The 56,657-nt window shown below is 73.4% G+C and carries 47 protein-coding genes and 1 pseudogene; 14 read left to right on the top strand and 34 right to left on the bottom strand.

Features of this window, described 5'->3' with window-relative positions:
- Positions 1 to 68 precede the first annotated feature (68 nt).
- Together B124_RS27655 and B124_RS27650 are read left to right on the top strand one after the other, a co-directional pair.
- Positions 69 to 1,289, top strand: coding sequence for a hypothetical protein (locus tag B124_RS27655; protein ID WP_496505694.1), 1,221 nt, complete (start codon positions 69 to 71; stop codon positions 1,287 to 1,289).
- A 33-nt stretch (positions 1,290 to 1,322) separates the two neighbouring features.
- Entirely contained in the window at positions 1,323 to 2,261 is a 939-nt protein-coding gene (locus B124_RS27650) for a MerR family transcriptional regulator (protein ID WP_496505693.1), read from the top strand.
- 89 nt (positions 2,262 to 2,350) lie between these two features.
- On the opposite strand, the gene B124_RS27645 is transcribed toward B124_RS27650, so the two are convergent.
- The 7 genes from B124_RS27645 to B124_RS27615 all read right to left on the bottom strand — a co-directional run bounded on the left by B124_RS27645 (position 2,351) and on the right by B124_RS27615 (position 10,958).
- Entirely contained in the window at positions 2,351 to 2,563 is a 213-nt protein-coding gene (locus B124_RS27645) for a DUF397 domain-containing protein (RefSeq protein WP_496505692.1), read from the bottom strand.
- Positions 2,547 to 3,386, bottom strand: a complete 840-nt coding sequence (locus B124_RS27640) for a helix-turn-helix domain-containing protein (protein WP_496505691.1) — start codon at positions 3,384 to 3,386, stop codon at positions 2,547 to 2,549. The genes B124_RS27645 and B124_RS27640 overlap by 17 nt, the downstream gene beginning before the upstream one ends.
- A 1,733-nt stretch (positions 3,387 to 5,119) precedes the next feature.
- Positions 5,120 to 6,157 (bottom strand): zinc-dependent alcohol dehydrogenase, encoded by a 1,038-nt coding sequence (locus B124_RS27635; RefSeq protein WP_496505690.1) that lies wholly within the window; start codon positions 6,155 to 6,157, stop codon positions 5,120 to 5,122.
- Between the two features lie 9 nt (positions 6,158 to 6,166).
- The gene (locus B124_RS27630) at positions 6,167 to 7,885 is read right to left on the bottom strand and encodes a dihydroxy-acid dehydratase (RefSeq protein WP_496505689.1); all 1,719 of its coding nucleotides are present in this window, start codon (positions 7,883 to 7,885) and stop codon (positions 6,167 to 6,169) included.
- 90 nt (positions 7,886 to 7,975) lie between these two features.
- Positions 7,976 to 8,866 carry a polysaccharide lyase family protein gene (locus tag B124_RS27625; RefSeq protein ID WP_496505688.1) on the bottom strand — a complete coding sequence of 297 codons (891 nt, stop codon included), beginning with the start codon at positions 8,864 to 8,866 and terminating at the stop codon, positions 7,976 to 7,978.
- Between the two features lie 2 nt (positions 8,867 to 8,868).
- Positions 8,869 to 10,425, bottom strand: coding sequence for an alkaline phosphatase D family protein (locus B124_RS27620; protein ID WP_496505687.1), 1,557 nt, complete (start codon positions 10,423 to 10,425; stop codon positions 8,869 to 8,871).
- 164 nt (positions 10,426 to 10,589) lie between these two features.
- Complete coding sequence (locus B124_RS27615; RefSeq protein WP_496505686.1) at positions 10,590 to 10,958, bottom strand: MerR family transcriptional regulator; 369 nt, start codon at positions 10,956 to 10,958, stop codon at positions 10,590 to 10,592.
- A gap of 71 nt (positions 10,959 to 11,029) precedes the next feature.
- Here B124_RS27615 and B124_RS27610 point away from each other — a divergent pair, with 71 nt between their 5' ends.
- A complete protein-coding gene (locus B124_RS27610) occupies positions 11,030 to 11,941 on the top strand; it encodes an NAD(P)-dependent oxidoreductase (protein ID WP_496505685.1) in 912 nt (303 codons plus the stop codon).
- A gap of 46 nt (positions 11,942 to 11,987) precedes the next feature.
- Positions 11,988 to 12,419 carry a PPOX class F420-dependent oxidoreductase gene (locus tag B124_RS27605; protein WP_496505684.1) on the top strand — a complete coding sequence of 144 codons (432 nt, stop codon included), beginning with the start codon at positions 11,988 to 11,990 and terminating at the stop codon, positions 12,417 to 12,419.
- A gap of 288 nt (positions 12,420 to 12,707) precedes the next feature.
- Here the strand turns inward: B124_RS27605 and B124_RS27600 are convergent, their stop codons facing one another.
- Positions 12,708 to 13,766: an AfsR/SARP family transcriptional regulator gene (locus B124_RS27600; RefSeq protein ID WP_496505705.1), complete on the bottom strand. Its 1,059-nt coding sequence runs from the start codon at positions 13,764 to 13,766 to the stop codon at positions 12,708 to 12,710.
- Between the two features lie 1,824 nt (positions 13,767 to 15,590).
- On the opposite strand from B124_RS27600, the gene B124_RS27595 reads away from it, so the two are divergent.
- Positions 15,591 to 17,003, top strand: coding sequence for an FAD-dependent monooxygenase (locus B124_RS27595; protein WP_496505683.1), 1,413 nt, complete (start codon positions 15,591 to 15,593; stop codon positions 17,001 to 17,003).
- Between the two features lie 226 nt (positions 17,004 to 17,229).
- Here the strand turns inward: B124_RS27595 and idi are convergent, their stop codons facing one another.
- The 5 genes from idi to B124_RS27570 form a co-directional block, all read right to left on the bottom strand.
- Positions 17,230 to 17,802: an isopentenyl-diphosphate Delta-isomerase gene (gene idi, locus B124_RS27590; protein ID WP_496505682.1), complete on the bottom strand. Its 573-nt coding sequence runs from the start codon at positions 17,800 to 17,802 to the stop codon at positions 17,230 to 17,232.
- A gap of 230 nt (positions 17,803 to 18,032) precedes the next feature.
- On the bottom strand, positions 18,033 to 23,525 hold the full coding sequence (locus B124_RS27585; RefSeq protein WP_496505681.1) for an ATP-binding protein: 5,493 nt from the start codon (positions 23,523 to 23,525) through the stop codon (positions 18,033 to 18,035).
- 516 nt (positions 23,526 to 24,041) lie between these two features.
- The gene (locus B124_RS27580; RefSeq protein ID WP_496505680.1) at positions 24,042 to 24,944 is read right to left on the bottom strand and encodes a sigma-70 family RNA polymerase sigma factor; all 903 of its coding nucleotides are present in this window, start codon (positions 24,942 to 24,944) and stop codon (positions 24,042 to 24,044) included.
- A 258-nt stretch (positions 24,945 to 25,202) separates the two neighbouring features.
- Positions 25,203 to 26,138, bottom strand: coding sequence for an RNA polymerase sigma factor SigJ (gene sigJ / locus B124_RS27575; protein WP_496505704.1), 936 nt, complete (start codon positions 26,136 to 26,138; stop codon positions 25,203 to 25,205).
- A 144-nt stretch (positions 26,139 to 26,282) separates the two neighbouring features.
- Positions 26,283 to 26,915 (bottom strand): LUD domain-containing protein, encoded by a 633-nt coding sequence (locus tag B124_RS27570; RefSeq protein ID WP_496505679.1) that lies wholly within the window; start codon positions 26,913 to 26,915, stop codon positions 26,283 to 26,285.
- A 433-nt stretch (positions 26,916 to 27,348) separates the two neighbouring features.
- Here B124_RS27570 and B124_RS27565 point away from each other — a divergent pair, with 433 nt between their 5' ends.
- The 4 genes from B124_RS27565 (at position 27,349) to B124_RS27550 (ending at position 31,530) form a co-directional block, all read left to right on the top strand.
- Positions 27,349 to 27,594: a hypothetical protein gene (locus tag B124_RS27565; RefSeq protein ID WP_496505678.1), complete on the top strand. Its 246-nt coding sequence runs from the start codon at positions 27,349 to 27,351 to the stop codon at positions 27,592 to 27,594.
- Positions 27,595 to 27,626: 32 nt separating this feature from the next.
- Complete coding sequence (locus B124_RS27560; protein ID WP_496505677.1) at positions 27,627 to 28,784, top strand: DegT/DnrJ/EryC1/StrS family aminotransferase; 1,158 nt, start codon at positions 27,627 to 27,629, stop codon at positions 28,782 to 28,784.
- Positions 28,781 to 28,987 (top strand): hypothetical protein, encoded by a 207-nt coding sequence (locus B124_RS27555; protein WP_496505676.1) that lies wholly within the window; start codon positions 28,781 to 28,783, stop codon positions 28,985 to 28,987. Before B124_RS27560 ends, B124_RS27555 begins: the two co-directional genes overlap by 4 nt.
- 137 nt (positions 28,988 to 29,124) lie before the next feature.
- The gene (locus B124_RS27550) at positions 29,125 to 31,530 is read left to right on the top strand and encodes an ATP-binding protein (protein ID WP_496505675.1); all 2,406 of its coding nucleotides are present in this window, start codon (positions 29,125 to 29,127) and stop codon (positions 31,528 to 31,530) included.
- Positions 31,531 to 31,601: 71 nt separating this feature from the next.
- On the opposite strand, the gene B124_RS27545 is transcribed toward B124_RS27550, so the two are convergent.
- From B124_RS27545 to B124_RS27535, 3 genes are all read right to left on the bottom strand, one after another.
- The gene (locus B124_RS27545) at positions 31,602 to 32,435 is read right to left on the bottom strand and encodes an SAM-dependent methyltransferase (RefSeq protein ID WP_496505674.1); all 834 of its coding nucleotides are present in this window, start codon (positions 32,433 to 32,435) and stop codon (positions 31,602 to 31,604) included.
- 85 nt (positions 32,436 to 32,520) lie between these two features.
- Positions 32,521 to 32,808, bottom strand: coding sequence for a DUF397 domain-containing protein (locus tag B124_RS27540; protein WP_496505673.1), 288 nt, complete (start codon positions 32,806 to 32,808; stop codon positions 32,521 to 32,523).
- A 2-nt stretch (positions 32,809 to 32,810) separates the two neighbouring features.
- Complete coding sequence (locus B124_RS27535) at positions 32,811 to 33,704, bottom strand: Sco1979 family transcriptional regulator (RefSeq protein ID WP_496505672.1); 894 nt, start codon at positions 33,702 to 33,704, stop codon at positions 32,811 to 32,813.
- A gap of 252 nt (positions 33,705 to 33,956) precedes the next feature.
- Between B124_RS27535 and B124_RS27530 the strand changes: the two genes are divergently transcribed.
- Positions 33,957 to 34,403 (top strand): ATP-binding protein, encoded by a 447-nt coding sequence (locus B124_RS27530; protein WP_496505671.1) that lies wholly within the window; start codon positions 33,957 to 33,959, stop codon positions 34,401 to 34,403.
- Positions 34,404 to 34,503: 100 nt separating this feature from the next.
- On the opposite strand, the gene B124_RS27525 is transcribed toward B124_RS27530, so the two are convergent.
- From B124_RS27525 to B124_RS27515, 3 genes are all read right to left on the bottom strand, one after another.
- Positions 34,504 to 35,544, bottom strand: a complete 1,041-nt coding sequence (locus tag B124_RS27525; protein ID WP_496505670.1) for a TIGR03086 family metal-binding protein — start codon at positions 35,542 to 35,544, stop codon at positions 34,504 to 34,506.
- Positions 35,541 to 35,957 carry an ArsR/SmtB family transcription factor gene (locus B124_RS27520; protein ID WP_496505669.1) on the bottom strand — a complete coding sequence of 139 codons (417 nt, stop codon included), beginning with the start codon at positions 35,955 to 35,957 and terminating at the stop codon, positions 35,541 to 35,543. The genes B124_RS27525 and B124_RS27520 overlap by 4 nt, the downstream gene beginning before the upstream one ends.
- An 86-nt stretch (positions 35,958 to 36,043) precedes the next feature.
- Complete coding sequence (locus B124_RS27515; protein ID WP_496505668.1) at positions 36,044 to 36,451, bottom strand: thiol-disulfide oxidoreductase DCC family protein; 408 nt, start codon at positions 36,449 to 36,451, stop codon at positions 36,044 to 36,046.
- A 152-nt stretch (positions 36,452 to 36,603) separates the two neighbouring features.
- On the opposite strand from B124_RS27515, the gene B124_RS27510 reads away from it, so the two are divergent.
- Entirely contained in the window at positions 36,604 to 37,917 is a 1,314-nt protein-coding gene (locus B124_RS27510) for an outer membrane protein assembly factor BamB family protein (RefSeq protein ID WP_496505667.1), read from the top strand.
- 133 nt (positions 37,918 to 38,050) lie between these two features.
- Here the strand turns inward: B124_RS27510 and B124_RS27505 are convergent, their stop codons facing one another.
- The 6 genes from B124_RS27505 to B124_RS27480 all read right to left on the bottom strand — a co-directional run bounded on the left by B124_RS27505 (position 38,051) and on the right by B124_RS27480 (position 46,156).
- Positions 38,051 to 40,087 carry a LamG-like jellyroll fold domain-containing protein gene (locus B124_RS27505; RefSeq protein ID WP_496505666.1) on the bottom strand — a complete coding sequence of 679 codons (2,037 nt, stop codon included), beginning with the start codon at positions 40,085 to 40,087 and terminating at the stop codon, positions 38,051 to 38,053.
- A 371-nt stretch (positions 40,088 to 40,458) separates the two neighbouring features.
- Positions 40,459 to 41,391 carry a hydroxymethylbilane synthase gene (gene hemC, locus B124_RS27500; protein WP_496505665.1) on the bottom strand — a complete coding sequence of 311 codons (933 nt, stop codon included), beginning with the start codon at positions 41,389 to 41,391 and terminating at the stop codon, positions 40,459 to 40,461.
- A gap of 424 nt (positions 41,392 to 41,815) precedes the next feature.
- Positions 41,816 to 42,277: an SPW repeat protein gene (locus tag B124_RS27495; RefSeq protein WP_496505664.1), complete on the bottom strand. Its 462-nt coding sequence runs from the start codon at positions 42,275 to 42,277 to the stop codon at positions 41,816 to 41,818.
- Positions 42,278 to 42,574: 297 nt separating this feature from the next.
- Positions 42,575 to 44,590, bottom strand: coding sequence for a sulfatase (locus B124_RS27490; RefSeq protein ID WP_496505663.1), 2,016 nt, complete (start codon positions 44,588 to 44,590; stop codon positions 42,575 to 42,577).
- 78 nt (positions 44,591 to 44,668) lie between these two features.
- Positions 44,669 to 45,409 (bottom strand): class I SAM-dependent methyltransferase, encoded by a 741-nt coding sequence (locus B124_RS27485; RefSeq protein WP_496505662.1) that lies wholly within the window; start codon positions 45,407 to 45,409, stop codon positions 44,669 to 44,671.
- A 108-nt stretch (positions 45,410 to 45,517) separates the two neighbouring features.
- Positions 45,518 to 46,156 carry a TetR/AcrR family transcriptional regulator gene (locus B124_RS27480; RefSeq protein ID WP_496505661.1) on the bottom strand — a complete coding sequence of 213 codons (639 nt, stop codon included), beginning with the start codon at positions 46,154 to 46,156 and terminating at the stop codon, positions 45,518 to 45,520.
- Positions 46,157 to 46,191: 35 nt separating this feature from the next.
- Between B124_RS27480 and B124_RS27475 the strand changes: the two genes are divergently transcribed.
- Together B124_RS27475 and B124_RS27470 are read left to right on the top strand one after the other, a co-directional pair.
- Positions 46,192 to 46,518, top strand: a complete 327-nt coding sequence (locus B124_RS27475; RefSeq protein WP_496505660.1) for a rhodanese-like domain-containing protein — start codon at positions 46,192 to 46,194, stop codon at positions 46,516 to 46,518.
- A 213-nt stretch (positions 46,519 to 46,731) separates the two neighbouring features.
- Positions 46,732 to 48,195 (top strand): aminotransferase class V-fold PLP-dependent enzyme, encoded by a 1,464-nt coding sequence (locus tag B124_RS27470; protein ID WP_496505659.1) that lies wholly within the window; start codon positions 46,732 to 46,734, stop codon positions 48,193 to 48,195.
- A 117-nt stretch (positions 48,196 to 48,312) separates the two neighbouring features.
- On the opposite strand, the gene B124_RS27465 is transcribed toward B124_RS27470, so the two are convergent.
- Together B124_RS27465 and B124_RS27460 are read right to left on the bottom strand one after the other, a co-directional pair.
- A complete protein-coding gene (locus tag B124_RS27465) occupies positions 48,313 to 50,229 on the bottom strand; it encodes an ATP-binding cassette domain-containing protein (RefSeq protein WP_496505658.1) in 1,917 nt (638 codons plus the stop codon).
- Between the two features lie 74 nt (positions 50,230 to 50,303).
- The gene (locus tag B124_RS27460) at positions 50,304 to 50,864 is read right to left on the bottom strand and encodes a GNAT family N-acetyltransferase (protein WP_496505657.1); all 561 of its coding nucleotides are present in this window, start codon (positions 50,862 to 50,864) and stop codon (positions 50,304 to 50,306) included.
- Between the two features lie 122 nt (positions 50,865 to 50,986).
- On the opposite strand from B124_RS27460, the gene B124_RS27455 reads away from it, so the two are divergent.
- Complete coding sequence (locus B124_RS27455) at positions 50,987 to 51,400, top strand: hypothetical protein (protein WP_496505656.1); 414 nt, start codon at positions 50,987 to 50,989, stop codon at positions 51,398 to 51,400.
- 42 nt (positions 51,401 to 51,442) lie between these two features.
- On the opposite strand, the gene B124_RS27450 is transcribed toward B124_RS27455, so the two are convergent.
- From B124_RS27450 to B124_RS27420, 7 genes and pseudogenes are all read right to left on the bottom strand, one after another.
- Positions 51,443 to 52,531, bottom strand: a complete 1,089-nt coding sequence (locus B124_RS27450) for a MerR family transcriptional regulator (protein WP_496505703.1) — start codon at positions 52,529 to 52,531, stop codon at positions 51,443 to 51,445.
- A gap of 151 nt (positions 52,532 to 52,682) precedes the next feature.
- On the bottom strand, positions 52,683 to 53,285 hold the full coding sequence (locus B124_RS27445; RefSeq protein WP_496505655.1) for a TetR/AcrR family transcriptional regulator: 603 nt from the start codon (positions 53,283 to 53,285) through the stop codon (positions 52,683 to 52,685).
- 92 nt (positions 53,286 to 53,377) lie between these two features.
- Entirely contained in the window at positions 53,378 to 54,106 is a 729-nt protein-coding gene (locus B124_RS27440; protein WP_496505654.1) for an amidohydrolase family protein, read from the bottom strand.
- Between the two features lie 83 nt (positions 54,107 to 54,189).
- Positions 54,190 to 54,603, bottom strand: coding sequence for a PIN domain-containing protein (locus tag B124_RS27435; protein ID WP_496505653.1), 414 nt, complete (start codon positions 54,601 to 54,603; stop codon positions 54,190 to 54,192).
- Positions 54,600 to 54,863: a CopG family transcriptional regulator gene (locus tag B124_RS27430; protein WP_496505652.1), complete on the bottom strand. Its 264-nt coding sequence runs from the start codon at positions 54,861 to 54,863 to the stop codon at positions 54,600 to 54,602. The genes B124_RS27435 and B124_RS27430 overlap by 4 nt, the downstream gene beginning before the upstream one ends.
- 182 nt (positions 54,864 to 55,045) lie before the next feature.
- Positions 55,046 to 56,296: a PP2C family protein-serine/threonine phosphatase gene (locus tag B124_RS27425; RefSeq protein WP_496505651.1), complete on the bottom strand. Its 1,251-nt coding sequence runs from the start codon at positions 56,294 to 56,296 to the stop codon at positions 55,046 to 55,048.
- 151 nt (positions 56,297 to 56,447) lie between these two features.
- Positions 56,448 to 56,657: pseudogene (locus tag B124_RS27420) on the bottom strand (IS110 family transposase); the annotation flags it as partial.

The following is a 56,657-nucleotide window of genomic DNA, read 5'->3' as shown; positions in this document are numbered from 1 at the left end:
GTGCGTCGGGGCGGCCATAGCGTGCCTGTTCATCAATATGGACGCCGGGCAGAAACGTGTACACCCTGATGATGACACCTCGTGCTTCGGTCTTTCTGTATCCCTGGGACGTCGTCGGCGACCCCGCCGCGCCGCGCCGGGTCGCGGAGTTGGGCGTACGGCAGGTGACGCTCGCCGCCGCGTACCACTCCACCCGCGCCGTCACCCCGCGCCACCCGCGCCACCGCATCGTCACCGCCAGGTACTCCGCCGTGCTCTACCCGCCGGACCCGAGCAGGTGGTCCGGCCGGGAGCTGCGCCCGTACACCCAGGACTGGGTGGACGAGGCCGACCCGTTCGGCGCGGCGGCCGAGGCGCTGACCGCGGCGGGACTCGAGGTGCACGCCTGGGTGGTGCTCGCGCACAACTCCCGCCTGGGCGCGGAGCATCCACAGACCTCCGTGGTCAACGCGCACGGCGACCGCTACCCGTGGGCGCCGTGCATCGCCCGGCCCGAGGTCCGCGACTACCTGGTCCGGCTCGCGGCGGAGGCGGCGACCCGGCCGGGGGCGCGGGGGTGTGAGCTGGAGTCGTGCGGCTGGTACGGGCTGGCGCACCTGCACGCGCACGACAAGACCGCCGGGGTGGCGCTCGACGCGGCGGGGCAGTTGCTGATGTCGCTGTGCTTCTGCGACCGCTGCCGCGACGGCTACGCCGCGTACGGCGCCCCACCGGACGACCTGCGCGCGGCGGTCACGGCGGCGCTGCGGCCGTACTGGGAGGGAACGGCCGCCGCGCCGCCGGCCGCCGCCGAGGCCGTGGAGGCGGCGGGCACCTGGGCCCGGATCGCCGGGCTGCTGGGCGCCGAACGCGCGGCGGCGGTGCTGGGCTGGCGCCGCGCGGCGGCCACCCGGCTGCAGCGCGAGGCGGTCGCGGCGGTACGGGCCGAGGCCCCGGACTCCGCGTTCCGCGTCCTGCTGCACGCCGCTCCCGAGCCGTACGCCTGCGGCGCGAACGCGGGGGTGGACCCGGCGGAGGTCCTGACGTTCGCGGACGGCCTGGTCCTCCCCTGCACAGGCGGCCCCGCAACCCGCACCGCCGCCCTGGACCCGTGCACCCCCCACCGCCGCCCGCACACGACGCTGGCGGCGAACTTCACGGTGGTCTCGGGCCTGGGCGGCACCCCGGCAACGCTGGCGCAGGACGCGGCCCACGCGGTGAAGCTGGGCGCGGACGAACTGCGGCTGTACCACGGGGGGCTGGCGTCGGGCCAGGACCTGGCCCGGGTGGCGGAGGCCCTGGGCGCTTGAGTCTCCCGTAGGGGGAGACGCCAAGGTAGGGGCATGAACGGCGACACGCTCTGCACGATCGGCGAACTGGCCCGGCGGACCGGCCTGACGGTCAAGACCATCCGGTTCTACTCCGACCGCGGACTCGTGACGCCGACGGACCGCAGCCCGGCCGGCTACCGCCTCTACGGCAGCGACGCCGTCGCGCGCCTGGACCTCGTGCGGACCCTGCGGGACCTGGGGGTGGACCTGCCCACGATCCGCAGGGTCGTGGACCGGGAACTCCCGCTTCCCGAGGTCGCCGCAGCGCACGCCGACGCCCTGGCCGTGCAGATCCGCGTCCTGCGCCTGCGGCACGCGGTGCTGAGGACGGTGGCCGAGCGCGGGCTCACCGCGGAGGAGGCGGATCTCATGCACACGCTGGCCCAGCTCTCGGAGGACGAACGCCGACGTCTGATCGGCGACTTTCTCGACGCGGCTTTCGGCGGCCTCGACACCTCCCTGTTCGCGGGGGTCAGGCGCTCGATGACCCCCGAACTGCCCGGCAACCCCGAGGCGGAGCAGGTCCGCGCGTGGGTGGAGTGGGCCGAACTCAGCATGGACCCGGACTTCCGCGCCAGCGTACGGCGGATGACCGAGGGCATCGCGGCCGAACAAGCACAGCGCGGCACCGCGGCTCCGCGCCGCGGCCTCGGTGCGGTCGTCCGCGACCGCGCCGTCCCCGCGCTGGCGGCGGGCATCGCCCCGGCCTCGCGCCAGGCCGACCCGATCGTCGCGGCCCTCGCGGCGCACTACGCACACGCCCTCGGCCGCCCTGACGACGCCGGGCTACGCCGCCTGCTGCTGGCCCGGCTGGAGAGCGTGAGCGACCCGCGCCGGGACCGGCACCTCCACCTGCTGGCGGTGATGAACGGCTGGCCCGCTCCGGAGCGCCTGGCGCCGGCGTTCGACTGGTCCGCCCAGGCCGTACGCGGGCGGATGGAGGGCCAGTAGCGGACCCTCATCTCCTGACGGGCCTCCTGACCGGGTACGCCGCCGGCCCCCGCCGTCGGCGGGGGCCGGTCGCTCGGGTCCGGGTCCGCTCAGGCCGGAAACTCACCGGCCTTGACGGCGGCGACGAACGCCGCCCAGCCATCGGCGGGAAACATCAGAGCGGGCCCGTGCGGGTCCTTGCTGTCGCGGACGGGAACGGCGCCGGGGATCCCGTCGGCGACCTCGATGCACTCGCCCCCCTGGCCGTTGCTGTAGCTGGACTTGCGCCAGCTCAGAGTACGTGCGTCAGGAATCTTCTTCATCTTCGTATTCTTTCAGGTAACTTCGGACCAGGTCCAGGGATTCGCCCTCCGGTAACGCCTTGGAGCGGGCTACGTCGAGCATCTGCGTGAGCTGGAGGACCTTCCTCGGCGACTCCACCGGCTCCCCGGAGACGAAGCTCTCGACATAGCCGATCGTCGCGCCGTTCTCCAGGGTGAGCAGGCTCAGGCTCCCGCCCAGGAGCGGGTGCGCCCCCTGTGCAAAGGGAAGCACCTGAACTGAGACACGGGGCGACTCGACCATCGTGAGTATGTGCCGGAGTTGCCCAGTCATGCACTCTGAGCCCCCCATTGGGCGCTTCAGTGCGGCTTCATCCATGATTGCCCAGTAGAACGCCGTATCCGCCTTGCCGAATACGCGCTTACGGCGCATCCGCGCCGCGACCTGCTCGTCAATCTGCGCCTCGGACTCCCCGGGCAGCGACTCGCGAAACAGCGCACGTGCGTAGTCCTCGGTCTGCAGGAGGCCGGGAATCAGGCTGCTGCCGAAGACCTGGATGCGGGTCGCCTTCTGTTCCTTCTCCAGGACTTCCTGAATGTAACCGGGCACGGACGAGTCCTGCGCCACTGCCAACAGGTCCGCGAAGAGACCGGCAGCTTTGAAGAACGTGTCCAGGGCCTCGGCGAGCGCCTGTGAGGGGAGCTGCTCCCCGCGCTCCACCCGGCTGATGTACGTGTGCGGGTAGCCGAGCTTGTCGGCGAGCGCGCGTTGCGAGAGTTCCGCGCTCTCCCTCATACGACGCAGGCGCCGCCCCAGCACCGTACGCGGGGTGAGCTTGCCGTCGTCCTCGTTGATCAGCTCCACGTCGAACACACCTCCAATTCGTCGTCCATGGAAGGGCTTTGGTGACGGGGCAAGCGTGTACCCGGCACGGTCCGTCAGCAATGCTGTTGCCACCGGCTCACTCTCACGAGTGGGTGCGGGGTGAGGAGCGTGGTCGAAATGACGGGAAGAGCGCAGCGGGCCGCTTTGGCATGCGTGGAAGAGGCTGAATCGGTATGCCGGCAGCTACGGGACGGACTTGAGGGTGCGGGGGTGGTGCTGCCGTCCCTGGGACTTGATCCGGTGTCGATGAGCGCGCGGTCGCCGCGGCCGTTGATTGATTTGGGGCGGTGCAATGTCGAGGTGGCCAGGAAACTCGCTGCCGTGCTGGCAGCGGCGGGTGAGGGGGAGCGGGAGCGCGCCGTATGAGCGCCGGTCCGGTTGCCCCTCGCGGAATTCGGTTTGGGCCGGGGGCTCTGCCGCCCGCGCGTGCTGACAATGGCAACGGGTGGGTTTCCGGCCGGTGCTGGCTGTACTGCCGCCGGGAAGGTGTGCGGGTGTGGTGGATCGGTTCGGTGAAAACTCCCGCGGGCCATGGGCACCTGTACGCCTGCGGGGAGTGTGCGGCAGAGGTGGATGCCATGGTTCGCACCGAACTTCACCGCAAAGACGTCGGTGCGCTGTCCGCACTCCCGTCGTCATTCCGGCGGGAGGGCGTGCGCGGTGGCGAGCGGGAGCCGTGTCCGCACCCTGCTACGGAGCGGCGCAACGGCAAGACATTCTGCGCGCGCTGCAAAGCGCAGTTGTACCTGTAGCTTCCGCCCCTTGCCGTGAGCGCCACCGGGCAGCGATGCGCCCTCCGGGGTATGGCTTGCCGCTTGCCGTGCCCCGGCGTTGTCACCGTGTGGAGCACGGCTGGGGGAGGTGCGGTGCGCCAGGCGGGGCGCACTTCGTAGGCGCGGGGAACCGCAGACCGGCGCCGCGACCGGCGTGGTCGTGCGCCATACGGCGGACGCCACAGGGGTGCGGGGCGGGGCGGTTGCCGGGCGGCCCGGCCGACGTGGGGTGTGCGTCGGGGCGGCCGGGTCGGCGGCGGGGGCGGTGCCGGGGCAACGCCCCTCAGCCACTCACCCCGGTCGGGTGGGGCGGTGCGCGTGCGTGCCGATGGGGAAAACTCGCTCTCCGTGGGTGATTTGAGCCGTTTCGGCGGGTGGGTTACCGCGAGTTACGACCGTTTTCCTCCGCCGGGAGCGCCCGACCCGGCCGCCCCGGCGCCGCCCTCACGCCGGGCCGCAGCCGTCCCCCGACCCCGTCCACCCCGGCGCCGCCCCCACCGACCGACCCGGCCGCCCCCACCACCAAACCGGCCGCCCCAACGCAGCCAGTCGCGGCAGTGAGCAGGCGATGTCACCGCGCCTGCGTACCCTTGGGCGGGTGTGCGGGGAGTATCGGGGGCGCACGGAGCGTCGGGGGGTCGGCGAACATCGAAGGCCCCGCGGCGAACATCGAAGGCCCCGCGGCGAACATCGAAGGCCCCGCGGCGAACATCGAAGCCCGGCACACCCGAGGGCTCCGGCGAACACCCGGGGGCCCACCGCCTCCGACCCCGCTCGACGGTCCCCGTCGAGCGGCGTAGTCAACGGTCGAGTTGAGCGGTCTGCTGGCTGCACCGCTCCGCGGACACCCCGAGCCGCGGCGCTGACAGGCGGCACCGGCACGGTCCGTTCCCGGCGCCCGGTTCGGTCAGCCGCCCCCCGCCGGTCGCCGGTCGCCGGTCAGACGGTCGGCGGCGTGACCGCCTCCGCGGTCCCCGGCGACACCTGCACCTTCGGGCCCCTGCCTGCGCCTTCGGGGCGTACGCCCGACAAGGTCGCCGCCACTCCCTCCAGGCCGATCACCGTCGCGATCAGCGGGCGCGGGTCCACCTCTCCCTCCGCGTACGCGCTGATCGTTTCCGCCAGGCCCGGGGACCCGCTCAGGATGCCCACCGCCGTGGCGTCCTTGAGGGCCAGGTTGCGGGTGTCCAGCAGGCTCGGGGTGCCCGCCAGGCCGATGAAGACCACCCGGCCGCCCGGCTCCACCCACTCCACCGCCCGCGCCGGGAGGGCCGCCGCGTTGGAGGCGTCGATCACCGCCTCGTACGGGACGGAGGGCAGCGACTCCGCCGTCCAGCAGCGGTCGAAGCCCAGGGTCGCGGCGAACTCCAGCGTCGCCGGGTCGCGGCCCAGCACGTGGACCTCCGCGCCCGCGCGGCGGGCGAACATCGCGGTCAGCAGGCCGATCGTGCCCGGGCCCGTAACCAGCACCCGGTCGCCCGGCGCGACCCCCGCCGCGCGGGCCGCGCGCAGCGCGTTGCCGCCCGGTTCCACCAGGGCGCCCAGCGCGTCGTCGACCGTGTCCGGCAGGGCGTGCAGCGACCATGCCGGGACGGCCAGTTGCGCGGCGAGTGCGCCCGCGTGGCCGAGGATGCCCACCTCACGGCGGCTCTCGCACAGGTGCTGCCGCCCGCCCCGGCAGCGGCGGCAGGCGCGGCAGCCCAGCATCGTGTCGCCCGTCACCCGCCGGCCCACCCAGGCCGGGTCCACGCCCGCGCCGACCGCCGTGACCCGGCCCGACCACTCGTGCCCGGGGCGTACGGGGAACCGCGAGCGCCCGTCGCGCAGATACTGCAGCTCGCCCGTGTACAGCTCCACGTCCGTTCCGCACACCCCCACGCGCGCGACGTCCACCACCGCCTCGCCCGGCCCCGCCACCGGCGGGGCGACGTCCTCGACCGACGCGCGGCCGGGGCCGTGCAGCACGAACGCCCTCAAGGCCGGCCGTCAGTGCGACTCACGGCTCACCTCCGAGCCCGTCGAGCCGACCAGGAAGTCCAGGTCCGCCCCGGTGTCCGCCCCCAGGACGTGGTCCACGTACAGCCGCTCCCACCCCCGCCGCGGCGCCGCGTAGGCCGCCGCTGCCGCCTCGTTGGGGGTACGGGCCGCCAGCTCCGCGTCCGGTATATCGACGGAGAGGCTGCGTCCCGGTACGTCGAGGCTGATCCAGTCTCCGTTGCGCACCAGCGCCAGCGGACCGCCCGCCGCCGCCTCCGGCGCGACGTGCAGCACCACCGTGCCGTACGCCGTGCCGCTCATCCGGCCGTCGCAGACCCGCACCATGTCGCGTACGCCCTGCTCCAGCAGCTTGCGCGGCAGCGGCATGTTGGAGACCTCGGGCATGCCCGGGTAGCCGCGGGGGCCGCAGCCGCGCAGGACGAGCACCGAGTCGGCGTCGACGTCGAGGTCCGGGTCGTCGATGCGGGCGTGGAAGTCCTCGATGCTGTCGAAGACGACGGCCCGCCCGCGGTGGCGCAGCAGTTCGGGGGAGGCGGCGGCGGGTTTGACGAGGGCGCCGGAGGGGGCGAGGTTGCCGCGGAGCACGGCGATGCCGGCGGCGGGCTGCAGCGGCGCCTCGCGGGTGCGGATGACCTCGGGGTCCCAGATGCGGGCCTCGTCCAGGTGGTCCACCAGCGGGCGGCCGGTGACGGTGAGCGCCGCCGGGTCGAGGAGGTCGCGTACCTCGTTCAGCACGGCCGCCAGGCCGCCCGCGCGGTACAGGTCGTCCATCAGGAACCGCCCGGCCGGCAGCAGGTCGGCCAGCAGCGGGACGTCCGCGCCGACGCGGTCGAAGTCGTCGAGCGCCAGCGGGACGCCGAGGCGGCCGGCGAGGGCGAGGAGGTGGACGACGGCGTTGGTGGAGCCGCCGGTGGCGGCGAGCGCGACGATCGCGTTGCGGAACGACGCGGCGGTCATGACGTGCGACGGGGTACGCCCCTGCCGTACCAGCTCGACCGAGAGCTTCCCCGACTCGTGCGCCGCCTCCAGCAGCCGGCTGTCCGGCGCGGGCGTGCCGGCCAGGCCCGGGAGGACCATGCCCAGCGCCTCGGCCATGACGGCCATCGTGGAGGCGGTGCCCATGGTGTTGCAGTGCCCGCGGCTGCGGATCATCGAGGACTCGGAGCGGGTGAAGTCCCGTTCGGACAGGGTGCCCGCGCGCACCTCCTCGCTCAGCCGCCACACGTCGGTGCCGCAGCCCAGCGGCTTGCCGCGGAAGGTGCCGGTGAGCATCGGCCCGCCGGGGACGACGAGCGCGGGCAGGTCCACCGAGGCGGCGGCCATGAGCAGCGCGGGGATCGTCTTGTCGCAGCCGCCGAGGAGCACCAGGCCGTCGACCGGGTTGGCGCGGAACATCTCCTCCGCCGCCATCGCCGCCATGTTGCGCCACAGCATCGCCGTGGGGCGCACCTGGGTCTCGCCGAGCGAGACCACCGGCAGCTCCAGCGGGATGCCGCCGGCCTCGTGCACGCCGTCGCGTACGGAGCGGGCGACCTCGGTGAGGTGGGAGTTGCAGGGGGTGAGGTCGGAGGCGGTGTTGGCGATGGCGATGTGGGGGCGGCCGGAGAACGCGTCGTGGGGCAGGCCGCGGCGCATCCACGCGCGGTGGATGTACGCGTTCCGGTCCGTACCCCCGTACCACTGGGTGCTTCGCAGCTCGGCAGCCATGCACCGTCCTTCGTGTCGCAGGGGCGAACCTCCGCACAGTAGACGACTGCTGCGCGCGCTGCCTAGCCGTTGACGAGCAACTCCGGGCCGTCACTCCGGGGCGAACACCCCCACCGCGTCGTACGCGATCCACGACCCGCTCGTCTTGCGCAGTGTCAGGACGTTCTCCCCGGCCCTGAACAGCTCCGCTGCCAGCGGCAGTTCGTAGTACGACGGCTTCAGCACGCTGCCCGCCCTGGCCGCGTCGCCCTCCAGCGACCCGCGGGTCGCGCCGCCGCGGAACTCCAGCGTCCGCACCGCGTTGCCGTTGAGCGCGAGTTCGGCGGTGCCGGCGAGGGTGGCGTGCGAGTCGATCAGCCACAGCGCGAAGCCGAGGTCGCCCACGGGGGCCGCGGGCAGGTCGAAGCGGAGCGTGAACGTGTGCTCCTTGCGGCCGGCCCAGGCGTCGCTCGGGCCCGGGTGCAGGTAGCACCAGTCGCGGCCGGGGTCGGAGGCGCCGTGGCGGAAGTCGGCGTCCTGCGGGAAGGCCGTCGGGTACTGCGCGCTCAGGTTCGGCGACAGCGCGAACTCCAGCCCCCGGTGGTCGAACTCGCCGACCTGCGCCACCGGGCGGCCCGCGGCGAGTGAGCGCTCGTTCGTCGCGTCGACGGCGCGCGCGGGCCGGGTCCGGGCGCCGGAGTCGACCACGGCGACGACGGTGTAGCGGCGGGTCAGCGGCTGGGGGCCGACGCGGTGGGTGTGGTGCGGGAAGAGCGTGCGGGCGAGGAGGGTCTCGCCGCCGGAGTCGTCTGAGTCGCCTGAGAGTTCGTGGACCTCGTAGTGGTCGACGAGCTGTTCGGGGCCCGTCCGGTACGGGCGCCAGGTCAGCTCCACGACGCCGAGGCCGCCGGCGGCGGCGAGGCCGGCGACGGTGCCCGGCGCGTGGCCGGCGTCCGGGCTCCCGGCGGCGGTGTCCGCGGCGGTACGGGTGGTGTCGGTCATCGTCAGCTCACCTTCTGCATGCCGGGGCGGCCGTGCTCGACCCGGAAGCGGTCGAGCGTGAACCCGGCCGCCTTGTTGTCGGCCCGTACGTAGGGCACCGCCCGGTACTCGGCGGTGACCGCGTCGGCGTCCGCGTGGCCGAGGACGTAGCCGCGGCGGCCGTCGTAGAACTGCATCCAGGGGTGCTGCATCCAGTCCTGCGTGTAGTTGTCCGTGGGCGCGCCGTCGCCGTCCGAGGCGATGGACGTACCGAGGAACTCGCTGCCCACGACGCGCGATCCGGGGTCGGCGAAGTCCGCGAGGAGGTCGCCGGCGATGGAGCGGTGGCAGTCGCCGGTGAAGACGACGGACGGCGCCACGCCGGGTTCGCCGAGGACGTCGAGGAGGCGCTGCCGCGCGGCCGGGTAGCCGTCCCACTGATCGACGCGGTTCTCCGTCACCCGGACCAGGCCGACCTGCTGGAGCAGCAGGTTCCAGCGGGCGTCGGAGGTGCGCAGCCCGTGGTAGAGCCAGCGCTCCTGCTCCCGGCCGAGCATGGTGCGTCCGGGTGCGTGCTGCTCGGCGGCGTCGGCCGGCTTGGGGTCGCGGTACTGGCGGGCGTCGAGGACGTGCAGGGTGGCCGGCCCGTAGCGCAGCCGGCGGTGCAGCCGGGCGTCGGGGCCGTGGGCGAGGGCGAGCGCCGGCAGCGGGCAGTTCTCGTAGTACGCGCGGTACGCCACCGCACGGCGGAGCAGGAAGTCCTCCTCGCTCAGGCCGTAGTACGAGTTCTCGTCGGAGTAGTCGTTCTGCACCTCGTGGTCGTCCGGGGTGAGGATCCACGGTGCCGCGGCGTGCACGGCCTGGAGGTCGGGGTCCGTCTTGAACAGCGCGTAGCGCAGCCGGTAGTCGGCGAGGGTGTTGGTCTCCATCTCGTGGCGGGCGCCGGGCAGCGGGGCGCTGCGCCACATGTTGGCGGCGGTGATGCCGTACTCGTAGATGTAGTCCCCGAGGAAGAACACGACGTCCGGGTCCTTGTCGACCAGGTCGCGGTACGCCGGGAAGTAACCGTGGTACCACGCCTGGCAGGAGGCGGTGGCGAAGGTGAACGAGCCGCGCGCGGAGCGGGCGTCGGGCGCGGTGCGGAACCGGCCCACAGGGCTGGTATGGCCCTGCGTACGGAAGCGGTAGAAGTACTGCCGTCCCGGGCGCAGCCCGCGGACCTGCGGGTGGACGGAGTGCCCCAGCTCCGGCAGCGCGACTGCGGAGCCGGCGCGGACGACCCGGCGGAACCGCTCGTCCTCCGCGACCTGCCAGGCCACGTCGTAGCCGGCGCGGGGCATGCCGCCGTGGCCGTCGTCGGCGAGCGGGTCCGGCGCCAGCCGGGTCCACAGCACGGCGCCGTCGGCGGCCGGTTCGCCGCTGGCGACGCCCAGCCGGTACGGGTCCTCGCGCAGCCGGGGCGCGCCGCCCGCGGCCTCGGCCCGCCCGGCGAGCCCGGCCCCGGCCAGCAGCGCGCCGACGCCGACGCCCGCGGCCTGCAGGAACGACCGCCGGCGCGGCGAATGGGGTGGTGAAGTCACCTGAGCCTCCCGGGCGTTGTGAACATCCGGAAGGATGTTCGCCGCGGGGGGTGGCCGGGGCACGACGTGCAGGTGAAGGGCCGCGGGACGGAAGGGAGACGATCAACGGGGCGGCGCGGGCCCGCCCGTGGCCGTACGGGCGCGCGGGCGGTTGCCGGCGGCCGTCAGATGTACTGCGCGACCCGCCGCTCGGCGGCGTCGAGGTACTCGCTGAGCGCCCGGCGGGAGCGGGTGAGCGTGGTGATGTGCGCGTCGAGCCCGTCCAGCCGGTCGCGGAACTTGTCGATGAGTTCGGGGCACGGCTCGAAGTCGGGTCCCGTGCCGGTGGCGCAGGGCAGGAGCCAGGCGATGTCCGGGGTCGACAGGCCGGCGTCGAGCAGCCGCCGGATCTGGGCGACGGTGAGCACGGCGTCGTCGGTGTACTCGCGGTAGCCGTTGCCGGAGCGCTCGGGTTTCAGCAGGCCCTGGGCCTCGTAGTAGCGCAACTGATGTGTGTGGACGCCGGTACGCCGGCTCAGCTCGCCGATCCGCATGCGCGCTCCTCCTCCGCCGCTGACCTTCACACCTTGACCTTCATACCGGTATGAACGTTGAGCATTCTGCCATGACGACCGACAAGCAAGCGGAAAACGCCCCTGCCCCCGTCGCCGTACTCGGCCTCGGCCTGATGGGCCACGCCCTCGCCGCCGCCCTGCACCGCGCCGGGCACCCCACCACCGTCTGGAACCGCACCGCCGCCAAGGCCGACGACCTCGTCGCCGCCGGCGCCGTACGCGCCGCCACCCCCGCCGCGGCCGTCGCCGCCGCCCCGCTGGTGGTCGCCTGCGTCACCGACTACGACGCGCTGCGCGCCCTGCTCGACCCCGTCGAGGCCGCCGCCCTCCGCGGCCGGACCCTGGTCAACCTCACCACCGGCACCTCGGATCAGGCCCGCGACACCGCGGCGTGGGCCGCCGAACGCGGCCTGACGTACCTCGACGGCGCCATCATGGCCACCCCGCAGGGCATCGGCACCACGGACGCGACCATCGTCGTCAGCGGCCCGCGGGCGGACTTCGACCGGCACGCGCCGGCGCTGCACGCCCTGGCCGGCGACACCCCGTACCTCGGCGCGGACCACGGGCTCACGGCGCTGTACGAGATGGCGGTGGTGGGCCTGATGTGGAGCATCCTCAACGGCTGGCTGCAGGGCGCCGCCCTGCTCGGCACGGCGGGGGTGTCGGCGGCGGAGTACACCGCCGTCGCGGCGAAGGGCGTCCCGACCGTCACCGGCTGGCTTCCCGGCTACGCGAAGCAGATCGACAGCGGCACCTTCCCGGCGGACGACGCCACGCTCGACGTTCACCGGGCCGCGATGGCACACCTCGTAAAGGAGAGCGAATCCCTCGGCGTGAACGCGGAGTTCCCGGCGCTGATCAAGGCGTTCGCCGACCGGGCCGCGGCGGCGGGCCACGGCGACGAGGGATATCCGGTGATGATCGAGGAGTTCCGCCGCCCGGCGGCGCAGCCGCGGTGACCCCACCGCAGGAATACCACCGACAGACCAGGACTTGGCAGAGAACATGACCGCGACCTCGTACGACCCCCGCGCGCTGCTGGCGGAGAGCCGGCTCGGCGTGCTGGCCACGATCAAGAAGGACGGCCGACCGCAGCTCTCGCCCGTCATGCCGTTCTACGACCGGGAAGCCGGCCTCCTCCACGTGTCGATGACCGAAGGGCGCGCGAAGACCGCGAACCTGCGCCGCGACGCCCGCGCCGCGCTGGAGGTCACCGCCGGCGACGGCCGCTCCTGGGCCACGGCGGAGGGGACCGCCACCCTCACCGGGCCAGGCACCGATCCGCATGGCCCGGAGGTCGAGGCGCTGGTGGAGTACTACCGCGCCGCGGCGGGGGAGCACCCCGACTGGGACGAGTACCGCGCGGTGATGGTCGCCGACCGCCGGGTGCTGATGACGATGACCGTGGACCACGTCTACGGTGAACGGCTCGGCTGACGCACGCGCGCACAACGGGGTGACGGAATGCCGCCGTCACCCCGCACGCGTCCACGGGCGTCATCCCTGCGGCAGGCAGGCAGACCGGCAAGCGGGGGTGGAGGTGTGGCGGCGCACTCGTGATTGCGTACGCGGACGTGCCCTACGGGCGACGGCGGCGCGCGGCCCCCGCGGCGCGGCGGCGCGCGGCCGGCCGCCGAAGCGGCCCGGGGAGCCCCCCGGGCCGCTTCGGTATGTCGGACAATGTCCGGACTGCCGGGCAGCCGAAGAGATCGCGATCCGGCGATCTCACGCACCACCGCCCCGGCGCGGGCGCCAGTCGAGCGTGGGCGCGTGGTTGAGGATCTCGTTCTCCAAGTGCTGCAGCGCGGGCCGGGGGTCGATCCCCAGCTCCTCCGCCAGCCTGCGCTGGTTGGTGCGCAGCACGGCGAGGGCGTCGGCCTGCCGGCCGGCCCGGTACAGCGCCAGGCTCAGCAGCTCGCAGCCGTACTCACGCAGCGGATGCGCCTGCGTGAACGCCTCCAGTTCGGCCACCGCCATCTCGTGGGCGCCCACCGCGAGCAGCGCGGCGCACCGCCCCTCGATGACCGACAGCCGCAGCTCCTCCAGCCGGGCGACCTCGGGCCGTACGTAGGTGGTGTCGGCCACCTCCGCGTACGCCTGCCCCCGCCACAGCATGAGACCGGCTTCTAATTCACGCAGCGCCTCCTCGGGCTTGCCGCGGTCGAGCGCCTCCCAGCCGGCGCCCGCGCGCTCGCTGAACCGGTGTACGTCGACCTCGACGACGTTGTTGTCCAGCAGGTAGCCGCGGCCGTAGGTGCGGAGCACGGTCGCGGAGGTGCGCGGGGCACGGTTGGGTTCCAGGACGCGGCGCAGGTTGGCCACGTACGCCTGCAGTGACGTGATCGCGGAGGGCGGCGGGTTGCCGGTCCACAGCTCCTCGACGATGACGTCGACCGCCACCGGCTGGCCCACCTTGCTGACCAGCAGCGCGAGCAGGGCCCGCTGCTTGGGCGCGCCCAGGTCCAGCAGCCGGCCGCCGACCACGGCCTCGATGGGTCCGAGGGCCCGGAACTCCGCCATGGGCCGGGGCGGGGCAGGGGTCATGGACGGCTGCGGGGCGCTCCAGCGGATCGGGCGCGACGGGGCCGGAGGCGCGGTCGGCCGTGCCTCCGGGAGAGCCGGCCCGCTGGGCGTTCCGACGACGAGGGGGGACGGAGTGGATTCAAGTTCGAGATCAAGTTCCTTGGCGAAATACACCTTCAATATCTCGTTGGCGCGGCGGAGTTCCTGAACCTCGCGCTCCAGCTCCGCGATCCGCCGCGCGTCTCCGGTACCGGTTCCCATCCGCTGCCCGCCCTCCGAGTGGGACTGGCAGCTTCCACCCGATCCAGCGCCGATAACCATCGTGTCGACGTTGGTTCTGTCGTTCGTCATCTCTGAACTCCCAACATCTCACCGCCTTTTCCGGGGCGCCTGGCCATGGCCGGGTGTCGGCCTGGCCGGCTGCCGGCCCCTACAGCCAAGCAGGATCCGGTCACCGTACGTTCCGTGCGGTGTACGCGAGTGGTACTGCGTGGCGCTCTGGAGAGCGCTCTCACACCGCGGCATGACAGCGGCCCGTCCGCGGGGCGGCGCCATGGGTGGGCGCTGCCGGGCACGGGACGGGCCGCGGAGACGACGTGCGCCGCGTCGGAGAGCGTAGGCGCCGCAAGGATTTGCTGCCGAAAAGCAGCAATCGCAACTGGAGTGATGTGACATTCGACTTTTGCCGGATGCGCCGGCCAGGGTTTCTCGATCTGGCCGCGTGGCCAGTGGCCGACTTCCGGGCCTGCGTCGATCATTAACATTTCTGCTGCCCCCGTGATTGTTGTCCAGTTCCCCGAGACTGGCCGGGGGTCAGCGTAGCCGTGAACGCTAATCCAGTCAAGGCCCGGCAATGCCGGCCTCGGCTTTACGCGGCCGATACACAACGCAATGGATCTCCGCCTGCTGGACACCGAGAGCAACGATCGACGGCGGGGCTTCGACGCTTTCTTCCCAGCTATTCGATCTCAACACCGCTATGGGGGGATGTCAACACCGTTCCGGCGCTGGTGACGACTTCTTGATCTAGCATCCGCCCGTTCCCGCACGTCGAAGGTCTGATCGATTCCTCCATCAGAGACGGAGGGGGCAAGGTCCTGCCATCCTCCGGAACATGGCAGGAAATTGCTATCCCCGGCGCCGCCGGGACGTTTTTGCAAGATCGACCGCGGACCTCTCCCGGCCCGCCGTGGCGGGGACGGATGCCCAGGTCGGCGGGGTTGCGAGGGGTGGGAACGTCCGGAGGGCACTCTTCCGTTTCGGGTCCGGTCCGGTGTGCCGGCGCCGGCCTCGCGGCGGCGGCGCCGCGGCCCTCGACGCGCGTAGCAGAGCGTGACGGTCCGGCCCCCGCCCGCGGGTCGTGTACGAGCTGCCTGAGGAAGCGTCGGCGGGTGGCAAGTCCGGCAAAGTCGGCAATGAAATTTCATCCCGGTCCGCGGCGAACGAACGGATGCCGCTCCGGGGCTGGTCACGGGCCCGCCCGGATGCGGAGCCTCACCTTTCCGGTGCCGGGTTCAGGCGATTATCGCGGTGAAATAATCCGGTGTTCGCCGGGATGTCATCAAAGCCGCAGGGCGGCCCGCGGCGCGCTGCGCCGCCTGACTTTCTCTCGCATATTCCTATTTCCGAGTCCGGTGAATTAGATCTTCCGGAACTTCCCCGCGGTGTCGCCGGTTCTTTGCAATGAGACCGAAAGCGGAATCGATCAGAAGGGTGTGAGCCGTGCGGGAAGGGACAGCCTGCCGGAATGGCATATGACGATCACGGGCCGGTCTCCCGGCCGGTTTCGCGCTCGTCGCGCTCTCCCCGCCGACCGCCGGGCCGCCGGCGCGCAGGCCCGGCGACGGCCGCCAAGCCGGCGCCAACCCGCTCGATAGCGCCGCCCAAACCACCAGGCCGATGCTGGGTGCCTGCAGCATCGGTGAAGAGACGCCGGCACGGCGGCGTCAGGGAAGCGCACCCGCACGCGGTCCGGCGGCGGGCGGGGACCACCCCCGGGTCCCCGGTGTCCTGTCTGAGGCGTCACCTCATGGAAGGCCGCGTATACCGCGTATACCGCGTATACCGCGTAAAGAAGCCATCGACGTGCCGGTCCTGGTCGTGGGCGGAGGCGGTTGCGGCCTGGCGGCCTCCCTCTTCCTGTCCGGCCACGGCGTGGAACACCTGCTGGTCGAGCGGCACGCGGACACCTCCGGGCTGCCCCGCGCCGACTACCTCGACCAGCGCACCATGGACATCTTCCGGCAGCACGGGGTCGTGGACGCCGTGCACGGCCTGGCGGCCCCGCCCGAGATGTTCGGCAGGGTGCGCTGGCAAACATCCCTCACCGGAGACGGCCGGCTGGACGGGCAGGTCGTCCACGAGATGGACGCCTTCGGCGGCGGCGCGCTGACCGAGGCGTACGCCGAACACGGCCCGGTCCTGCCGGCCACGCTCCCGCAGTCGCGGCTGGAGCCCGTGCTGCGCCGCCGCGCCGACCGCGACAACCCGGGCCGGGTGCGGTTCGGCCACGAGCTGACCGCGTTCGCCGACGAGGGCGACCGCATCGTCGCCGACGTACGCGACCTCGCCACCGGCGAGACCACGCGGGTCACCGCGCAGTACCTCGTCGCCGCCGACGGCGGTCACAGCGTCGGCGCGGAACTGGGCGTGCGGATGGGGGGTGCGCCCGGCGTACTCGACGTCACCACCGCACACTTCACCGCCGACCTCTCCCGGTGGTGGCAGGACGGCGCCCTCCTCACCTGGTTCGTCAACCTCTACCGCCCCGACCTCTCTAGCACGCTGATGGAGGCGGGCCCCACCTGGGGAAGCGCTGCGAGGAGTGGGCGTGCACTTCAGCCCCGGCGGCGCCGACCTCGCCGACCCCGCGGCGGTGACCGCCCGGATCCGCGAGGTCCTCGGGGTGCCAGGACTGGAGCTGACCCTGCACCGGGCCGAGCGTCGCACCACGCCGCCCCCGCGGGCCCGGCGATCAGCACGAAGCCGCCCCGCGGCCGACCAGGTCGTGGGTGGACAGGCGCTCCCCGTCCCGTTCGAGCCAGGCGTGCGGGAGCATGTGCCCGGGCCGGGTGGTGGGGTGGTACGTGGTGCCGAGGGGCGCGCGGGCCGGGGGGCGGGTGCCGTCGGGCACGAGCGCGCCGTCCTCGTACGCGAAGCCCACCTCCAGGTCGTGCGCCTGGCACGCGGAGCGATGGGGCGGCGGCCGAGGCCGCCGAGAGGTTCTCGATCCCCCTCAGCGCGGTACGCATCGGCGGCGGCGCCGCGTACGCCCCTGCCGACGGCCGGTGGGAGGCCGTCCGCGCGATCACCGACGAGGGCGCCCTGCTGGTGCGACCCGACCACCACGTGGCCTGGCGGAGCAGGACCGCGGGGGACGATCCTGCCGCCGAGCTGGCCGGCGCGCTCTCGCGCATCCTCGCCCCGCCGAGGCATCCGGCGCGGCCGGAGCGACGGCACCGCGCGGCAACGGCCCCACGGCACAGGGCAGTCGGCTGACGGCGGCCTCGTCGCCCGTGCACGCTGCCCGCGTCACACCCGCCGCCCGCACCGCGCCCTCGGCCGGGCGTGCTCTCGCCGGAAGCCCCGCCCGAAGCCCTGCCCGAAGCCCTGCCCGAAGCCCTGCCGGACCGGCCGCGGTCGCGTCGCCGCGCCCCGCGCCGGCCGCCTGACGGTCCGCGCCCCGGGGACGCCGGCCGGAAGACTCCGGCCGGCCGGGGCGTGCCTACCGGGTGGCGAGGGCAGCGGCCTGCGGCAGGCGGTCGGCGGCGTTGGTGGCCACCGCGAGCACGCCGCCCAGCCAGGGCGAGTAGTTGTCGGGGTGGGCGGCGATGTCCGCACGCAGCTCGTCCGGCGCCACCCAGCGGATGTCGGCCACCTCCGACGGGTCCGGGTCCATCTGCACGTCCGTCGGCACCAGGCCGACCACGACGTGGTCGTACTCGTGCTCGATCCGGCCGGTGTTCGGGTCCTCGGCCCGGTAGAGGTACACGCCGGCCTCCTGCAGCGCCACCCCGCGCAGCCCGATCTCCTCGACCAGCCGCTCGGCGGCGGCGGCGAACAGCGCCTGTCCGGGGGCCGGGTGGCCGCAGCAGGCGTTGGCCCAGCGCAGCGCGAACCGGGTCTTCACCTTGGCCCGCTGCTGGAGCATCACCCGGCCCTGTTCGTCCAGCAGCATCACCGAGTACGCCCGGTGCAGCCGACCGGGCGCCGTGTGCGCCTCGCTGACCGTGAGGGAGCCGAGGGCGGTGCCGCCCGCGTCGACGAGCTCGACCAACTGCGATTCCCGAGTAGTCATGACGGATCTCCTGCTTTCTGTGTGGAACAACTTCGGCACGCCGGCGTCCGGCCGTGTGCCTGATGCGTACGAACCCCTGCCGGTCTCCGTCGGCCCCCGCGCCGCCGTGGGCGGCGGCGGCCGGGGGAGCCTTTCCCGCACCGTGAACCGGCCGCCCGCGGCCGTACGGATGTCCCGGCCGACCGCGCCGGCAGGGCTTTTGCAGGCGGAAAGCAGGAGGTGTCGGTACGTCACGGTGCGGTGCCCTCGGCGACCCCGCGCTCGACGGCCGCGATGATCTGGGGCCGCAGCTCCTCCGGCCGGATGATCGCGTCCACGGAACCCACCCGCTGCGCCCGCTGGATCGAGTGCACGCCGTCGAACTCCGCGGCGACCTCGCCCAGTTTCTCCGCGCGTACCGACGCCCACACGCTCTCCAGCCGGCCGGCGAGCTGCGCCCGCTCGTTGCCGGTGGCCGCGGAGATGCGGGACTCCAGGTCCGCCACCCGCGCGTCGGCGGCGGTACGGGCGTCGACGTCGGCGGCGAAGACCACCGCCGCGGCCGGCGCGCCGCCGAGGACCGAGGCGTACGAACCGTCCACCGCCAGCACCGTCATGCCCGGGTGTAGCGCCTTGGAGAAGACCACGAAGGCGCCGCCGTGGTAGCGCGAGATCACGCAGAACACGATCGGGCCGCGGAAGTTGACGATCGCCCGGCCGATCTCCGCCCCGTACTCCAACTGCAGCTCGCGCATCGACTCCGGCGAGCCGTCGAACCCGGACAGGTTCGCCAGCACCACCAGCGGCCGGTTCCCGCTCGCCGCGTTCACCGCCCGCGCCACCTTCTTCGACGAGCGCGGGAAGAGCGTGCCCGCCGTGTACGCGTCCGGGCCGTCGGTGGGCGGGAAGCCGCGCCGCTGCACCGACCGCGACTCGATGCCCACCAGGCACACCGGCCGCCCGCCCAGGTGCACGTCCTGCACCACCGCGGTGTCCGCGTCCGCCATGTCGGCCCAGCGCTCCAGCACCGCGTGGTCCTGGTCGGCGAGCGCGCGCATCACCGTGCGGATGTCGAACGGCTTCTTGCGGTCCGGGTTGGTCTCGGGGGAGAAGATCTCCCCGACCGTGGTGAAGTCGCTGCCCTCGGCGACGTGCGGGAAGTCGCTGACGTCGCGGTCGGCCGGGTCGGTGGTCGGCGCCTTGCGGGGGCCGGCCTCGCCGGGCAGCACGTAGCTGTGGTCGTAGTACGACAGCAGCACGTCCCGCGCGGCCTTCAGGTCCGGCGCCCAGTACTGCGCCTGCCCGTTCGGGCCCATCACCCGGTCGTAGCCGCCGATGCCGAAGTTGTCCTCGGCGGAGACGCCGCCGGAGAAGTCCAGCGACCGCTTGCCGGTCAGCACCATCGCCGAGTCCGGGGTCATCACCAGCACGCCCCGGGTGTGCATCAGCATCGTGGCCTCGGCGTTCCAGTACGGCTGCGCGCCGACGTTGACGCCGGCGACGACGACGTTGACCTCGCCGCCGCCCTGGGTGAAGTGCACGATGCGGCGCAGTGCGCGGGCGATCCAGTCCATGTTCTCGGTGCCCGAGTCCATCGCGATCCGGGCGCCCGCGGACAGCGCGTACCACTCCAGGGGCACCCGCAGCTTCTCCGCCAGGTCCAGCGCGGCGACCACCCGCGCGCACTCCGCCTCGGAGAGCGCGCCCAGCGCCTTCGCCGGGTCGCCGAGGAGTACGACGCGGGTGACGCCCTCGGGGTAGCGCTCGGTCGGCGTGGTGGCCACGCCGGCGACGATGCCGGCCTTGTTCTGGCCCTTCGGCCTCGTCACGGGGGCGAGCGCACCGGAGCCGTCGAGGTCGTGCTCGGTGAACGTGCCGCCGGCGCCGGCGATCGTGTCGAACAGCTCGTACGGGTAGGCCGTGCCGCGGCGCCGCAGCCGCAGCACCTTCTGGCCGTAGTCGTCGAGGGGCTGGATCAGGCCGGTGGGCGGGGGGGTGACGTCGAGGCGGACGTCACCGGCCCCGTCGTACGACACGTGCACCGCCGTCGGGACCAGCTCGCCCTGCCCCTTGATCCGGGAGCCGAGGAACAGCACCTCCTCCACGCCCAGGCCCCGGGTCGTCGGCAGGATGCGCCGGGCCACCGCGTTGAGCTCCGCGAGCGTGAAGCCCGCGGCGGGCGCCCGGACGTTGACGAAGATGCGGTTGGTGTCCTGGCGCTTGCTCGCCGGCCGCCGGATCTGCTCCTTGCGGATCGCGTCGAGGCAGCCGCCGAGCGCCGCCTCGACCTCGGGCAGCGCGAGAATCCGGCCCTCCTCGTCCCGCAGCGGTGTCATGTCGCGGACCTGTGTCATCGCGACCAGCCGCTCGTCCGCCGGGTTGCTCGGCGCGACGCACCGCAGCAGGTAGACGTCCTCGTTCGCGGACGGCAGCCGGGTGAGGTCGAAGTTCCGCAGCCGCCGCAGCAGCAGCCGCTGGGCGACGAGCGGGTGCATGCCGCGCATCAGCTTGTCCTCGGCGGGACCGGCCGGGGACGGCAGGAACGTGAAGTGGTGCGGCGCCGCGCCGTGCCCGGCGACCGTCGTGGTGATCCGGTGCAGGCCGGTGGGCAGCGCGGCGGACAGGGCCGCGTGCAGCTTCCCGGCCATCTCGTCGGTCTCGGGGGCCTCGCCGGTCCAGGTGACGTAGAACTCGGCGACGACGGCGGTCGAGTCCGCCACCGCGGCGGCTGCTTCCGCCACCGTCGCCGCCGCCCCGGCCAGGTCGCCGATCTCGGCGACGGTCACCAGCAGCAGGTGCGGGACGCCGTCGAGTTCGTAGCGGCCGGTGACGAACGGCCGTCCCGCGACGGTCGCGCAGTGCACGTCGGTCAACTGGTGGTCGCGGTAGGCACGGCGGATGAGGACTTCCAGCAGCGGGTCCGGCTCGGCGCCCCGGCGGTCGATGCGCTCGCCCAGCAGGTGGATGAGCGATTCGGGGCTGGCGACCATCTCGGCGATCCGCGTGCCGCGGTCGGCCGCTTCCGGGTGCGCGTCGAGGTAGCGCAGGTGCTGGCGCACCTGGTGGTAGACCCGGGTACGGGCCCGGTGCTGCAGCGGCTGCGCGTACCAGCGGAACACCAGGCTCCGCGCCAGGCCGCCGACCAGCGGGAAGCGTAGCTGCGTCGCCCGGATCAGCCGCTCCAGCGCCTGGCTGACGACCTGGCGCAGCCCGGCGGGCGGCGGGTCCTCGGTGAGCCACTGCTGGAGCAGCGCCGTGATCAGCGCGACGTCACCGGCGGCGTCCTGCCGGGCCAGGAAGATCCGGAAGACCGCCTCCTCCAGCGCGGGCGTACGGTCGAGACCGTCGACGCCGTAGTGGCCCAGCACGCGGGTCAGCCGGCTCTGGAAGGTCTCCGAGAGCCCGGCGCGTTCGGCGTCGAGGCTCTGCAGGTACGTGTGGAAGAACTCGCGCGGGCTGCGTACCCAGGTCTCGGCCGCGGTCTCCTCGTGCTCCGGCTTGTTGCGGCTCAGTTCTGAGATGTCGGCGAAGACCTCCAGCAGCCCGGCCTCCGCCGCCAGCGGACGCTCCGGCAGGCCGGTGCGCGCCGCGAGGTAGCCGGCGACGACGTCGTCGGGCCCGTCCGGGTCGGCGTCGAAGCCGAGGAGCCTGCTGCGCAGGTCCGCAAGGCCGCGCTCGGCGCGCTGCGCCGCGGTCGGCCCGGCGGGCTCCGCGGGCAGGTCCAGGTCGACGCCCTCGGCCATGGGCGCGGCGCCGACGTCGTCCAGCGGCTCCAGGCGCAGCAGCGGCGCACCGGTCTCCACCTGGCTGCCGACGGAGACGAGCGACTCCTTGAGCGTGGCCCGGAACGGTGCGCGCAGCACCGTCTCCATCTTCATGCTCTCCAGGACCAGCACCGGGGCGCCCTCCTCGGCCACCTCCCCGGCGCCGAGCGGCGTGGCGACCACCAGCGCGGGGGCGGGCGAGCGGACCACGCCGCCCTCGTCCCGGCTGACCCGGTGCGTCACGCCGTCGACCTCGACCAGGTGGACCGGCCCGTGCGCGCCGGTGACCAGCCGGAAGCGGTCGCCGTTGAGCCGGATCTGGCCGGTGTGCTCGTCGAACCGCTCCAGCACGGCGTCCACGGTCCGCACCGTGGAGTCGTCGATACGGGAGCGGAAGCCGACGCGGTAGCGGCCCGGGCCGGTCTCGGCGACGGTCAGCCGGTAGCCCGCGCCGCGCAGCGCGAGGTCGACCGGCCGGCCGCCCTCGTGGTGCACCTGCGGGCGACCGCCGCGCGCGGTGCCCAGCAGCCGCTGGAGCTCGGCCCGCTTCCCGTCCTCGTACGCCTCGATCGCCGCGGCGGCCAGCGCGACGCCGGAGTGCTGCGGCGACGCCAGGCCGCCCTCGGCCCGTACCCGGTCGATCCAGCCGGTGTCGGCGCGGGCGTCGATCACCTCGGGCTCGTCGAGCAGGTCGAGGATGAAGCTCTTGTTGGTGGTGCCGCCCTCGATGAGCACGGTGGTCTCGCGCATCGCGTGCCGCAGCCGGGACAGCGCCTCCGCGCGGTCCCGCCCGTACGCGATGATCTTGGCGATCATCGAGTCGAAGTCGGCGGGGATGGAGTCGCCCTGGCTGACGCCGGTGTCGACGCGGATGCCAGGGCCCGCGGGCAGGTCGAGCAGGGCGATACGGCCCGGGGCGGGCGCGAAGTCGCGGTCGGGGTCCTCGGCGTTGAGCCGGGCCTCGACGGCGTGCCCCAGCTCGGCCGGCCGGGTGCCGGTCAGCCGGCCGCCCGCGGCGACGTGCAGTTGCGCCTTGACGAGGTCCATGCCGGTGGTGGCCTCGGTGACCGGATGCTCCACCTGCAGCCGGGTGTTGACCTCAAGGAAGGCGAACATCCCGTCCTTCGGCTGGTAGAGGAACTCCACGGTGGCCGCGCCGCGGTAGTCCACGGCGAGCGCGAGCCGCTCCGCCGACTCCTTCAGGAGCTGCACCTGCTCGGCGGCCAGCACCGGCGAGGACGACTCCTCGACGACCTTCTGGTTCCGGCGCTGCACGGAGCAGTCCCGTACGCCCAGCGCCCACACCCCGCCCTGGCCGTCAGCGATCACCTGCACCTCGACGTGCCGGGCGTGGACGAGCAGCCGCTCCAGGAACAACGCGCCGTTGCCGAAGGCACGTTCCGCCTCCTGGCTGGTGCGCTGGAACGCCTCGACCAGCTCGTCCGGCTCGTGCACGGCCCGTACGCCCCGGCCGCCGCCGCCCGCGGTCGCCTTGAGCATCAGCGGATAGCCGATCTGCTCGGCCTGGAGCAGCGCCGTGTCCAGATCGGCGACGGGGCCGTGGCTCCACGGCGCGACCGGAACGCCGACCTTCTCGGCGAGGTGCTTGGCGCTGATCTTGTCGCCCAGCTTGTGCATCGCCTCGGGGCCGGGGCCGATGAACGTCACGCCGAGCTTCGCGCACAGCTCGGCGAAGGCGGGGTCCTCGGCGACGAAGCCCCAGCCCACCCACGCGGCGTCCGCGCCGGTCTCGACGAGGGCGCGCTCCAGGACGGCGAGGTCGAGGTAGGGGCGGTCCGCGGCTTTGCCCAGGTCGTAGCTGAGGTCTGCCGCGCGTACGAACGTGGCCGTGGCGTCGGCGTCGGTGTAGAACGCCACGGTCTCGATCCGTGGGGCGCCCGATGCGTTGAGCTCACCGACGGCCTGGATGAGCCGCATGGCTGCCTCGCCACGGTTGATGATCGCAACACGGCTGAACACCGGTCAGTCCTCCCAAATGTGACATGCCAGTCAGCGGGGGCGCAGGCGGCTGTTCCGCTCGGCGTTCCCGCTGCGTGTCGGCTCCGGGCCGGATCCGGCCCCGGGCCACGGATGGTTCAGGGCTGTTCGTGGAGTTGTCGCGGAGGATGCGGGTGAGTGTGGCGCGGTGGGGGGCGGGCGGGTCGGGGTGCGGGGAGCAGGGCGGGGGGCTGGCGGACGCACCGTGCCGCAAGCCCGTGCTCAACCAGCATCAGCCACCCCACTTGGCCGCCACATACCGGTGACTTGGCGCCCACTTGGCGATGCATCCTGGGCGCGCCCGCCGGGTGGCCGCCCGGCTCACGGGGTGATGACCTGAGGTTTTCCGGCCGCCCGAGCGCTTCGGGTTGTCCACCGCGGTAGCCATGGGGAAAAGACTGCGGAGCCGTGGCTGTGAGCGTCAAGGATCACTGCGGGGCAACATATTGTCAGGAGTTGCCGGTATTTTCCCTCGGACAGAACCGGGGCCCGCCGCCGTCAGAAGTCGAGTGTGATCTTGACGTCCGTCAGGTCGGCCTGGACGGTGATCGCGGTGATGAGGCCGGCGTCGACGGTGAAGCGGAACGAGAGGTACGGCTCGCCGTCCAGCACCCAGACCAGCCCCTGCGACCCGTCGACCTGCGCGGGCACCGGTGCCCAGGCATGGCCGGCGAAGACGCGGGTGATGGCGTCCGCGCCGCGCAGTTCGGGGTCGAGGCCCTTCTGTACGGCGGACGCGTCGGAACGCAGCACGATATCCGGGTCGAGCATCGCCAGCAGCGCCTCGAAGTTGCCGTTGCGGGAGGCGGCGAGGAAGGCGAGAGCCAGGTCGGACTTACCTCTCTTCTTGACGGCGACGGGATTCTCGTCGTACGCGCCGATGGCCGCGGTTCTGGCGCGCGGTGCGTCCCGCTGCACGCGGCGGCGGGCGCGGCTGGCCAGTTGGCGGGCGGCGGCGGGGGAGCGGTCGACGATGGTCGCTATCTGCTCGAAGGGGACGGCGAACATGTCGTGCAGCACGAACGCCAGCCGCTCCGCGGGTGTGAGGGTGTCGAGGACCACCAGCAGCGCGACGCCGACGGAGTCGGCGAGGACCGCCTCCTCCTCGGGGCCGGCCTGCTCGGACTCGCCGTGCGGCTCGGCGGCGTCGGTCGTGTCCACCAGGTCTTCGGGGCGTGACTTGCGGGACTGCAGCATGTTCAGCGACACCCGGGCGACGATCGTCGTCAGCCAGCCGCTGAGGTTCTCCACCTCGTCGGTGCGCGAGCGGCTCAGCCGGATCCATGCCTCCTGGACGGCGTCTTCGGCTTCAGCGACGGAGCCGAGCATCCGGTACGAGAGCGCACGCAAACGGGGGCGATCACTCTCGAACCGTTCGGCCAGCCAGTCGTGATCACTCATCTGGTCAAGTCCTCTCACCGGCGCCTGCCAAGTCGGACACCGGCAGGACGCCGCCGAGGTGACGAGCCGGGATCCCCCACCGGCCCGGCCCTCTGTCATGTCGCCGGCTCCCACCCGTGCTTGACGCTGCCGAAGATGCCAACAGCCGGCAACGAGCGTACTCCGTAGGGCGACGGCGGTGACCTGCGCCTCCGCTCGGGCAGGCGGAAGCCCGCGGCCACGGGCCGGAAGGGGGTCGGGGGACCGGTGGGGCGGCAGTCAGCCGGCCGGGTTCCAGGGGCGGAGTTTCTCCGGGTTGAGTACGACCCAGATGCGGGTGACGCGGCCGTGGCCGATGCCGAAGGCCAGCACCGCGGCGGTGCTGCCGCGCTGCCGGCTGACCAGGCCGGGCTGGCCGTTGACCGTACGCTCCAGCAGCGTCAGCGGGGCCCGGGCGGCCAGGTCCGCACAGGCCGTGGCGATCTCCCGGCCGCCGGTGACCGGGCAGGACGCCGCGGGGGCCAGCCCGCCGCCGTCGGTGGTCAGGGTGGCGTTCGGATCCAGCAGCCCGATGAGCGCGTCGATGTCCTTGGCCTCCCAGACCTGCCGGAACTCCCGGACGATGTCCGGCCGTTGGGCCCGCGGGTTCGCGGCGGCCCCGGGCGGGCGGACCCGGTGCCGGGCGGAGGAGGCCAACTGCCGGCAGGCCCCCGGCGTCCGGCCGAGGATCCCGGCCACCTCCGCGAAGGAGTACCGGAACACGTCGTGCAGGACGAAGGCCACCCGCTCGGCCGGCGTCATCGACTCCAGCACGACCAGGAACGCCATGCTCACCGACTCGTCCAGGGTGATCCGGTCGGCCGGGTCCATGTGGCTGCCGCCGGCGCGGGCGGTGGACCACTCGGTGTGCTCCGGCAGCGGCTCGGGCAGCCAGTCCCCGACGTACGTCTCCCGGCGCACCCGCGCCGAGTTCAGCAGGTTCAGGCAGACCCTGCTGGTCACCGTCGTCAGCCAGGCCCCCGGGGACTCGATGGCCTCCTGCTCCGCGCGCGGCAGGGCGTACCAGCGGGCGTAGGACTCCTGGACCGCGTCCTCGGCGTCGGAGAGCGAACCCAGCAGCCGGTAGGCCAGGTTGAGCATCCGGCGCCGCTCGCCCATGAGCACGCCCAGGCTGGGGTCCGTGCCCACGGCCCCCGGCTTCGCCCCGGTGGTCATCACGCCCTTCAGCCCTTCCACCCGTCCGCCCCTGTCCCCTCGCTCTCCCGCCCTCTCGTCAAGGTAGTCCACCCCGGCGCCGGCGCCCCGGCCCTCGCGTCCGGCCCGCCGGCGCCGCCCGTCACGGACGCGGCTGCCCCCGTGTCAGAACCCGATGGCTTCGCGGAGCAGCAGGACGGTGCCGCGCCCGGGAAAGTAGTGCGGGCTGAGGGCGTGGAGGACGAGCAGGCGGTTGAGGGAACTGCCCGTGCCGTGGGCCTCCATGAGGCGCTTGTCCTCCAGCGGCACGCAGTGGGTTTCGACGCGGCGCAGCGCGGTGTCCAGGTCGGGCACCACTTTCTGCGCCCCGACGACCCAGACGGCGTGGCCGGCGCCGCCGCAGTAGCCGGTGAGCTGGCTGCCGCTGGCCGAGGCGATCACGAGGGAGCCGGTTTCGGTGACCGCGTGGACGCTGCCCATGATGACGTCGGGGGTGGCGAGGACCCGGCGGATCTCGTCCCGCTGCGTGGCGCGGTCCATGGTCAGGCTGCGCATCCTGACGGAGTCGTACCGCCCGCTGTAGTCGACGTCCTCGGTGATGCCGGACAGGCGCAGTGTCTCGCTGGAACCGGTGAACACCGTGGCGCCCTCGGGGATCAGGTCCCCGACGCGGGACCGCGCGGCGGCTGCGTCGTCGAGGATCTCGGCCTCGAAGCCGTTGCCGGTCAGCGCGGCGGCCGTTTTCTCCAGGCGCTCCGCCGGCGCCGGCTCGCTGAACGTCGGTGCCGAGGTCGTCATGGTTTCTCCTGGTCCGTCGGTGCCGGTGGATCACGGCGGGCACGAGGTGCCCGGCGTCGTTACCTGTACGACAAGGCACCCCGGAGAAACGTCAGGCGGGCGTGCAGCCGGCGCGGCCGGCGGGCCCGGAGCCCGGGAGGACGCGATCGCCGCTGCCGCGGCGGCTATGGTGGGCGAGGGCGCTGAACCCCCGCGTGTGACCGGCGGGTGTAGCAACAGGTTGCCAAGTCGACACCAAGCCGAACCCAAGCGAGACCGGAAAAGATACCGCTTGCGCGCCGCTCCCGGCAGCGGCGGCGGCGCGGCCGGATTTGCGGTAACCCCGGGCGGGCCCGACGGGAGATTCCGGGGAACCTCTACCTACAGAAGGTGGATGTCAGGCATGTCGACTGTGTGCAGGTTGGCGGTGAGCGTACCGGAATACGCCCTCACCGTGGCAGAGACCCTGGACGTCGGCAAGAAGGTGCACGCGGGAGAGCCGCTGCCGCCGCTGGCGCTTCGCCTCATCCAGACCGGGGTGCGGGGACGGACGTTCAGCTCGCCTCCACCGGACCACGAGCGGTACTTCGCCGGGATCTGCCACATTCTCTCCCGCGGGCAGAGGACGGACCCCGGTGGCGTGCGGCAGCCACGGGACCGCCGCGACGTCCGCCGGACCACGCCGCTCCGCCACGGGTAACCGGTCTCCTTCCAGCGCCAGGAGAGGGCACGATGAACAGCATTCCTCTGATTCACGCGAGTGTGGGCAAGCAGGAGCTGGCAGCCGTCGAGGAGGTGTTCGCCTCCGACTGGACGGCCGGCCAGGGCCCGCGGGGCAAGGCCCTCGAAGCCGAGCTGGCCAGCCGCTACGGAGTCGCCGACGCCGTCGCCCTGAGCAGTTGCGCCGCCGCGCTGCACCTCGCCCTGCTCGCGCTGAAGGTGGAGCCCGGCGCCGAGGTGATCGTCGCCGACTACACCTTCCCGGCGCCCGCCCACGCGGTGCACTGCGTCGGCGCCACCCCCCGGTTCGCCGACGTACGCGCCGACACCGGCACCGTCGACCCGCAGGCGGTCGCCGACCTCATCGGCCCGCGCACCGCCGGCATCATCGCCGTCGACACCGTCGGGCTGCCCGCCGACTACGCGGAGCTGCGGCAACTCGCCGACCGCCACAAGCTGTTCCTCATCGAGGACGCGGCCTGCGCCATCGGCGCCACGTACCAGGGCCGTCCGGCCGGCACGCTGGCGCCGGTCGCCTGCCTGTCCTTCCACGGGCGCAAGGGGATCACCTGCGGCGAGGGCGGCGCGCTGCTCGCGACCGACCCGGCGATCGGCGCGGACGTGCGGCTGCGCTCCTCGTTCGGCATCGGGAGCATCTTCGACAAGTCCCAGGTCGTCGGCCTGCCGATCCCGGTCTTCACCGACATCGGCTACAACTACAAGCTCTCCGACATCTCCGCCGCGATCCTCCAGGTGCAGCTGGGCCGGATCGAGGAGCTGCTCGACCGCCGCACCGTGGTGGCGGCCCGCTACACCGAACTCCTGAAGGACGAGGAACTGGTCACCGTCCCGTACGTGCCCGCGGACCGCACCCACGCCTGGCAGTCCTACATGGTCAAGCTCGGCCCCGGCGTCGACCGCGCCGGCGTCGCCGCCGAGCTGCGGGCCCAGGGCATCGGCTGCGGCCACGGCACGTGGGCCAGCCACCAGCAGCCCGCGTACGAGACCGACCAGACCTGCCCGGTCTCGGCGGACCTCGCGGAGCGCCAGCTCGCCATCCCGATGCACGCGGAGCTCTCCGACGCGCAGGTCGAGCAGGTCGTCGAGGCGCTGCGGCCCGCGCTGCGCAACAACACCGGCCGGCAGGCGGACAAGGCAGGTGCGGCGTGAACAACGGCCGTCCGGCGTCCGCGCGGATGCTGCGGTACGTCCCGCAGACCGCCCCCGGTACGCCGCCGGCGAGCCGGCACCGCGGCCCCCGGCCGCGGGCCGCCCACCCCCGCACCGCATCGGTCACGTTCGTCACGTTCGTCTTCGAGGAGAACAGGTTCCAGCCCACGCCCTCACCCGCCACGCCCCGCGCCGCCGGATAAAGGCGAGCCGGCCGTGGCACGGGGGAGCGGGACAGTTTCGGCGGAGGGAATGCAGTGAGCCCTGATGGCATCCGGGCGGTCGTCGCGACGAGCACGCGGTCGGCGGTCGCCCCCGGCACTCCTTGTGAAGCGACGCTATGAGCGCCGACGCCGTGGTCGCCGCCAAGGAGCGGGAGGACGTGTGGGGCCCGCAGGGCCTGTTAGCCGGACGGGCGACCAGCCCCGCCGGGTACATCGGGTCCACGCCCACGTCGCTGATCGGCCGCACCCGCGATCTCGACCGGCTCGCCACCGTGCTGTCCGCGCCCGACGCCGGCCTGGTGACCGTCACGGGCCCGGCCGGGGTGGGCAAGAGCCGGCTCGTCATGGAGTACTTCCGCCGCTTCGGGCCCGGCCTGGGCGGCACCGTCGAGGTGTTCGACTTCGGCCGGATCACGGAACCCGCCGTGGGCGCCCTGATGCTGCGCCGGCTCAGGGAGCACTTCCAGGAGGGCCCCGAGACCGTCCGCGCGGCCCTGGAGCGCCTCGGACCGGGGCCGCACACCGTGCTGTTCGACCACTACGAGGACGTGGCAGATGAACTGGCGCCACTGCTCACCGAGTTCCGGCGGTGCTGCCCGGAGGTGCGGGTCGTCACCGTCGGCACCCGTCGACTCGGGCTGTACGGCGAGCGGGTCGTACGGCTCCGGCCGCTTCCGACCGGGCACATCGTCGAAACCGACCTCCCGGCCGTCGCCCGGATTCCGGCCGTGGAGCTGTTCGTACAGTGCGCCCGGGCGGTGCGGCCCGAGTTCAAGCTGACCGCGGAGAACTACCGCTACGTGCTGGCCCTCTGCCGGCTCGTCGGCGGCCTGCCGTTCGCCATCGAGCTGGCCGCCGAGCAGGTCAAGCTGGCCGAACCTGACCTGATCCTGGAGCGCTTCGAGCACGGCACCGGCGATCTGCGGCGCATCGACCAGCACCCGTACTCGCGGCACTCCAGCCTCTCCGGCATGGTCGCCTGGGTGTTCGCCCGGCTGCACGCCGACGAGCGGATGCTGCTGAACCAACTGGCCATCTTCGAGGGTCCGTTCACCACCCGCGCCGCGGCCCGGGTGCTCAGCGGCTTCGACGCCGCCGGCTACCGGACCATGGAGCGGCTCATCGACGCGAGCGTGCTCATCCCCGACGAGCGGCCCGACGCCGAGCTGAGCCTGAGCATCCCCAGCTCCGTGCGGCAGGCAGCGGCCCGTTCGCTCGCCCTGCTGCCGGTCCACGAGACGCTGCGCAAGGCCCACGGCGCGTACTTCCGCGCCCTCGCCACGCCGCGGCCCGCGCCCGAGCCCGGCGCCCTGGCCACCGGCCCGCGGTCCGCGGCCGGTCCGGAGACCCGGGCGGACCTGCTCGCGGCGTTCGGCTACTGGCGGGAGTCCGGCGACGGCCAGTCCATGGCGGTGCTCGCCGGCGCGCTGCGCGAGCAGTCCACCGGCACGGGCCAGACCCGGCAGTGCCTGCGGCTGACCGAGGAGGCGCTGCGGGCCGGCGTCGAGGACGCGCGGCTGCACACCCGTACGCTGGAGGCCGCCGGCGGGCTGGCGATGCGGCTCGGCGCCAGCGCGGCCCGCGGCTACCTCGCCCAGGCCCGCGACGCCTACCGCGCCGGTCACGACGACGCCGGCCTGGTGCGGTGCCTCGGGATGCTCGGCGACGAGGCGTACGCCGGCGGGGACCTGGAGCGCGCCCGGCGGCAGTTCGAGGAGGGGCTGGCGGTCATCGCCTCGCCCACCCGCGCCGGCTCCGCCGGCGCCCCGGGCGACACCACAGCCGGCGCCGGCCGCTACCTCACCCGGCGGCTCGCCGTGGTGCTGCGCGAGTCGGGCAACCTCTCCCGCGCCGACGAGCTGGCCCGTAACGCCCTGGCGGCGGAGCTGGGCCACGAGGACTTCGACGGCGTGGTCGCCGCCCGCTACGTCCTGGCCTCCGTCCGGCTGCTGGAACAGGACTCGGCGGACGCGCGCACCCTGTTCACCGACGCCGCGGAGCAGCTCGGCGGTCTTGCGGACGCGGCGGAGCAGCCGGAGTGCCTGGAGATGCTGGCGATCACGCTCTACAAGTGGCGCCGTATCACCGACTGGCGGCTGCTCACGGCCGCGCTGGGCCTGGCCCACCGGCTGCGCCGGAGCCTGGGCCACGCCCGCCCCCGGCCGCTGACCGAGGCGACCACGGCGGTCCTGGCCACCGCCAGCCAGGAGCTGAGCGCCGACGACTACATGTGGGCGTGGCGCTCCGGCGCCGAGCTGACCTGGGAGGCGGCGCTGCGGCTGATGCCCGCCGACGACGCCCGCCCGGTGGCCGGAGTCGACGTGCCCACCGACGTGGCCGACATCCTCACCAAGCGGGAGCTGGAGGTCGCCCTGCTGGTGGCCGAGGGGCTGACGAACCGCGTCATCGCCCGCCGGCTCGGCATCGCCGAGTGGACGGTCGTGAACCACCTGCGCAAGGTGATGCGCAAGCTCGGCTGCCAGTCCCGGGTCCAGGTGACCCGCCGGCTGGCAACCGGTTGAGGCCGGTGGGCGGAAGGCGGGACCGCACCCCGCCTTCCGCCCGCTGCCGGGCCGCTACGGCTGCCGGGCCGCTACGGCTTCCGGGCCACCGCCGCGTACTGGGACACCTCCGCGTCCAGCACCGCCGTCCCGTCGTCGTCCGGCGAAGCCCCCGCCCCCTCCGGCTGCCAGCGGTGCGGCGCGACCAGACCTGGCGCGACCAGCTCAAGACCGGTGAAGAAGTCCTCTATTGAGCCCTTGTCGCGCGTGGTCAGCGGGATGCCCTGGCCGTGGTAGATCTCCTGCACCCGCCCGATGTGCACGGGGTCGAAGTCGGGGGTGCCGTGGGACAGCGCCAGGTAACTGCCCGGGGCCAGCGGCTTGATCAGCGTCTGCATGATCTCGTGGGGTGCGTCGCGGTCCGGGACGAAGTGGAAGAGCGCGTTGCAGGACAGCGCGACCGGCCGGTCGAGGTCCAGGGTGCTCTGCAGCTCGGCGGCTTCCAGGATCGAGTGCGGTGCGGTGACGTCCGCGTGCAGATAGGCGGTGCGGCCGTGCCGGGTGCTGGTCATCAGGGCCTCGGCGTAGCGCAGCACGAGCGGGTCGTTGTCGGTGTAGACGACCCGCGCGGCCGGGTTGACCTGCTGCGCGACCTGGTGGAGGTTCGGTTCTGTGGGTATGCCCGTGCCGATGTCCAGGAACTGGTCGATGCCCGCCTCGGCCGCCAGCCAGTGCGTCGCGCGGCGCATGAAGGCGCGGTTGACGCGGGCGGCGGTACGGGCCTGGGGCCAGACGTCGAGCACTTGCCGCGCGGCGGCGTGGTCCACCTCGTAGTTGTCGTGCCCGCCCAGGAGGTAGTCGTAGATGCGGGCGGGGTGGGCCCGGGACCGGTCGACGCGGGTGGGGTCGGAGGTCTCGTCGGTCACGTGGTCAGTCCGTTTCGGTCGTGCCGCCGCGCGTTGGTGGGACGGCGTACGGGACGCGCGTGGGGGGCGGCGGCCGGGGAGTCCGTCAGGAGAGCAGGAAGTCCGCGTCCCCGTTCTTGATCCCGTCGAGGAACGCCCGCATCTCGGCGGCGGTGTAGATCAGCGCCGGGCCGTCGGCGGCGGTGCTCTGCCGTAGCGCCACGCGGCCGTCCGGGAGCCGCTTCGCCTCGACGCAGGCGTCGCCGTTGGGGCCGCTCCACGGCTTGTCCCAGCCGTCGGTGCCGAGCTCGCGGGCGGGCATGCCGTTGTACACCTGGTCCCCCGTCGAGGCGCCGGTGCGGTGGCCGTCGTCCGTACCGTGCACGTGCGTCATCCTCATACTTCCTTCCGGATGTTGGCGATGATGTTCTCGGTCTGATGGGCAGGCGGGGCCTGCGTGGATATCCGGTTGAGGGCTTCCAGGCACTGGGAGACCAGCGCGGTGTCCTCCACGTAGGCGGGGCCGGTCATGCTCTCGCTGTAGCCGAAGTCCCCCAGCTCCGGGGCGGGGAAGCGCAGCAGGTGCAGCGGCCCGTACATCGCCGGGTGCGGGCCGGTGTCGAACGGGAGCACCTGCAGGGTGACGTTCGGCATCCGGGTGGTCTCCACCAGCCGGTCGAGCTGCGCGCGCATCGTCTGCGGCCCGCCCACGGTGCGGCGCAGGGCCGCCTCGTCGACGATGGCCCACAGCCGCAGCGGCCTCGGCTCGCGGACGAGCAGCCCCTGGCGCTGCATGCGCAGGCTGACGCGGCGCTCGCGCTCCTCGGCGGCCAGCGGGAGGTGGCCCGCGGAGAGCAGGGCGCGGGCGTAGTCCTCGGTCTGGAGCAGCCCCGGCACGCAGTGGGGCTCGTACGCGCGGATGAGGGTGGCGGCCGACTCCAGGCTCACGTACAGGCCGAACTGCTCCGGCAGGACGTCGCGGAACCGGTGCCACCACCCGGGCTTGCTGGCCTCCTCGACGAGGACGAGGAAGGACTCGATGTCGTCCTGCGCCAGCCCGTAGGTGCGCAGCAGCTTCTCCACGGAGGCGTACTTGAGGCCGACCTCGGCCTTCTCCATCCGCCGGACGCTGGTCGCGTTGACCCGCAGCGCCCTGGCGGCCTGCTCGGCCGTGAACCCGGCGCTCTCCCGGAGGTTCTGCAGGCGGCGGCCCAGCACGATCTGCCCGGCCGTGGGCGCCGACTGGCCGGATATGGCAGCCGCGCCCGCCTCGCCGCCCGCACGCGCCATGGGCCGCACCTCCCGGGACCAACTCGGGGCGTTCTCGGTGAGTTTGCCGGAGCGCAGTGTGCCACGCCGGTGGGATCGCTCGCAGCGTTATGCATTCCCGCATATGCAGACTGCAAAACGGCGCTTGCGATCTGTGACCGGCCCACGCATAGTTGGCCTGTGACGCCGTTCACACGGCGTCCGCCCACCCGTGCTCCGGGGCGGTCGGACGCCGTGACCCCACTCGACGGACGTACGGAAGGCATCCGGCCCATGGCCTCCTCATCCCACAGCGCGCTCGGCACCACGGCGGACTTCGACGCCGCGGGCCACGGCGAGGGCTTCGAGCTCGTGGCGCGGGCCGCCGCGGTGGCCGAGGCGCGCGCGCACGTCAGGCGGCTGCTCGGCGGCTGGCGGTTATGCGACGACGTCTGCGGTACGGCGCAGTTGGTGATCTCCGAGCTGGTGACCAACGCCGTGCTGCACGCGACCGGCAGCAGGATCGTCTGCCGGCTGGCGCTGCGCCCGCCGGGGGTGCGGGTGGAGGTGCGGGACCAGGGCGGGGCGTACGGGGTCCCGATCCGCACGGTCGCCGGGCCCGACGACGAGTGCGGGCGGGGGCTGGGGCTGGTGGCGGCGCTGAGCGAGGCGTGGGGGACGGAGCCGTCGGGGGCGGGGTTCGCGGTGTGGGCGACGATCGGGGTGCCGAGGCAGAGGTGAGCCGGGTGCGGCCCGCCGCGGTGCTACGCCCCCTCCGGGGCCGCGCCCGGCAGGCCCGGCAGGTCCTCGGGAGTGCGCGGGACGCGGCGGGCCGCGCGGTTCAGGGCGTGCGGCCGATGAACGCGAGCAGGCGGGTCTGCACGTCGGCGCTCTCCGGGACCTCGACGCGCGGCCCGAAGTGGCCGCTGCCGCGCAGCGCCTCGTCCATCGGCTCCATCCCCGCCAGCAGAGCCGCGCACTTGGCCGGGTCCAACCGCTCGTCCTGGCCGGTGGCCCGGGCCAGATCCCAGGTGTGCATGAAGACGTCGGCGGTGTAGAAGCGGTCGATCGCCTGGGCCAGCGGGAGGTCGCCGGTCTCCGGGTGCGACAGCGTCCTGCCCGCGGTGGCCGGGTCGTCCAGGAGGGCCTGCACGGCGTCGTTGTGCACCTGCCAGGCGGCAACCGGGTCGTCGTCCGCCGACGGGCCCTTCGGCAGCTCGATGCCGGTGCCCGCCTTCAGGAAGCCCGGGAACCACTCGACGAGGTGCCGCACGACGTCCCGCGCGACCCACCCCTCGCACGGCGCCGGGCTGTCCCACGCGCCCGCGGGGACGCCGCGGACGCGCGCGGTGAACCCGGCGGCGATCCGGCGGTGTTCGTCGGCCGCCTGGGTGCCGCCGAGCAGTTCGTCCAGCCGCTCGTACCCCTCGCGGATGCCGGTCTCCATGCCGCTGGCGATCATCGCGTCGCGGGCTTCGAGGGAGTCCATCAGCGAGGTGCCGGTCAGCCGGGTGCGCCCGCCGAGGTCCTCGAAGACGGCCGTCTCCAGGCTCACGCTGTCGGGGAAGCCCTCGTAGGTGAAGGTCTGGACGATGCGCTCGGCGGGGCGGACCTCGTGGAACACGCCGTGGAAGCCGTACTCGTTGCCCGCGTCGTCGGTGTGGACGTAGCGGTACGAGCCGTCGGTGCGGGCGTCGTACCGCTCGATGGTCATGGTCAGCCCGCGCGGGCCCAGCCACTGGGCGACGAGGGCGGGGTCGGTGTGCGCGCGGAACACGCGCTCGGGCGGGGCCTCGAACTCCCGGGTGATCACGATGGTGGGGAGCGCCGGGTCGACGGTGATCCCTGTCTCGTTGCGGTGGTGGGTGTCTGTGCTGCTCATGATGCTGCTTTCTTGGTCCGGGGATGCGGCACCGGCGGCCCTTCCGCGTCCGGGGCGTCCATCTGCTCCAGGACGGCGTCCAGGCGGCGGAAGCGGTCCTCTGCCGCGCGCCGGTAGCGCTCGATCCACTTCGTCATGAGGTCGAAGACCTCCGCCTCCAGGTGGCAGGGCCGCCGCTGGGCGTCCCGGCTGCGGCTGACCAGCCCGGCGTCCTGAAGGACGCGGATGTGCTTGGAGACGGCCTGCACGCTGACGTCGTACGGCTCGGCCAGCTCGTTGACGGTGGCGTCACCCGCGGTGAGCCGGGCCACGATGTCGCGCCGGGTCGGGTCCGCCAGCGCGGCGAACACCCGGGACAGCGGTTCGTCGGGCTCGGGCTTCGGTTCGGGCTTCGGCTCGGGGACTGAGGTCATGTCCACTTCCTCAACCAATTGGTTGAATAAAAACTTAGACCGGTCGCCCGTTCTTTGTCAACCGGTCGGTTGAATAGGTCGGCGGCCTACGGCGGAGAGATGCCGCAGCTCGCGCCGGAACGGGCGGGGAGGAAGGGAAACCGCAGGCGGTAGCGGTTGCGGGAGACCAGGCGGTAGACCGCGGCGGCGGGGCCGCGTACGGGCCGCGCGGCGAGGGCGCGGCCCAGGATCCGGCCCGCGCGGTTCCCGCTGCGCAGGGTGCCGGCGATGGCCGACGCGCCGCCCGGGGGGGTCCGTGCCGGGGGCCCTCCGGGCGCGTCCCCGGCCTCCTCGACCAGCACCACCTCGCGCAGCAGCCGCTCCTCCGGCACCCCGTACGCCGCGGGGTCCACCGACTGCCACGGCACGATCCGCACCCCGGGCGCGAACCGCCGGCGCCCGAAGTCGGCCCACCCGGTGCAGAAGCCGCAGTCACCGTCGTACAGCAGCAGCATCGCGCGCCTCCTTGGTCCCCTCCGGCCGGGCACCGGCCCGCCGTCCCCTCCAGCATGCGGTGACGGGGCAGCGCGGGCAAAACCGCCGGTGGCGGAGCCGTGTCGTCCGCTGCGGAACCACCCTGTGCGGTCTCGCGTCCGAAGAAGCTGAGTTGATCACGACAAATGAGAAGGACAAGAGCGACTGTATGGGCGCGAACGCAAAGAAGTGGGCGTTACTGGCCACGGCCGCCGCGGTGCTGCTGGCCGCGGGCTGCGGGGACGACGGAGGCGAGGACGGCGAGGCTGCCGGCGGCGGAGCGGAGCTGGCGGAGCAGTGGCGGACGCCGGCCGTGGACCACTCCCCGGAGGACGTGTGGCTGCCGCCGCTGTGGGCCACCGATGACGTCGTCGTCGGCATCAGCACCGGCGGGGTCACCGGCCACGACGCCGCCACCGGCAAGGTCGCCTGGGAGCTGGCCGCACCGGAGGGCGCCGGCAAGCCGTGTGCCGCCTCGCCGACGGTCAACGGCGCCGGCATCGGCGCCGTGCTGTTCGGCCCGGCCGACGCGCAGGTCGGCGACGACACCTGCGCGGTGCTTGCGGTGGTCAACACCGCGAGCGGCGAGCTGCTGTGGAGCGAGGACCTGACCGCCGGAGACAGCGCGTACCCGGCCGCCGACGTCATGCCCGTGAGCGTCGGTGAGGAGGCGGTCACGGTCGAGCTGATCGAGGACGGCCTGCACCGCTTCTCGATCGACGGGGAGGAACTGCCCGTCCCCGAGGTGACGGTGGGCGAGCAGTGCGACGACTTCTACACCGACTGGCTGCACAGCCCCCGGTACCTGGTCGCCGTCGTCGACTGCAGCGACCTGACCGACGCCGAGAACCACATAGCCGCGTACGACGCCGCCAGCGGCGAAGAGCTGTGGACCGGGACGGACTTCGCCGAGGACCAGCCGGCCCGGCTCGACATCCTCACCGACGAGCCGCTGACGGTCGCGACGCAGGAGCGGCTGGTGTCGTTCGGCGAGGACGGCAAGGTGCTGACCGACCTGCCGCAGAAGCGGCCCGACGGGTATCTGCACCTCGACCCGGGGGACTTCACCATCCGGGACTCGGTGCTGGTCACCTCCTACGACGATGCCACCAACGACTTCGTGGGCATCGATCTGGCCACGGGCAAGGAGCTGTGGAAGCAGGAGACCGACTCGGGTCCCGACCCGCTGGCCGCTGATGGGAAGGGGCCGGACGGGGCGCTGGTCGCGCTTCGGGACGACGTGGTCGAGGGGGAGAACGCCATAGCCGACTTCCTGGTGCTGTGGGACGCGCGGAAGGGCGGCGAGCCGGAGGCCGAGGGCATGCTGCCCGAGGACGCGGGCTCCCCGCAGGCGGTGGCCACCAGCGCCGACGGCGGCACGCTGTACGTCCTCGCCGAGCCCGACGTCGGCGAGGAGGCGCTGCGGATCGAGGCGTACCAGCGCTAGTACGCCCGGCCGGGGGGCGCCGCGGCCGGGAGCCGGAGAGCAGCGCGGCGCCCCCCGGCGCCCGTCCGCCGGGGGGCGCCGGACGAGGAGTCACCATTCCGGAGACGGGGCCGGGGCCTTGCCGCCGGTGGAGCTACGGGGACGACAGGGTGCCCAAGGGCAGCCGTGCCACGGGGTCGGCGCCGGTCGTCTCGTTGGTGTCGCGCAGGCTGGTGATCTCGGCGGTGGTCAGGGCGCGGTCGTAGACGCGGAACTCGTCCATGGTGCCCTGGAAGTGCTGCGCTCCGTCCATGCGCTGTCCGAGGTGGACGGGGCTGGGGTCGGTGCCCATGACGCTGCCGGCCGCGCCGGTGGCGGAGCCGGCCTGGGTGCCGTCGACGAACAGGGTCAGGGTGTCGCCGCTGCGGCGCAGCACGACGTGGTGCCAGGCGTTGTCGGCGTAGGCGCGGGAGGTGGTGACGCTGACGGCCGGGTCGGTGGCGTCGTTGAGCCGGGCGTGCAGCCGGCCGTCGGCCGGTTCCGCGCGCAGCCACACCTGCGGTGCGTCGTTGACCCCGTTGGCCCAGAAGATCGCCTGGTCGCCGCGCTTGTCGCCGTAGTTGATCCAGGTGGAGACGGTGAAGTCGCCGTCGTCCAGCAGCGGCTCCGGCGCGTACGGCAGTTGGACGCGGCCGGTCTGGCCGTCGAAGACCAGGCCGTTGCCGAACCGCCCGTCGACCGTCCTGCGGGTGCCGTCGAAGGCGAGTGCGTCGGCGGACCGTGCGGTGTCGGGCGTGGTCGCGGGGGCGGGCAGGTCGCCCGGTGCCAGCCGGACGAAGGCGATCTCCTCGTAGACGGAGGTGCTGCCGCGCTCGTAGATCAGGCCGATGTCGCCGTCGGGCAGCTCGACCATGTCGGAGTAGCCGGCGTAGCAGGCGCACTCCTCCTTCGACAGGCCGCGGTTCTTGCTGCCCCAGACCTGGACGCCCTCGTCGGTGGAGTCGCTGGCGACGGTGTCGACCCCCTGCCAGGCGGCCGTCTCGTCGAAGGAGGAGCGGATGGTCATGGCGCGGCGGGAGTTGTTCCACGCGGGGGCGGAGGAGAGGATGCGGTTGTACGGGTCGCCCTCGTCGGTGGCGTTCATCCGCAGCGCCGCGGACTCCGCGCGCGGCGCCTCGTAGCCCTCGACGTGCTGGAAGCCGGCGGAGGTGAAGCTCGCCCCGCCGTCCTTGCTGACCGCGCCCAGCCGGTGCGGGCGCTTGGTGACGTCGCCCTCGTTGCCGTCGTCGACGAAGTGGTTCTCCCGGGCCCAGACGTACACGTCGCCGTTGGCCAGCTCGACGAGGCTCAGCTCCTGCGGCTGGATCGTGGAGCTGTCCGCCGGGTACGTGCGGCGGGCGCCCTCCTCCCAGGTGGTGCCGCCGTCGTCGCTGTAGACGATCATCGCGCCGCGCACCGGGGTGCCGGAGCCGTCGCGGTAGTTGTAGTTGACGCCGGCCGTCAGCCGGCCCGCGTGCTCGCCGCGGGTGAGCTGGATGGCGTGCACGGGCCCGGTGGCGTAGTGGCCCCACTCCGGGTCGTCGATCTGGTCGTAGAGGCTCTTCGGCTCGGTCCAGCTCTGCCCGTCGTCGGTGCTGTACTGCACGTACGGGGTGCGCGGCGCGCCTGAGCCGGTCTCGCCGGGGGCGGCGGGATCGACGGGGTTGAACGTGCTGAGCAGCACGATCCGGCCGTCGGGCTGCCCGGTGTCGGGGGCACCGTCGAGCGTGCGGTAGACGACGGGGGCGGCGTTGCTGCGGGTCGCGGGGGCGTCCGCGTCGTCGTCGGTGCCCTGGGCGACGGTGTCCCGGGCCTCCCAGGTGCTGCTGCCCGCGGGCAGCCGGCGGGAGACGAGGCGGATGTTGGACTTGTCCTCGCAGGAGTTCATCCGCTGCTCGGCGAAGGCCAGCAGCGACCCGCTCGCCGTGCGGACGACGGCGGGGATGCGGTAGCAGCCGGGGCCCGAGGCGGTGAAGAGGGTGGTGGTCTGCGCCTCGAACGGGTCGACGGTGGCCAGCGGCGCGGCCCCGGCGGACTCGCCCCCGGACTGCGTCAGGTGCACGCCGATACCGGCGAGCGCGACCACCAGCGCCCCGGACAGGCGCCGGACACGTCGGCGGAATCGAGGAGTTCGATGGGAAACGGCTGTCATAGGCGTGCAAGATATCCTACAAGTGTCCGCGGCGTCAGCGGCTTCCTGCGGACGGTACGGGCCGGGGGATGGCACCAGGCAGGAAGCGGGTGGCAGCAGGAGGGAGTCCGGTGCGCTCCGCCCGTAGCGTCCTGAAACATGAGTACTTCCGCGCCGCACCCGCCGCGCCCTTCGCGCCGCTCCCTGCTCGCCCTCGGCCCCGCCGCAGCCGCCGCGCCCGCGCTGGCCGCCGGGGCACGGCGTGGAGCGGGCCGGTGCTGTTGCGGCTGGCGTACGCGTATGAACAGGCGAGCGCGGTGCGCAGGCCGCCGGAGTACCGGGCGCCGGACGTGGGCCTGTGAGCCTCTGCTGACCTTCCCGCGTCCGTGCGGTCAGTGCGCGATGCCGTCGATCACTTCCCGCGCGCCCTGCCGCAGCAGCGCCAGCGCGACCGACGTGCCGAGGTCCGGCGGGGTGAGCCGGCCCGCGGACTCGCGGGCGTCGAGCACGGTCTTGCCGTCCGCGCTGAACACCCGGCCGCGCAGCCACAGTTCGTCGGGCGCGGCGGTGGCGAAGCCGGCGATGGGGCTGTTGCAGTGGCCCTGCAGCACGTGCAGGAACATCCGCTCCGCCATGGCCTCGCGGTACGTCTCCGGATGGTTCAGGTCGCTGACCACGTCGATGGTCGCGGTGTCGTCCTCGCGGCACTGCAACGCCAGGATCCCGGCGCCCAGCGGCGGGCACATCGTCTCGACCGGCAGCACCTCGGTGATGGCGTCGCTGCGGCCGATGCGCTCCAGACCGGCCACGGCCAGCAGCAGCGCGTCGACCTCCCCGGCGGCCAGCTTCGCCAGCCGCCGGTTGGCGTTGCCGCGGAACGGCACGCACTCCAGGTGCGGGTACGCGGCCGACAACTGCGCGATCCGGCGCACGGAGGACGTGCCGATCCGGGTGCCCGCCGGCAGGTCGTCGAGCCCGAGCCCGCCGGGGTGGATCAGCGCGTCGCGGATGTCGTCGCGGCGCAGGAACGCGGCGAACGTCGTCCCGGCCGGCAGCGGCCGGTCCGCCGGCACGTCCTTGACGCAGTGCACCGCGAGGTCCGCCTCGCCGGTGACCAGCGCGGCGTCGACCTCTTTGGTGAACGCGCCCTTGCCGTCGACCTGGGACAGGTCGCCCAGCCACTTGTCACCGGTGGTCTTCACCGGCACCACCTCGGTCCGGATGCCGGGGTGCAGCGCGGCCAGCTCGGCGCGGACGCGCTCGACCTGGGCGAGGGCCATGGGGGAGTCGCGCGAGACGATGCGGATGAGCTCGGGCACGGACATGGCGTACACGATAGACCGTCAGTTACGTGATCTGCGGCGGGGTCCGGGCCGCACGGTCGCACGCGCCGCGTACGCGCCCGCACGCGCGCGCCGCCCGGGAGCCGCGGGGGCTCCCGGGCGGCGGACCTGCCGCGGAGGGCTCGACCGGCTGCCCGTCAGCGGCGGTTGACGCCGTGGGGGACGGCGGCCGGGCGCCACCCGGGAAAACCACACGTCGCGGGCGCGCCCCGGACCGACGCGTGGAGCGTGTGATCACATCGCGTACACGCCAACGAGCCCGTACGGCCCGGCTGTCGGCCGGTCCGTACGGGACTCGGAAGGGGTGTCGTTCACCGTGCTCGGCACCCGCCCGGTGCCGGGCCCACCCGGGTCACCCCGGGGGCCGGCTCGGGCGGTGTGCCGGCAGCTCAGATCGCGTGCGGCTCTATCCTCGCGATGCTCGCGCCTTCGCCTGCTGCCGGAAGGCCACGGTCAGACCCATGGCGAGCAGCCCCAGCAACGCCGTGGCGCCGCCGACGAAGGCGTTGCACCAGATGGCGCCGTTGGACGCGGTGTTCGCGGTGGTGACCACCCAGGGGGAGATCACGAGCCACGTGCCGAGGGGCACGGCCAGCCAGGCCAGGCCGGAGGTGCGCTCCGGGGCGAAGGCGAGGCCGAGTCCGATCAGGCCGATGGTGATGCCGACGATCAGGTTGTTGACGGCGAGGTTGGTGTTCCCCGTGAAGTGCACGACCCAGGGCGAAATCGCGGCAAACAAGCCGGCGAGCAGGATCAGTCCTTCGAGGGCAACCACACCACCTCCAGCCGCCGTGCGATCGAGTCGCCCCCGCATCTCGCCCACGTCGGGGTGTGTGGTCATGTCGGTGGTGTGTTGCTGATACGACATGGTTGCTGCCTCCTCTCCAAGAGGGGTGGGATGCATCCTCTTCTGTCACCTTACGCCCGATTGAGTGACAGTGCGTATTTTGTCGGCGCTGGCCCGCGCGCAGGGCTGCCGCCAGCGTTGACGCCCGGGTCAGGCCAGGCATACGGAGACGTACAGCCCGGGGCGTCGGACCGTCCTTCGCACCCCCGGGCGCTCACCGACGGCGACCGCACGGGCACGGTACGCGGGGGTGCTCGACGCCGGGACACACCCTGCCGGTCAGCCGCCCGGTCAGCCGCAACCCGGCCCCGGCCGCCGCTACCGGCGGCTGCGCGCGTGCAGGCCGTGCAGCGTGATCGTGCCCCGGTCCAGGCGCACGCTCGCCGCGTAGCGGTACGCGGCCCGCACCTTTGGGTCCGTGAGGTCCAGCACCTCGCCCGCGTCCACCGTGAACAGGAACTCCCAGCCCGCGCCCTGGTCCACGTACGCCGTGGTGACGTTGCCGCGCGCCACCAGGGCGTAGCGGGAGCCGGGGCGGGAGAGGTCCACGGTGCCGTCGAGGTTGCCCAGCGGCTCCATGCCGGTGGTGATCAGCCTGCCGTCGATACGCAGGTCCCAGCCGGCCCGCCGCAGCCCGTTGTGGTGGCGGAACAGCAGGTAGTTGTCCGCGTCCTTGGCGAGGCCCACGAAGACGGTGTCCTGGCCGCCCGTGCCCGCGAAGGTGCCGGTGTCCAGCACCAGCGCGAAGGCGTCCGTGCGCGGTGCGGGGCCGGACAGGAACAGCAGGTGCGTCGGCGCCTCGGTGGTCACCGTCAGCCTGCCGTCGCCGGCGGTGGCGGTGCCCTCGTGCGACCCGGGCGGTACGGGCAGGACGGCCCAGTCCCCGAGGCCGGTGTCGAACTGCTCGTCCAGTTCGACGACCGCGTACGCGCCGGAGTCCGGCGGCGGCGGGAACAGGTCGACGTCCGCCAGATGCGCGTCGAGCAGGGCGGTCAACTCGCGGAGCTTCTCGGGGTGGCTGCCGGCGAGGTCGTCGCGCTCTTCGGGGTCGCGGCCGAGGTGGTACAGCTCGCCGTCGCCGCCGCGGAGCCGGCGTACCAGCTTGAACTCGCCGTGCCGGACGGCGGCGTGGGGGTGGCGGTCCTGGTTGAAGTGCGGGTAGATCCAGAAGAGGGTGTCCCGGCTGATCCGGTCCTCGCCGGTGAGCAGGGGGGCGAGGCTCGTACCGTCGAAGCGCGCCTCTTGATCCGGCCGCCCGCCGGTGGCGAGGTCCAGCGCCGTCGGGAGGAAGTCGATCGTGGAGACGGGCGTGGCGTCCGTACGCCCCGCGGCCACCCGGCCCGGCCAGTACGCGATCAGCGGCACCCGGATCCCGCCCTCGTACAGCTCGCTCTTGCCGCCGCGCAGCGGCGCGGTCGCGTCCCGGAACTCGCTGCCGTTGTCGGACGTGACGAGGATCAGGGTGCGCTCGGCGAGCCCGTGCTCCGCCACCGCGGCGACGATGCGGCCGACCTGCTCGTCGATGCTCTCCAGCATCGCGGCCAGCACCGGCCGGTTCGGGAGCTGATCTGCGCCCGGCTTGGCCTCGTACTTGGCGACCAGCTCCGGCTTCGCCGCCAGTTGGGTGTGCACGGCGTAGTTGGAGACGTGCAGGAAGAACGGCTCGTCGCGGTGGCGGGCGACGAAGTCGGCGGCCTCGTCGGCGAGCCGGTCGGTGAGGTACTCGCCGGGCTCGCGGGCCGGCAGGTCGGGCATGAAGAAGTACGGGTGGAAGTAGTCGCCGCCCGCGATGTAGCGCCGCTCGGAGGCGATCGCCTCGTCCAGCCCGTGGGCGTAGGGGTTGCCGGGCCGCTCGGTGTACTCGCCGCTGTAGGTCTCGGTGAGGTGCCACTTGCCGATCAGGGCGGTGGTGTAGCCGTACGGGCCGAGGAAGTCGGGGACGGTGGGGATCTCGGGGGAGAGGAACTTGTTGCTGGGCGCCGGCGCCTCGCGGAGGTAGTCGGTGATGCCGGTGCGGGCCGGGTAGAGCCCGGTCATCAGCGCGGCGCGGGTCGGCGAGCAGATGGGTGCGGCGGAGTAGGCGCGGGTGAAGCGCATTCCCTCGCGCGCCAGCCGGTCGATGTGCGGGGTCTCGTTGAAGGTGTTGCCGTCGGCGCCGAACTCGTGCCAGCCGAGGTCGTCGACCGACACGACGATGACGTTGGGCGGCGGCGGGCCGCCGGCGGCGGCGTCGCCGCGGGCGAGTACGGGGGCGGCGACGGCCGTGAGGCCGGCGGCGGAGGCGCCGCGCAGGACGCTGCGGCGCGAGGGGGTGCGGAACGTCGTCGGGGGCATACGGCCCAGCGTCGGGCGGCCCGCGCGGGAGCGTCAACGGCCGGGTGATTTAGTCCGGGCGGCCACGGGCCGCCCCGGTCAGTCCGCCGCGCGCAGCCGTACGTGGATGTGGCCGGCGTCCGCCGCCGCGGGCCGGCCGTCGGGGTCGGTGACCTCCACGAGTTCGAGCCCGGCGATGGCCGCCAGGGTCGCGAAGCCGTCGCGGGTGTACCAGTGCAGCACCCACGGGCGTTCGGTGATGCTGCTGCCCGAGGGGTGGTAGCGCTCGTAGCGCAGCAGCGTCGTCTGGGTGCGGGTGCGCTCGTCGCGGCTCTCGGCGACGACGCTGACCCGCAGTTCGGCGCCGTCCGGCGCGGTGGCGGTACGGGTGCGGCCGACCTCCGCCGCGGCGGGCAGGTGCAGCGGGATCAGGACGGTGCCGCCCCCGGTGAGGTGGGCGCGGATGGCGCGCAGGGCGGCCAGCGCGGTCGCGTCGTCCGGCAGCAGGTTGAACGCCGGCCCGGCGAGGTAGACGGCCGCGTACCTGCGGGGCAGGTCCAGGGCCTCCATGCGCTGGTGGAAGACGGAGACGGGCAGGGTCTCGGCGGCGGCGCGGCGGCGCAGCGTCTCCAGCATGTCCGCGGAGGAGTCGACGCCGTCCACGTCCAGCCCGCGGCGGCGGAGTTCGAGCAGCGGCTCGCCGTCGCCGCAGCCCAGCTCCAGCGCGGGCGTACCGGCCTCGGCGACGAAGGCGGCGTACGGCTCGGGGTCCTGGGTGACGGACTTCAGCGGCCCGTAGAGTTCGGCGACGATTCCGGAGTAGAAGTCTGCTGGATCCATGTTCGCCACCTTATGGCGATCGCGCCGGTCACCCCGGGCGCCCGCGGCGGTACGGCGGTCCCGGGCGGGGCTGCCACGCTACGGGCCGCCACGCCACGGGCCGCCACGCTACGGGGCGGTGCGCCGCAGCGCCGCCCGGGCCAGCCGGACGACGCCGGCCCGCAGGCGCTCCTCGCCCAGCTCCGGCAGCAGCGCGGCGACGTGCTCGGCGCTCAGTGCGGCGAGCAGGGCGTGCGCGGCGTGGTCCGGGTCCGGTGCGCCGGCGAGCAGGATCGCGACGTGCCGGTGCCAGAACCGGTAGGCGCCGATGCGGTAGCGGGCGCCGGGCGCGGCGGTCTCCGAGGTGCGGACCAGCGACAGGTTCGCCAGCAGGTAGTCGACGTACGCCTCGACGAACGCGTCGAGCCGGTCCTCGGCACCCGGCTCAGGACCCGTTCCCGGCCCCAGCGGCGGCGGCCCGAAAAGGATCGCCTCCTGCAGGACCCGTTCGCGGGCGTCCAGGAGCGCGGCGGCCAGCCCCGACTTGTCGCCGAAGCGGCGGTACAGGGTCCCCTTGCCGACGCCGGCCGCGGCGGCCACCTGGTCCATGGACACCGCCTCCACCCCGTGCTCGGCGAAGAGCCGGCCGGCCGCTTCGAGCACGGCGGCGCGGTTGCGCGCCGAGCGAGCCTGCTCCTTGGGCGGCGGGGTGTGCAGGAGTTCCAGCAGCGTTGCAGAATCGGACTGCGGTCCGTTATTGTTGCCCACAAGCGGACTATAGTCCGAAAAAGGAAGGCAGCGACATGACCGCACTCATTTCCCGAGAAGAGCTGAAGGCCGCCGTGGACGCGGGCACGGTGACCGTGCTCGACGCCCTGGGCGGGGAGTACTACGCCAAGCAGCACCTGCCCGGCGCCCTCCCGCTCGCCCCGCCGGACGTGGACGCCCGGGCGTCCGCCCTGCTCCCCGACCGCGACGCCCCGATCGTCACCTACTGCTCCAACCCGGCCTGCCCCAACAGCGGGCAGGTGGCCGACCGGCTCACCGCCCTCGGCTACACCGACGTCCGCAAGTACCGCGAGGGCATCGAGGACTGGGCCGGCGCGGGCCTGCCCACCGAATCCGCCTGACCGCCGCCGGGGACGGCGGGGCGCCCGGGTGCCCCGCCCTTCCCCGTGCCCGGCGCCGGCAGTTCGGCCCCGCCGCCCGCTCCGGCTGGGGCTGTGCGATAGGCCAGTGGCACATGTGAAGTCCTCCGGTAGGTGCGTTGGCGGGGCGCCGCCGGGCGTGGCCGGTGTCATCCTGATATGGCTACCTTTGGCAGATTTCATGCGGAGGGGTCCATGGGCAGGGCAGGCACCACCCGGCACGTACGAGGCGAACCACGAGCGGAAACCCCCGCCCTCTTCGCGGAGTTGCGGGAACGCGAGTTCGGTTATCTGGATGAGGGCGGGCACACCTATCTCGACCACACCGGTGCGGGTCTCCCGCCGCGCTCCCTCGTGGCGGGGAGCGCACGGCGCATCACCGGCGGGCTGTTCGGCAACCCGCACTCCGAGAGCCCCGCCTCCCGGGCTTCGGGGGACCGGCTCACCGAGGCCCGCGAGGCGGTCCTGCGGTACTTCAACGCCGACCCCGCCGAGTACGCCGTGATCTTCACGCCCAACGCCACGGGCGCGCTGCGCCTGGTCGGGGAGGCGTACCCGCTCGGGCGCGGCAGCCGGCTCGTCCTCGCACTCGACAACCACAACTCCGTCAACGGCCTGCGGGAGTACGCGCGGGCGCGCGGCGCGGCCGTCGAGTACGTGCCGCTGCGCACGCCGGACCTGGACATCGACGAGGACCGGATGCACGCCGCGCTGTCCGTACGCGCCCGGCGGCCCTGCCCCGCCCGCGGGCCGCGCCGCCGCCGGGGGCTGCTGGCCTACCCGGCGCAGAGCAACTTCACCGGCGTACAGCACTCCCTGGAGTGGATCGCCACCGCCCAGGCGCGCGGCTACGACGTCGTCCTCGACGCGGCGGCCTACGTACCGACCAACGCCCTCGACCTCGGCCGCCACCACCCGGACTTCACCGTGGTGAGCTTCTACAAGCTCTTCGGCCACCCCACCGGCGTCGGCGCCCTCATCGCCCGCCGGCCGGCGCTCGCGAAGCTGCGCCGCCCCTGGTTCGCCGGCGGCACGATCTACGCGGTCAGCGCGCAGGCGCAGTGGCACGTCCTCGCCGACGACGAGGCCGCGTTCGAGGACGGGACCGTCAACTTCCTCGCCATACCGGACGTCACCGCCGGGCTCGCCTGGATCGAGCACGTCGGCATCGACCGCGTCCACGACCACGTCGACGCGCTGACGGCGCGGCTGCTCGCGGGCCTGCGGACGCTGCGGCACAGCGACGGCTCGCCGCTGATCCGGGTGTACGGTCCCGACCGCACCGGCACTCCGCGCGGCGGCACGGTGGCGCTGAACGTGCTCGACGCCGACGGCCGCGTCGTCGACGAGCGCGTCATCATCCGCGACAGCGGCGCGTACGGCATCTCCCTGCGCACCGGCTGCTTCTGCAACCCGGGCGCCGGCGAGGCGGCGTTCGGCCTGTCGCCGCGCCGGCTGCGCCGGGCGGCCCGCAAGCGGCTCGACTCGCTGGAGGACTATCTGAAGCTGCTGCATCTCCCCTCGGCGGGCGCGGTGCGCGTCTCGCTGGGGGCGGCGTCGCAGCCAGGCGATGTCGAAACGTTTCTGTCGTTCGTGACCCAGACCTACCGGGACCGCGTCCCGGACGTGGCGGACCTCGCGCCGCGGCTGGGCTGCTGACGACCGGGCTGCTGACGACCGGGCTGCTGACGACCGGGCTGCTGACGACCGGGCTGCTGACGACCGGCTGCTGACGACCGGGGCGCCGGCCCCGCGGGCCCCGGACCCCGGCCCGCGTCACCTCCCCTGCCGGCTCCGCTCGGCGCCGTCGCGGCACTTGCGCGCCAGCACCCACCACGTCAGCGCCAGGAACGCCACCGCGAAGCCCACCAGGATCAGCCACCCGCGGGCCGCCGGGTGCGCGAACGAGTCGCCGTACGACTCCAGCAGCGGCCGGCCCAGCGGCGACGCGTCCGTACGCCACAGCGACTCCAGCCCCACCCCGCTGCCCAGCGCCTCGAACGCCCACCGGTTGGTCATCGCCACGCTGAGCACCTCGCCGGCCAGCGTCATCCGCGGCACCGGCACGAACGCCCCCGAGAACAGCACCTGCGGAAAGCACAGCAGCGGCAGCATCAGCGTCGCCTGCCCCGGCTCCGCCACCGCGGCGGACGCGAGCAGCCCGAGCGCGAGGGCGGCGGCGGAGGCCAGCACGCTGGTGGTGAAGAGCGAGGCGTACGTGTCCCAGCCGGCCGGGGGCAGCCGGTTCAGCACGCGGAGCACGGCCAGCAGCAGCGCGTCGGCGAGGGCGAGCACCGGGAGCATGATGGTGAGTTTGGAGGCGACGTACGGGCCGATCCGCAGGCCGGCGAGCCATTCGCGGCGCAGGACGGCCAGTTCGGTGCAGATCTGCAGCAGGCCGTACGTGAGCCCGAAGAAGAACACGCCGAAGGCGATCCAGAACATGATCATCCCGCTGGACCCGGCGTCCGGCGACGCGGGGTCGAAGGCGCCGGAGCGGAAGAGCACGGCGAACATCGCCACGATCACGACGGGGGAGCCGGCGAGAACGGCGACGGAGAGCCGGTTGTGCAGGAGGAGGGCGGCGCCGCGGCGGGTGAGCAGGGCACACTGGCGCAGGGCGCCGACGCGGACGGCCCGGCCGGCGTGGACGGCCCTTCCGGCGTGGACCGCCCGGCCGGCCGCGGCGGCGGGACCGGCCGGTGCGGGGGCCCGGACCGGCAGCGCGGGTCCGGCCGGCGCGGCGGCCCCGGTCCGTACCGCGGTGCAGGCCGGTGCCGCGGGGTTCACCGGGTTCGAAGGGTTCGCCGGGTTCGCCGGGTCCGTCGGGGCCGCCGCCGGAGACAGGGCCTCCGCCGCCTGTCCCGGGATGTCGCCGGCGCCCGTGCCCGGCGCCCGTGCGCCGGCGGCCACCGCCCCGTACACCTCCTCCGCCGTGCCCACCCCGAACGCCGCGCACAGCCCGCCCGGTTCACCCGCATAAGCGACCTCGCCGTCGGCCGACAGGAAGACCACCTGGTCCCCGCGGGGCAGATCGGCGAGCACGTGCGTGGTCAGCACGACGGTCGTGCCGTCGTCCGCCAGCCCGCGCAGGGTGTGCATCAGCTCCGCGCCGGTGGCCGGGTCGAGTCCCGACGTCGGCTCGTCGAGGAACAGCACCCGGGGCCGGGTCAGCAGCTCCACCGCGATGCTCGCCCGCTTGCGTTCGCCGCCGCTGAGGGCCCGTACCGGCGTATCGCTCCGCGACGTCAGCCCCAGGGTGGCCAGCACCCGGTCGACGGTGGCGGCGACCGCAGCGGCCGGCGTCTTCGGCGGCATCCGCAGGCCGGCCGCGTACACCAGCGTGCGGTGCAGCGGCAGCTCGCGGTGGATGATGTCCTCCTGCGGCACGTACCCGAACTCCGGCCCCGGCGGCCCCGGCGGTGCCCCGTCGTGCTTCACCTCGCCCTCGGTCGGCGAGCTCAGCCCCGCCAGCGCCTGCAGCAGCACCGTCTTGCCCGCGCCGCTGCTCCCGGCGATCACCGTGAGGGTCCCGGGGGCGACGTCGAGCGACACCCCGCGCAGCACCCGCCCCGCGCCCCGTACGTCCCGGCTCACCCGCCGCGCGCGCAGCCGCAGGCCGCCGACCGGCGAGACGGACACACCGGGGGAACCACCAGGGGAGACACCCGGGCGCAGGGGCGGCGTCGACATGCGTGCAGCATGTCAAAGGAACGGGGTGGCGGCCCTCCGCGGCTCGCGCGTCGTACCAACGATCGGACGATCAGTCAGCGGGGGCCGCCCCCCTGCGCGGGCGCGGCCGGCCGCCAGTCCGCGGCGAGCAGCCCGAGCACCACCTCGTCCTGGAACTCGCCCAGCACCCAGGCCGAGGAGCGCAGCACGCCCTCGCGGACGAAGCCGTTGCGCTCGGCGGCGCCGAGCATGCCGGCGTTGTCCACCAGCGTCTCGATCTGCAGTCGCTGCAGACCGCGGACGACGAAGGCGTAGTGGCAGAGCGCGCCGACGATGTCGGTGCCGTAGCCCTTCCCGCGGGCGTACGGCATAAGACCCAGCCCGACGTGCGCGGACCGGTGGTGGGTGTCGATGCCCCACAGCGCCGCGGTCCCGATCAGCGAGCCGCCGTCCAGTTCAACCACGGAGAACGAAACGTGCCCCTCCTCCTTGTCGTCCACCAGCAGCGGATTGTCCGCCGAGTCGGCCGCGACGGGCCGCCAGGGTCTGCCCTGGGCCCGTGATCCGGTGATGACGTCGTCGTAGAGGTCGGCCTGCAGGACCGGGATGTCCTCCGCGTGCCGGGCTCTGAGTCCGACCTTCTTGCCTCGTAGCATGTCCGATTCCTAACGGGCGGGTGCCGTCGGCCGCAAACTGATTACCCCGGGAAACCATGCACGTTCGGGGGAACCCCGGCGGAATCCGCCCCGCCGCCGGCCGGCTGTATCACGCTGGCGGCATGTCCATATATCAGGTTTCGTGTGCCGGCAGGGTGCTGTTCCTGGAGTCGGAGATCGCGGAGCTGAACGCGGTCTCCGACGGCGGGCTCCGGGTGGAGCCGGCGCTGTGGTGTGAGTTGGAGAAGGGGCACGCGGGCCTGCACTGCACCCTGGCGGTGGGCGCCCGCGCCACGGACGACCTGCCGGCCCGTACGCTCTGGGCCCGCTGGCCGGAGGGCGACGAATACGGGCCGGGGCGGGAGATCGCGGCGCTGCCCTCGTGCCCGGCGACGTTCCTCGAAGGGTCGGTCTCCTCCGAGTGCTGCGCCCTGCCGAAGGGTCACGAGGGGCGGCACGGGTTCGAGTTCGGGCCGCCGATCAGCGAGTCGGACGTGATGCCGGACTGGGTGCTGAAGATGCTGGAAGGGGAGTAGGCGCGGGAGGCCGGGCGGGGGCCGCGGACCATGCCGTTCGGGTCAGGCGACGATCAGCCGGAGGCCCAGCTCGGCCGCGTCGAGGGCGAGGAGGTCGCGGTTGCGTGCCGCCCAGCGGCCCGAGGCGAGGTCGTCGCCAAGGCGGTTCACCGCCCTCGCCTCGGCCTCGGGCCCCACCCTGGTCCACACCGACACCGCGCGGCGCACGTGGTCCTCCAGATACGCCTCGGGCCGGCGCCAGTGCGCCTCGAAGAACCCGTCCGTGCAGTCCCACGGGATGAGCACCGGCTCCGCGCGGCCGTCGATCGCCCGGGTCAGATCCGCCAGCGACGGCCAGTCGGCGAGGAGGCCGGCGAACTCGGGCAGGTAGTCGCGGGTGAGCCAGAACCGTTCGCGGCGGCCCGGATCGCAGGCGTCGTACGTGAACACCACCACCCGCCGCGCCACGCGCCGCATCTCGCGCAGCCCGGCCACCGGGTCCGGCCAGTGGTGCACGGTGCTCACCGCCATGGCCGCGTCGAAGGACTGGTCCGGGAACGGCAGGCGCTCCGCCCCGGCCGCCACACACCGCGCCGCGCCCGCGGGCCGCTGCGCCCGCATGACCGCCGACGGCTCCACCGCCGTGACGTCGCGGTCGGGCGGCTCGTACGAACCGGTGCCGGCGCCGACGTTCAGCACCGTACGGGCGTCCCCGAGCGCGTCCCAGATCCGCGCGGCGATCCGCGGTTCGGTGCGCCGCGTCGCCGGATAGGCGGACCCGATGACCTCGTACAACTGTGCTCCGAACACCTTGAGTTGCTCCTCCGCAGTCGTCCTGATCCCCCGGGCCCGCGCGTCCAGCTCCCGGTCGATGGCCGCCACCATCCCGGCGGCGCGCTCGCGCTGCGCCAGCAGCAGCCCGCGCAGCCGCCTGAGGTGCGCGACGGCGTCGGCAGCCGGGTCGTCGACCAGCTCCGCGATCTCCCGCAGCCCGAACCCCAGCCGCCGGTACCCGAGCACCTCCCGCAGCCGCTCCACGTCGCCCGCCGCGTACGCCCGATGGCCGGCCGCGGTCCGCGCGGACGGCCGCACGAGGCCGATCTCGTCGTAGTGATGCAGGGTGCGCACGCTCACCCCGGCCAACTCGGCCACGCGCCCCACTCGCAGATGCTCCGCCACGCCCCCGACTATGCGCCCTCACGCCACGGGAGGATCAAGTGCCGTGCCCGGCCCGCGAGGACTGCGACAGGGCCCGGTCGGTCGTACGGCGTCTGCCGGCCGCCCTGCGCCGCCCGTGTCAGGCTCAGTCGGGGCGCCGTTGTACGACGTCGGCGAGCGCGGCGGTCACGAACCTGTGCACGGCTGCCGTGGCCGGCGGTTCCTGGCCGCGGTCCGTGAACAGCAGGTGCCCGCCGCCGACCAGGGAGAGGGTGAGGGAGTCGATGTCGGCGTCGGCCGCGATGCGGCCCCGTGTGCGCTCGTCGGCCAGGTAGGTGGAGACCGCGGTGGCGACCTGGGCGAGGATCGCGGTGCCGCCTCCGGGTGTGGCTTGCCGTAGCCGCGCGCGCAGTTCGTCCCGGAACGTGATGAGCGGGATGATCGCCACCGGTACCGGTCCGAACAACGTGGTCAGCGCGCCGGTGACGTTGCCGGCGACCGTGCCGGTGCCGACGGCCTCGCGCAGTGCCTGCGCCTGCGTCTCCAACTGCGCGGCCCGGTCGAGCACCAGCTCGGTGAGGAAGGCGTCGAAGTCGGTGAAGTGCCGGTGCAGGACACCTTTGGCGCACCCCGCCTCATCGGTGACGGCCCGGCTGGTCAGCCCGTTCGGGCCGGCCCGCAGCAGTACGCGCTCGGCGGAGTCGAACAACTGCTGTCGCGCGTCGCGAAGGTGCACCCCGGTCGGCACTGACGGTTCCTCTCGCGGGCCGGTCTGCTGGCAGCCGTCTCCTCGTGGGCGCATGCCCACCAAGGTGAACGATCGCCCACTCTACCTGCGCCTCACGCGTTGAGCCGTGCCAGGCGGGGGAGCAGGCGCTTTGCGTTTGCCGAGGTCAGGGCGCGCCAGGTGGTCGTGCCGGGCTGGTCCGCGGCGTCGAGGGAGTCGATCTGGCGGGCGGCGATGCTGCGCGGTGTCCAGCAGTAGTCACTGCCGTACAGGATCCGCCGCGTGCCGAACGCCCGTTGAAGGGCGGGGACCTGATGGGGGAAGGGCGTCCCGGCGATGTCGAACCACAGCCCGGCGACCTGCTCCTGGACGGTCGGGTCGGCCGGTGAGCCGTCGGCGAGGGCGGCGCGGAAGAGCTCCATCCGGTCTGCCCGCAGGGGCAGGGCGCCGCCGCCGTGGGTGAAGATCCACTGCACCCCGGGGTGACGGGTCAGGACCCCGCCGAGGACCAGGTCGGAGGCGGCGCGGGTGGAGTCGAAGATGAACTCCAGCATCGGCCCGGGGCCGCCGTGTCGTCGCCGAAGTGGGTGCCCGGTGACGAGACGGAGAGCAGCGAGGTGCTGATGCGGTGCTGGTCCATGAACCGCAGGTGGTCGTCCATGCTCCAGGAGGGCCATCCGGGCATGCCGTCCGGGAGGGTGAATCCGGCGGCCTTGGCCGCGGCCACGTAGAAGTCCGTGACGAAGTGGGCGTGGACGTCGATCAGTTGGTCGGGCATGGGCGGCCTCGGTTCGCTGCGGTTCCGTTCCCTCGGCTGTGCCGTGCCGGGGCGGCCGGGGCATCGACGTATGAGATGCCCACTAGCGCCTTATTGAGGATGATTCCCCTTCAAGGGCCCCGCGAGCCGGCAAGGCTCAACTGGGATTCACACCTTGATGACGGTGGCGTGTGTGCCGCAGAGCGCGGTGAGGTCTTCGGGGTCGGAGGTGAGGACGGTGACCGGACCGGGGGCGGTGAGGGCGGTGGCGCTGAGCATCGCGTCGATGGCGTGCTTGTGGCCGTGCAGTCCGGCGTCGGCCAGGAGTGCCGTGGCGTGTCGGGCGATAGGTTCGGTGACCGGCTCGACGACGAGGCGGGACAGGGTCCATTCCAGGGCCGCCCGGTTGATGCGGGGGTGGACCACCTCGACGAGGGTGGCGGCGGAGGTGATGACGCGGAGGTCGTCGGCACGGGCCAGGGCGAGCCACGCGGCGATCGTGCGGTCGCGCATGACGGCCTTGGCCAGGCCCTCGCTGTCGAGGACGAGCGTGCCGCCGGGGGCGGCGGGGGAGCGGGTCACGCGGCGTCTGCTCCGTTGTGCGCCTGATCCTGCCGGGCCCGGTGGAGCTGGTCACGCAGTGCCTGGATCTCTTCGTCGGTGACGGGGCCGTGCTCGGCTTCGGCGACCTGGATGAGTTCGTTGAGGTTGTCGCGCTCGATCTGGCGGGCGACGGCTGCGGCTACGTAGGCGGACAGGCCGGAGGGGCCGCTGCGGGAACGGGCAGCCTCCGCGATGTCACGCGGCATGGTGATCGAATACTTTCCGGTAGGCTCGCTCATGCCGTCTATCCTACCTCCGGTATTCCCGCTGGGAGCGGCGCGAGCAGTGTCCCGTCTGCGGTGGGTGGGGCTCGTCTCCGGCGGCCGTCTGCGGCCGACGGCAGGGCGGCGGCCGGCGGCGGTGCGGGGACGTGGAGCTGCTGCCGGCGGAGTGGCGGAGTGACGCCGTCGTCGGTGTCCTGTCACAGACGGACGATGATCAGGGCGATGTCGTCGCGGGCGCCGTCGGCTACGCCGAGGCGGGCGAGCAGGGTGTCGGCGAGGCGTTCGGTGGCGGCGGTGCTGTAGCGGGCGAGTGTGTCTGTCAGCCGGTGCAGGCCGGCGTCGATGTCTTCGCCGCGTCGCTCGATGAGCCCGTCGGTGTACAGGACGAGGGTGTCGCCGGTGCGGTAGGGCAGGCTGGCGTGGGGGCGGGGGATGTGCCGGGGGCGGGTGGCCAGCGGCGGGTCGGTGGACTTGTCCAGCAGGTCGCAGGTGCCGTCGGGGTGCAGCAGGACCGGCGGGAGGTGGCCGGCGCTGCTGTAGGTGATCCGGCGGCCGGCGGGGTCGATGACGGCCTTGATGGCAGTGGTGGCCAGCGCCCCTTCCACGGAGTAGGAGTACAGGTCCAGCAGATCCAGCGCCTTGCCCGGTTCGCGCAGTGCCCGGACCCCGGCGGACAGTGCGCTGCGCAGCATGCCCATGGTGGCCGCGGCCTGAAGGCCGTGGCCGACGACGTCGCCGACGGCGACGGCGAAGCCGTTGTCCGGGAGGTCGATCACGTCGTACCAGTCGCCGCACACGTTCAGAGAGCCGGAGGCGGGCAGGTAGCGCACCGTGATGTGCTCGTGGTGTGCCAGGTCCGGTGAGCGCAGCATGGTCTCCTGCAAGGTGACGGCGACCTGCCGTTCCCTGGCGTGGGCGCGGCGCAGTTCCTCGTTGAGCCGCTGCAGCTCTCGCGCCCGTACGTACAGCTCGGCGTCCATCGCTTCCCGTTCGCTCAGGGAGCGTTCCTGGTCGCCGTCGCCGGCCGGCTGAGCCGCACGGGCCAGGATGAACGGGGTCACGTCCTCGACCCGGTGGATGATCCAGGCGACCTGCCCGTCCGGCCCGAGGACGGGGGTGTTGATCGGCGACCACCACCGCTCCTCGAACGTCCCCGGCCGGCCGGGGCAGGGGATGTCGTACTTCGTCAGCGCCATGGTGTCCGGCCTCTTCGTGCGCAGGACCCGGTGCAGCGAGGCGTCCAGATCCTGCATCCCGGTGGCGTGCGGGTCCGCCGGATTGCGGGGGAAGGCGTCGAACAGGTACCGGCCGATCAGGTCTTCCCGGGTCCGGCCGGTCACCTGCAGGTACGCCTCGTTGACATCGACGACCACCAGATCGGGGCCCAGCACCAGGTTCGGATTGGGTGCGGCCGTGAACAGCGCCTTGTAGTCGATCTGCGAGGTCACAGGTCCGCACCAGCCCTTTCCACCCCCGCAGCCTGCCGGTCTGCCGCCCTGCCGCCAATCTAGACCGGGCGTGATGGCCGCTCCCGCCCTGATCCGCCAACCGGACGCGGCATGCCCGCCAGTCGGGTCAGACACCCCATGTCGTTTGGTGTCAAGCTGCATGGGGTTCGGGGTGTGCGTGGTGTGACCAGGCGGTCGCTTCGTCGTAGTGGGTTCGGGTCTTGAGGCATCCGTGGAGGATGCCGACGAGGCGGTTGCCGACCTGCCGGAGGGCCGGGTTGTAACCGGCCTCGCGGGCTCGTTGCTTGTCGTAGTAGCGGCGGGCTCCGGGTGAGGCGCGCAGGGCGGAGAACGCCTGGGT

Source organism: Streptomyces sp. CNP082, from assembly GCF_059570535.1.
Note: the sequence above shows the minus strand (reverse complement) of the source record. Positions and strands in the feature narration are given on the sequence as shown.

What these genes read in the sequence shown, in the direction of transcription:
- B124_RS27655 (WP_496505694.1), top strand. Translation starts at nt 69, where the DNA reads ATGATGACACCTCGTGCTTCGGTCTTTCTGTATCCCTGGGACGTCGTC.
- B124_RS27650 (WP_496505693.1), top strand. Translation starts at nt 1,323, where the DNA reads ATGAACGGCGACACGCTCTGCACGATCGGCGAACTGGCCCGGCGGACC.
- B124_RS27645 (WP_496505692.1), bottom strand. Translation starts at nt 2,563, where the DNA reads ATGAAGAAGATTCCTGACGCACGTACTCTGAGCTGGCGCAAGTCCAGC.
- B124_RS27630 (WP_496505689.1), bottom strand. Translation starts at nt 7,885, where the DNA reads ATGGCTGCCGAGCTGCGAAGCACCCAGTGGTACGGGGGTACGGACCGG.
- B124_RS27625 (WP_496505688.1), bottom strand. Translation starts at nt 8,866, where the DNA reads ATGACCGACACCACCCGTACCGCCGCGGACACCGCCGCCGGGAGCCCG.
- B124_RS27615 (WP_496505686.1), bottom strand. Translation starts at nt 10,958, where the DNA reads ATGCGGATCGGCGAGCTGAGCCGGCGTACCGGCGTCCACACACATCAG.
- B124_RS27610 (WP_496505685.1), top strand. Translation starts at nt 11,030, where the DNA reads ATGACGACCGACAAGCAAGCGGAAAACGCCCCTGCCCCCGTCGCCGTA.
- B124_RS27605 (WP_496505684.1), top strand. Translation starts at nt 11,988, where the DNA reads ATGACCGCGACCTCGTACGACCCCCGCGCGCTGCTGGCGGAGAGCCGG.
- B124_RS27600 (WP_496505705.1), bottom strand. Translation starts at nt 13,766, where the DNA reads ATGGGAACCGGTACCGGAGACGCGCGGCGGATCGCGGAGCTGGAGCGC.
- idi (WP_496505682.1), bottom strand. Translation starts at nt 17,802, where the DNA reads ATGACTACTCGGGAATCGCAGTTGGTCGAGCTCGTCGACGCGGGCGGC.
- B124_RS27580 (WP_496505680.1), bottom strand. Translation starts at nt 24,944, where the DNA reads ATGAGTGATCACGACTGGCTGGCCGAACGGTTCGAGAGTGATCGCCCC.
- sigJ (WP_496505704.1), bottom strand. Translation starts at nt 26,138, where the DNA reads ATGACCACCGGGGCGAAGCCGGGGGCCGTGGGCACGGACCCCAGCCTG.
- B124_RS27570 (WP_496505679.1), bottom strand. Translation starts at nt 26,915, where the DNA reads ATGACGACCTCGGCACCGACGTTCAGCGAGCCGGCGCCGGCGGAGCGC.
- B124_RS27560 (WP_496505677.1), top strand. Translation starts at nt 27,627, where the DNA reads ATGAACAGCATTCCTCTGATTCACGCGAGTGTGGGCAAGCAGGAGCTG.
- B124_RS27550 (WP_496505675.1), top strand. Translation starts at nt 29,125, where the DNA reads ATGAGCGCCGACGCCGTGGTCGCCGCCAAGGAGCGGGAGGACGTGTGG.
- B124_RS27540 (WP_496505673.1), bottom strand. Translation starts at nt 32,808, where the DNA reads ATGACGCACGTGCACGGTACGGACGACGGCCACCGCACCGGCGCCTCG.
- B124_RS27535 (WP_496505672.1), bottom strand. Translation starts at nt 33,704, where the DNA reads ATGGCGCGTGCGGGCGGCGAGGCGGGCGCGGCTGCCATATCCGGCCAG.
- B124_RS27530 (WP_496505671.1), top strand. Translation starts at nt 33,957, where the DNA reads ATGGCCTCCTCATCCCACAGCGCGCTCGGCACCACGGCGGACTTCGAC.
- B124_RS27525 (WP_496505670.1), bottom strand. Translation starts at nt 35,544, where the DNA reads ATGAGCAGCACAGACACCCACCACCGCAACGAGACAGGGATCACCGTC.
- B124_RS27520 (WP_496505669.1), bottom strand. Translation starts at nt 35,957, where the DNA reads ATGACCTCAGTCCCCGAGCCGAAGCCCGAACCGAAGCCCGAGCCCGAC.
- B124_RS27515 (WP_496505668.1), bottom strand. Translation starts at nt 36,451, where the DNA reads ATGCTGCTGCTGTACGACGGTGACTGCGGCTTCTGCACCGGGTGGGCC.
- B124_RS27505 (WP_496505666.1), bottom strand. Translation starts at nt 40,087, where the DNA reads ATGACAGCCGTTTCCCATCGAACTCCTCGATTCCGCCGACGTGTCCGG.
- hemC (WP_496505665.1), bottom strand. Translation starts at nt 41,391, where the DNA reads ATGTCCGTGCCCGAGCTCATCCGCATCGTCTCGCGCGACTCCCCCATG.
- B124_RS27495 (WP_496505664.1), bottom strand. Translation starts at nt 42,277, where the DNA reads ATGTCGTATCAGCAACACACCACCGACATGACCACACACCCCGACGTG.
- B124_RS27490 (WP_496505663.1), bottom strand. Translation starts at nt 44,590, where the DNA reads ATGCCCCCGACGACGTTCCGCACCCCCTCGCGCCGCAGCGTCCTGCGC.
- B124_RS27485 (WP_496505662.1), bottom strand. Translation starts at nt 45,409, where the DNA reads ATGGATCCAGCAGACTTCTACTCCGGAATCGTCGCCGAACTCTACGGG.
- B124_RS27475 (WP_496505660.1), top strand. Translation starts at nt 46,192, where the DNA reads ATGACCGCACTCATTTCCCGAGAAGAGCTGAAGGCCGCCGTGGACGCG.
- B124_RS27470 (WP_496505659.1), top strand. Translation starts at nt 46,732, where the DNA reads ATGGGCAGGGCAGGCACCACCCGGCACGTACGAGGCGAACCACGAGCG.
- B124_RS27465 (WP_496505658.1), bottom strand. Translation starts at nt 50,229, where the DNA reads ATGTCGACGCCGCCCCTGCGCCCGGGTGTCTCCCCTGGTGGTTCCCCC.
- B124_RS27460 (WP_496505657.1), bottom strand. Translation starts at nt 50,864, where the DNA reads ATGCTACGAGGCAAGAAGGTCGGACTCAGAGCCCGGCACGCGGAGGAC.
- B124_RS27455 (WP_496505656.1), top strand. Translation starts at nt 50,987, where the DNA reads ATGTCCATATATCAGGTTTCGTGTGCCGGCAGGGTGCTGTTCCTGGAG.
- B124_RS27440 (WP_496505654.1), bottom strand. Translation starts at nt 54,106, where the DNA reads ATGCCCCGGCCGCCCCGGCACGGCACAGCCGAGGGAACGGAACCGCAG.
- B124_RS27430 (WP_496505652.1), bottom strand. Translation starts at nt 54,863, where the DNA reads ATGAGCGAGCCTACCGGAAAGTATTCGATCACCATGCCGCGTGACATC.